Genomic DNA, 57,091 nt, shown 5'->3' on the forward strand with positions numbered 1-57,091 from the left:
ATGCACCAATGCTTGGAGTTGCTCAATTTCTAATGGTGGTGGTGTCCAAAGAGCAGGTTTTAAAGCTGCACAAAATCTAGCAATCACTTTGGCATCAGCACGGTCTGTCTTTGTCCGACTTAACTCACTCTTACCAAAGGCTTTGGGACGAGATGGATTGACGATACTTACTTTGTACCCTGCCTCTACTAAGAATCTAGCTAAGGCATTGCCGTATGTGCTGGTAGCTTCCATACAACTATGCAAGTTTGTCACATTTTGAAGGTTTAGCCATTCTTGTAATTCAGCAAATCCTTCAGGATTGTTGCCAAATACTTTACTCTTGATTTTGGCGTTGCCTTGGATTAGGGCAACATCAAACTTGGCTTTGCTGATGTCTATGCCTAAAACATCTAATACTTCATTGCTATTGTTCATAGGTATTTCCAGTCTTTTTGCTAGATTTATCCATCAAGCAATCAGTGGTATTAAACTATCCTTGTGAATGCAGGTTTACCCATTAGGCGACCTCTGATACTGTCCAGTCTTTACTGTTGCCACTGTTGAAGCAGAGACGACTCTATCTACATTACGGGCTTGGTGTCCCTAGGGGTTGAACGAGTTTATCTCTGCCTTTGCTTGTTGGATCTTAGTAAAGATTTTATCCTTTACTTTTCTTCCTAGATACAAGGGGCTGTGTCCCCGTGCCTGCCCTAGACTTTCGCCATCGCAAGAATTCCTTCCACGTAACATCAGCGATAATTGCTGTAAACGAAAAAGCCGCGCTCAGCGCGGCTTTTTCGTTTAAGGATTTGGTGGACACCAGAATAGATTTTGACTAGATATGCCAAGAGATTCGAGAATCTCCTTCATCGTTTTAGTACATTCCATCCAATAGTCTTGGTTGTCATACATCCAGTCGGGACTGAAATGGAGATCGTAATGGAGTAGATTTGGGATATCGGCAAACTCATCAGATGTTTGCTTAGAAATAAGCAGCACTCGGAATGGTTTGCCTTTGCATTTAATCGTTAGCTTCTCGATCAGGTCTAGCACATAGTCGCGATTAGTTACGCCAGTACGCACAAATAAAACTTCATCGCAATGATCCAGAGTGTATAAAAATCTCTTTGCCCGCGCCGAATAGCGAACCCGCATTCTTTCATGAATCGGCTGCATATTATTCGCAGGATCGTCGGTATCTTCGACTTCATGCCCAAAGGATAAGCCAGACCATTTGGAATGATAGACTCTCCCCTCTTCAATATTGTAATGGAGATAATCAGGGTTCCACATGTCTTGGAAATCATTCATTACCATATCTGACACATCGCCTAGATTTGTGGAACGAGCCAAATCAAAGGGGAACGCTGGCCCATCATATTCCATTTTATACAGGAGCATTCTCGCCGCGCAGCGATCGCCTAAAGGCAAAATGGCAATGCGATTAATTTCTGACAGTTTACATTTGTATTTGAGCAGCATTGTCGATTTGAATGGAGCCTTGACTCGACTCTCTAAACCCTGTTCGCCGATCATCATCGTCCGAAATGGAGCTTCTAGATTAGCAGGATCGTGATAAACACCTGCAGGCATGGCTGCTAGAGCAGACCGAATCTCTTTCCACATCGGATGAATGTTATATTCTTCTTCAGATTCATTGATAATCCGAATCGTGCGATCGCCTTCCTTGAGAATACCTAGATGTCCATCATAGTAAAGAATTTCTGCGTTTTGAGGAGCAAAAAACTTAAGCGCAGAGCAATATTGCAGATCGACTCCAATCGGAATTTTAACTGTATTCTCAATCGAGCCATTAAACCCAACTGAAAGTAATGGAACCAAGCCTAACTCATCATTTTTAGAGACATATGATGTGCCAAAGGTTAAGCCAGCCTTACGCTTCAGTGCTTCTTGTAATTCCTTCCAAGTAGGAGTGATATTGTAAGTATATTCAGACTTATTGATAATTCTTAAGGTCTGAGCTTCAGGGTTAGCAAACACTTGAAACCCATATTTATCTTCATAAATAGAAATCTCGGATGTTTTGCTAGAATGCGATATTAGTGTCTGTGCTTGCGATCGCTGAATGCGATCAATCTGGAAAATGTCGAGATTAATCGCTTGAAACATTAGCTCATGCCCTTTGGTATTGGGATGAGCCACATCTAGAGATATGTCATGTTTCCAGCCTCCATAACCATTGTCCAACACATCCAACCAATCGAGAATAGGAACTCCCCACTTCAACATACGATGGTAAGTATCGCGTAGCAGCCAATTATGTTCGGGGTTGTAGTCTCCATGCGGATATAGACCACCAATAATAGGCAATGCACCTAAATCTTGAGTCATCTTGATTAATTGCAGTAACCCACTCTCAAAGCGACGTTGCACTGCTCGGCGATCATGAGGACGACAATAAGCTAGCCCTTCATTTCCCAAGGAAAGAGAAATGATCACTACATCTGGTTTTTCAGGCGCAACAACCGAAGTAAAGCGTTCAATCGTGCTGGTGACATTTGCCCCCAATTGTGATCGATTGACCAGTTGATGCCCATATTTTTCTTGCAAAGCTTGTCCTAGATGACTTGCCCAACCTTTGAGTAGCCAAGCACTACATCCCATCGCCACAGAACTACCGATGACTAATACTTTAAGTCCATCTGGTGAGGGTATTGCTGATTTTGAGTCTGGAGCTAAGGCGATCGCCTTTTCCAAATATCCATAGGGATATGCAGGAATATAACCAAAAGCTTGATCATCCACAATAATTGTCGAGGTTGAGGAATTAATATGATCTAGCTCAATCGGAACCCATCGATTAGCATCATTTTCACATTCCCATACAGTTTTACCGTTGGCTGCAACTCGTACATACTTATACTCAATTTTTGCTTCAGAGTCAGGCAAGGTTAACGGATCAATTTCTACATCTACCCACCAAATTGGGTAGCGATCGCCTGATGTACGCAAAGGTAAATATTTTTTAATGTCCCACGATCCCATTTGAGGAATCGAACCGACGATACCAATCATTTCCCCACTTTGAGTGGGAGCTTTTACCTGAAATCGATACATAGAAATGTCTTCTGTGGATAGGACTTGATTAGTTCTGCCTACTGTAGCTACTTGTCTTAAGGCAAGTCCCAACCCGATTGATGAGATGCTGCGCGAAGCACAGCATCTCATCAATCGGGTTGGATGTCTTAACAAGATCGGCTATAGCTATAACAATCATTAGTATTTAGGGCGATCGCCTCAGGTTTGAACTGTCTTAGAAACTATCATTCATTAGGTTTTAAGTCTGTTTTAGAAACTACAGCTAGCTATCCAGAAATATCGTTATTGATTGCTCAAAATTGGAGAACAACAAAATAAGAAACCGATTTTTGATGGTGCGGCTTTGCCGCACCATCAAAAATCGGTTTCTTATTAAATTACAGCGCCATGATAATTCAATTTCATCGGCAGAAAATAAGAGGTAACACAAAGTGCTGTCTCTTATTTTTTGGAGTTTTAAACTGGACGGAATTCGGTAAAATTATTAAGACATTGTAAAAAAGCAACTTTATATACTACGAGTATAAAAATTTTATGGCGAAGAAGAGTCTTGCAAGTTTGACTGCTGCGGAATTAGCAGGCAAGAAAGTTTTAGTAAGAGTTGATTTTAACGTTCCTCAAGACGAAACAGGCAAAATTACCGACGATACCCGTATTCGTGCAGCATTACCAACCATTAAGTACCTCACCGAAGCTGGCGCTCGCGTAATCCTCACCAGCCACTTCGGCAGACCCAAGGGTGTTACCGAAAGCCTCCGCCTCAACCCTGTAGCAGTGCGTTTATCTGAGCTACTTGGTCAGCCCGTTGTCAAAACCGATGATTGCATTGGTGACGCAGTTGCCGCTCAAGTTAATGCTCTCAACAACGGCGATGTCGCTTTGTTAGAAAATGTGCGTTTTTATCCTGAAGAAGAAAAGAACGATCCTGAATTTGCTAAAAAATTAGCATCTTTGGCAGACATTTATGTAAATGACGCTTTTGGTACTGCTCACCGCGCCCATGCCTCAACTGAAGGCGTAACCAAGTTCATCAGCACCTCAGTTGCTGGTTTCTTGCTTGATAAAGAATTGCAATACTTGAGCGGTGCGATCGACAATCCTAAGCGTCCTCTAGCAGCGATCGTTGGTGGTTCTAAGGTTTCTAGCAAGATCGGCGTAATCGAAACCTTGCTCGACAAAGTTGATTATTTGTTGCTCGGCGGCGGCATGATCTTCACCTTCTACAAGGCTCGTGGCTTGAGTGTTGGTAAGTCTCTCGTTGAAGAAGACAAGCTAGACTTGGCTCGCGCTCTTGAAAAGAAAGCCGCAGAACGTGGGGTCAAGTTTTTGCTGCCTACTGATGTAGTTGTAGCTGATAACTTCAAGCCTGATGCTAATGCCCAAACCGTGAGCATTGACAATATTCCCGATGGTTGGATGGGCTTGGATATTGGTCCTGACTCCGTAAAGGTATTCCAAGCTGCGCTTGCTGAATGCAAATCTGCAATCTGGAATGGTCCAATGGGTGTATTTGAGTTTGATAAGTTTGCGGTTGGTACTGAGGCGATCGCGCATACTCTTGCTGATCTCACAGCCACTGGCACAATCACCATCATCGGCGGCGGCGACTCCGTAGCTGCGGTTGAAAAGGTTGGTGTTGCTGACAAGATGAGCCACATCTCCACTGGTGGTGGTGCAAGCTTAGAACTGCTCGAAGGCAAAATCTTGCCTGGTATCGCAGCTTTGAACGAAGCTTAACAAAAAAAGAAGCGGCGCTAAGCGCCGCTTCTTTTTTAACGGAAATTATCAGGATTGAGTCTTCGACCACTACTGCCAGTAAAGCCGCTCTTGTTTAAACTTGCACCAGTGCCACCATCACTAGGATCAAGGAATGGCTTCAAGTACAAGTTGCCACTACGTACATTGGATACAGGGCGGGTTGGTGATAGCACCGAACCAAGGACACCATTAATTCCTGTGAGATCAATACCTAAGCCAAGATCACCAGTGATGTCATTTAAGGTGCGATCGCGTCCGCGATAGGTATTCACCGCCGTAGTTTGTTGTCCACTATCAGCCGTGGCGAGATTGCCAAACACCTGATCGCGAGTGGCGATCGGATCTTGACCATTGGGAACGGTCAAGACAATACGACAGGCTGAATTTTTATCAGTGGTAGCACAGATCACGTTGTAGCCGTTTTCAGTACTGGTTCGCATTTCTAGCAAACCATCGGGACGATAGGACTCTAAACGACGACTAATTTCATTGCAACGTCTTTCAGGTGACCAACCATCGCCCATGAGACTAGGAGCAGCCCAAGGGAAATATTTTTGGGGTTGACTCTTAGGTTGATAAACCACAATATACTGACCATCACGCGCTTGACAGCTAAAACGAGCCGTTTTGTTGTCCGTAGGATTGGCGGCTTTGTCGTTGGGGTTTTCGGAGGGAAGCGTTGAGGGATTTGAGCTAGGGCTAGTCTCGACAGGAATAATCTGCGCGAAACTAGGCATCGCGACTAGAGGCAAACTAAGGGCGATCGCCGATAAGCAGCCAAATTGCTTTTGCAAAAATTTTGGTAAATTTCGGGTTGAGTAGTTCATAGGATTAGCGGGTGTGTGAGGATTAGTAAACAAATCAAAGCTTCCCCCCAGATATATTTTGTGACTCTTGCGTAGAACGCCTATGAGATTGCGCGTCACTTTTTCTGATTCTAACTATAGATCCTTAGATCTTTCTATAGTTGCATGACCTCATGTTCAAAAAATATGTTCCCTCCAACAATAAAAAAGGCTGTGCTAAGCACAGCCTTTTTTATTTAGTCATTAATTTCGCTTTCTTCCGTCTCATCGTCAGGCGGTAAAGGCGATCGCAAGATTACAGTGTTATGCAATTTACCAATCCCCTCGATTTCGATATAAATGCGATCGCCTTCTTGCATTGGACCCACCCCTTCAGGCGTACCCGTAAGAATAATATCCCCTGGCAGTAAAGTCATAATTTGGCTAATGTAGGAAACGATGTAATCTGGTGAAAACACCATTTCCTCGATCGAGGTCGCCTGAAAAGGCTTTTTAGTATCATTTACAAAGGTTTGCAACATCGCAGTGGGACTGATTTCGCGCACAATCCACGGGCCCAAGGGACAGAATGTGTCAAAGCCCTTGCCCCTAGTCCATTGACTATCGCTTCTTTGGAGATCCCTTGCCGTCACATCGTTAGCGATCGTATAGCCCCAAATAGCAGCGATCGCTTGATTAGGTGTGACATTAAAACAATGAGAACCAATCACCAATGCTAGCTCACCTTCATATTCCACCCGTTTAGACTGCGGAGGTATGGCTATTTCTGCTTCAGGCGCGATAATTGTCGTAGTTGGCTTTAAAAATATAATTGGCTCTTTTGGTACTTCTCCACCCATTTCCGCAGCATGAGCGGAATAGTTTTTACCTACAGCAACAATCTTGCTCGGTTCGCAGGGAGCTAAAAGTTGATAAGTATCTGGCGCAAGTAATTCTCCATTTGGCTCCCCTCCCAGCCAAGGTGCTGTATTGAGTAGCTTTATAGATTGGTTCAACTCTAACAGCCCATAATAGACTTTCCCTTGGGAAGTTTTCACGCGAACATAACGATCCGCCATAGCATCTTATTTGTATCTAAATATTAAGAGGGGCAACCTAGCAGACTTGATTATATAGCAATCACCATCATAAACCTAGGAAGGTGCGGTGGCTAAGCAATTCTCATTATAAAAATCGGTTTTTTGAAAGCCCACCGTTGGCGGGCTTTCAAAAAACCAATTTTGGTGTTTCCAGCGCCTTCGGCGCTGGAAGCACCAAAATTGGTTTCATACTGAGATTAACGTCAGTTCGATGACAGCGGAAAATGGCAAGAATCGCTAAGCGATTCTTACCATTTTTCGCCATTTGCGGCGTGCTTCGCACGCCGCAAATGGCTATATCGAACTCACGTTGAGATTAATAAGGAACCAATTTTTGATGGCGTGGTAAAGCCGCACCATCAAAAATTGGTTCCTTATTTTACGGCAAAGCCCTAAGTCCAAAGTAAACCGCGATCGCGGTTCATTTTGGACTTTCTTAGTGGTCTTACTTAAGCTAGTTTGAGATATACAACCGCAAGTTGTTTATAAGTAGCTAAGCAAGGCTTGCGCTTCCCGCGTAGCGGGAGACCCAGACCATGCTTAGCTACTTATAAGTTTTTACGTTAGTAAATTGGAATATGAGTCTATCTACATTCATCCTAGTTTCGCTTGCCTTTGGAGTTGCCTTTGGAACTCTATTAAATACAACTTTCCCTCAGAATATTGAACTAATTAATCAAAGTTTTTTAGCTCCAGTTGGGGAATCTTTTTTAAGGCTGATTCAGTTTGTAGTTGTTCCCATTGTTTTTTCTTCTTTAATCATGGGATTAACCCGAATTCAAGGAGCAGGGCAAGTGGGCAGATATACAGTCAAGTTAATGACTAGTTACTTGATTACTAGCTCAATAGCACTTTGTGTGGGCATGGGAACAGCCTATTTTTTGCAACCTGGTAGTGGTGTGACAGGCTTCTCTATGTCCGAAAGTATTAGTATTACGGAAGCGCCTTCTCTCATATCTTGGTTAGTTAGCTTAATTCCTGTCAATCCATTAGAAGCTCTCAGTACTGGCAATCTATTACAAATCATTTTTTCAGCAGTTCTACTAGGCATAGGCGTACAACTTGCTAAGGATAAAGCCAAACCCTTTGTCGAATTAATAGAAAGCATCTATCACATTAGTGAAAAGACTTTATCCATAATTTTGTATGTTGCACCCTTGGGCGTATTTGCCCTGATGAGTTCGACGATCGCTACTCAAGGACTAGAGCTAGTTGCTAAATTATTTCTCTATGTTTTGGGTTTAGTGATTGCTTCTTCGATCATGATTTGTTTGGATATGTTAGCCCTATTTATCCTTAAGGCTGATCCTATAAGATTTTTGCGTAGTCTTTCAGAAGCGATCGCCCTCGCGTTTGGCACAGCTAGTTCTAATGCAGCACTGCCTGTGGTATTACAAAATATTCAAGAGAATTATGGACTACGTGAGGAAATAGCCAGCTTTGCCATTCCCCTCGGTACTGCCCTCAAACGTGATGGCGCAGCAATTTTACAAGGATTTAATGCTTTATTTGTCGCCCAAATTTACCAAGTTCCCCTAACGCCTTCCCTATTAACGGCGATCGCCGTTAGTAGTTTGTTGGTTTCCTTTAGTACCCCAGGAGTCCCCGGCTCAGCCCTGATTACAATGGCAACTGTTCTTTCAGCTTCAGGATTGCCGTTAGAAGCGATCGCTTTAGTTGCAGGAATAGATCGGCTTACCGATGGCTTTAAAACTGTTGTTAATATCATTGGCAATAGTGTTAACGCCATTATTCTCAGCCATTGGGAAGTAGAACAAATATCTGAAATAGAACAAATACCTGCTAACTGAATAATCTGAAGCGATCGCTATAGCAGTTTTGATTTTGCCGAAAGCAACAAGATAAAATCAGACAAAACTATGGGCAATAAATCATGATGATTTTAGATCGCGTTGTGCCGTTTGGACGGTCTAAAACTGAATATGAGTTAATGTTTGCGCTATCTGAAAGCGATCGCCTTAAATCCATAGTTGGCATCGGTGACGGGCCAGCAAGCTTTAATGCGGAAATGACTGCCGCAGGTTATCAAGTTACATCGATCGATCCAATTTATCAATTTACTGGCTTAGAAATTAAAAGTCGCTTTGATGCTTGCGTAGATACCATTATCGAACAGGTTCGCAGTACCCCAAATAACTGGGTCTGGAGCTATCACAAATCTCCTGAAGATTTACGCGCAAATCGGGAGAAGGCTATTTCGTTATTTCTTGAAGATTATGATCACGGCACAATTGAAGGTAGATATCTCAATGCTGAATTACCCAAACTAGATTTTCAAGACAAGCAATTTCAGCTTGCGCTATGTTCACATTTTCTATTTCTCTACTCTGAGCATCTCAGTTTTGAATTCCATTTAGAATCAATCCGCGAACTATGTCGGATTGCTGAAGAAGTAAGGATTTTCCCATTATTGAATTTGGCTCAAGCGCGATCGCCTTATATCGATGAAGTTTGTAGCATCTTAGCCAAAGTAGGAATTAGCTCAGAAATTATGCAAGTGGACTACGAATTACAAAAAGGTGGCAATCAGGCGATTATTTTTCGACAATAAAAAAGCTCGCAATGCGAGCTTTTTTATTGATTAATGCGGAACGGGGGACTTGAACCCCCAAGTCTTTCAACACATGTACCTGAAACATGCGCGTCTACCAATTCCGCCAGTTCCGCGATTGGTATTTTGAGATTTTGCTGTTAGGTATTAGCTTTTAGCTGACGAATTTAAATAGCGTAAGCATCTAACTGGCAGTTACTAAGTTTCCTGTAAAGATTGCACAATGTCAATAATCAAAACTGATAAATTAGAGATATACTCCCTTCCCAGTGAAAAAATAGACGTTGCGGCGCTTCGCGCCGCAACGCTATTTCTTAGTTTTATATGTCTATTTCTTCGGTGGGAAGGGAGTAGCTTTGCGATATCTCTAATTTATCAGTTTTATGTCATAATCTACAGTAAAGCGATGGGAATACCGCCCTATAGGGCTAGCGATTTTTCCAGTAATCTTGTATCTTAGATTTGTAACAAAGAAGACTAACTTTAAAACTATGACACTGCGTTTAGGCGATACCGTACCCGATTTTACTCAAGACTCCACTGAAGGCGTGATCAACTTCCATGAGTGGATCGGCGATAACTGGGCTATTCTATTTTCTCACCCCAAAGATTTCACCCCTGTTTGCACCACCGAACTTGGAACCGTAGCTAAGCTCAAACCAGAATTTGATAAGCGCAATATCAAGGCGATCGCTTTGAGCGTTGATGGCGTTGAATCCCACAAAGGATGGGTTGGCGATATCGAAGAAACCCAAGGCGCTACCCTTAACTACCCAATTTTGGCTGACGAAGATAAGAAAGTGTCAGAACTTTATGACATGATTCACCCTAACTCGGCAACAGGTAACACCTTGACTGTGCGATCGGTGTTTATCATTGACTCCAACAAAAAACTTCGCCTTAGCTTGACTTACCCTGCTAGCACAGGTCGCAACTTTGATGAAATTCTACGTGTAATTGATTCCTTACAATTGACCGACAACTACAGTGTTGCGACACCTGCCAACTGGAAAGATGGCGATGATTGCGTAATTGTCCCTTCAATTTCTAACGAAGAAGCTAAAACCAAGTTCCCTAAAGGTTTCAATCCTATTAAGCCTTACTTACGCCTAACTCCTCAGCCTAACAAGTAATACCAAAACACAAAATGGCTACGCCATTTTGTGTTTAAAACCCTTGCTGGGTTTGGTTTTCAATTCACAATAAATTGCTTTAAATTGCTTTTTGTCAATGAGTACATAATCATTCAGCAATTCTCTTTATGAAACCGATTTTGGTGTTTCCAGCGCCGAAGGCGCTGGAAACACCAAAATTTTTTTGAAAGCCCGCTGACTGTGGGATTTCAAAAAACCGATTTTTATAATTAGAATTTGATATAGCAATGCAAGAGATAGATGGGACAAATCAAAACCAAAAAGATGAGTGGCAGCGCGAAGCGCCGCCACTCATCTTTTTGGTTTTATGTCTTAAGCAAAACTTACATTGCTATAATCATTGGCAAAACACCATACAAAAAGAAATATGGCACAGTGTGCCATATTTCTTTTTGTAGTAAATAAAACTTTCTATTTAATTGAATGTGAAAGAGAAAGACTGCTAGGCAGACTTTCTCTTTTCTGAGTATTTACCAGCTTTCGTCTTCGACAGCCGTTTTATCCCAAATTTCTAAATCTAGCTCTTCTAGATAAATAATTCCACTTTGAATTTGTTGAGTTGTTCCAGTTAGTTCTAACGTGAACCAGCCATCATCTTCTGGACTTTCGCCCAGAAGTGCAGCAATAATTGTCACAATTAAACCGTGTTCACAAGAGAGGCGAGAAATAATAGGTTCTCCATAGCAGCTTCTCGGAACACGCATAGCAATGCGTGTCGTCGTTCGGCGCTTTTCCTCTAAATTTACGGTAGCTCTGGAATCGATGCATTCCGCCGCTAGCATTGAAGTATCTCCAGTGCAAATGTCTTAGTGTTTTGACATTTACCATAGTAGCTAAAGTTTTACGGAAATGGAAGTGATTCAAGTCACTAAATCTATAAAGAGTATAAATTTACACTATAGTCAACAGCCATGAGTAGTAATACCACAACTTATAATCGTATTTATGAAATTGTGTGGCAAATTCCCCAAGGATTTGTGGCTACCTATGGACAGGTCGCTGAACTTTCAAATTTGGCAGGAAAAGCTCGTGTGGTGGGCTATGCGCTCTATCGAGTTGACATGAAAAATTCGGATATTCCTTGGCAGCGTGTAGTTAATGCTAAGGGTGAGATTTCTCTTTCGCCTTTGCGTTTTGGTACGGACTATTTGCAGCGATCGCTACTGGAAAATGAAGGAATTAGCTTTAATGATGCAGGTAAGATCGATCTGCGAAAATATCTATGGCAACCACCCAAACCGCAAATTTTTGCTTAAAAGGGTTGCAAAGCAACCCTTTTAAGCAAAAATTTGGATATTACTTCAGTGCAAACTGTGGCAAAGTACGACAAAAACTATGACTACTGCAACTTTACTTGTTTCCTGCCCTGACCAAAAAGGCTTAGTGGCAAAAATTTCGGACTGGGTATTTTCCCATGGTGGGAATATTCTCCATGCCGATCAACATGCTGATAGTACGGCGGGATTGTTTTTGATGCGTGTTGAGTGGGACTTGGAAAACTTCGATTTAGCAAGGTCAGAAATTAAGCCGACCTTTGAGAAATTAGCAACTGAAATTAATGCTAAGTGGAGTATTCAGTTTTCTGATTATGTGCGTCGCATTGCCATTTTTGTCTCGAAGCAGGATCACTGTTTGTACGATTTGATTTTACGGCAGCGATCGCATGAACTCTCAGCGACGATCCCTGTGGTGATTAGCAATCATCCAGATTTAGAAAAAGTTGCCCATAACTTCGGGATTAATTATCATCACATGGCGATCGCGCCAGAGAACAAGTTGGAGCAAGAAAAACAGCAACTTGCTTTACTCAAACAATACAAGATTGATTTAGTCGTTCTCGCGAAGTATATGCAAGTTTTGAGTCCAGACTTTCTCTCTCAGTTCTCGCAAGTTATTAATATTCACCATTCATTTTTACCAGCTTTTGCTGGTGCAAATCCCTATCACCGCGCCTATAAGCGTGGTGTAAAAATCATTGGTGCAACGGCTCATTATGTGACTGAAGAATTAGATGAAGGTCCAATTATCGAGCAGGATGTCATTCGAGTTTCGCATCGTGATTCGGTTACAGACCTGATTCGCAAAGGCAAAGACTTAGAGCGCATTGTCTTAGCTAGAGCCGTCAGACAACATTTACAAAACCGTGTACTAATTTATGGACAATCGGCAAGCTCAGGCTTAGGGTTGCGAACTGTCGTATTTGATTAACAGTAATGGTGCGATAAAGCTACACCTTTACTGTTAATGAGTGTTAATTTTGAGTTATGTTAATACAAATGTGCTTTTAAAAAAGTCTTATTCAAAGTTTTAGATCAAGGTTTTAAAAAATGACAGCAAAAATACAGTTGACGCGCGGTATTGACGAAGAGGCAACCGATGTAAAAATTACGCGCTCTAAGGATGGAGATACCAGTGTTGCGGTGTTTATCTTCGATTCACCTAAATGCATGAGTGGTGAGAATGCTAGCAATAATGAGATATTGGGAATGTATATGATTGATGAAGAAGGTGAAATGGTGACTCGCAATGTCAACGCCAAATTCATCAATGGCAAATCAGCAGGAATTGAAGCAATTCATAAAATTGAAGGCGAACGTGATTGGGAAAGGTTTCTCAGATTTATGAATCGTTATGCTGAGTCTAATGGGATGAGTTTAAACAAAGCCTAAATGAGGGTTTAAAGCGAAGAGGGGTTTGCATTTGTAGATAGAGATTTGCTGCTGTGAGTTTGGAGATGGTATCGCAGATGCAAAGCCCCTAGCAAGTAGGAGATGAGATGTCAATAGGACTGTGTCAAGTAACAGTGACTGATATTTTTTATGAGCTAGCGTAATTTGTAAATCATCGTGTTATCATAGGAAAGCGTCAAAAACGCAACGGGATGTAGCGCAGCTTGGTAGCGCACCACTTTGGGGTAGTGGGGGTCTTGGGTTCAAATCCCAACATTCCGATTTTTGAAAAGCATAGGGCTGTGCGATTTAGTAAAGTGCCAAATATAAAAATAGAACTAGTGGGGCGGCGAAGCTGCCTCACCAGTTCTCTAAAATCTGAAATGGTACTTTATTTATTTGATTGTCCCTTAGTAGTTGTTTTTAGGGAAATTCTTTAGCTTGAAGTGCTGCAATAATTGATAAACAAAGATTGTAGTCTCGGATATCTTCGATATCTGAAACACTAGTTTTAGCCTAAATCCTAAGAAACGAGTGACGACGCTTTGCATCTCCACTCGTTTCTTAAGGGGGATTCGTCCTAAGGCTAGTGATACCAATTCACGAAAGTGTGGCAACACTTTTGTGAATTAAAACGCAAATCCTGTAAGGGTTTTAAAAACACAAAATGGCTACGCCATTTTGTGTTTTGGGATGACTACAGCTATATATATCTTTTTTAACGTCAGTTCGACGAAAGCGAAAAATGGTAAGAATCGCTAAGCGATTCTTACCATTTTTCGCCATTTGCGGCGTGCGAAGCACGCCGCAAATGGTTATATCGAACTCAAGTTTTTTTTAGAATTCTAGAAAATTTTTCTTTTACAATCAAGAGAATTAATGTGAAAATTGCTACATTAATTCGTGGGTTAAGACAATGGAACTAGAAGATTTTTTTGCTTTAGTGCATCCTGCGATCGCGGTTATTGTGGTGTTTCCCCTAATCGGTATTGTCACAAATCGCGCTTGGTTAGTTCGTCAGCGTCGCTTGCAAGTCATTGATGGCGAAAAAAGCAAGATTCCTCCAGTTGTGGGATCTGAACATGTAGCGATCGGTAATTGGCTGAGCATCTCCGTCGTAGGAGCCGCCCTATTGGGTATGGCTTATCCAATTTTTTCCAAATTCCTCAAAAATAATGTCTTCTCCTCGGATTCTTTGCGTGCATCTTTTGTCGTTGCGATTTTCATAGCCACAATCGCCTCATTTACATTTCTATTTAAGGCAAAGGTCAAACTGGGGCGAACTATTTTTGCCGCCTTAACATCGATTGGATTAATTATGTTAGGGGCGCAGCCAGAAGTATTTCGGCGGGATAGTGAATGGTTTTTCTCTCATTATTACTATGGTATTGCTGCCGCGATATTGATGATTATTTCGGTTGCTATTACTCAAGATATTTACAAGGACAAACAAAATCGCTGGCGGAATATCCACATTATTCTTAACTGTTTTGCTTTACTTCTATTTGTAGGACAGGGAATGACTGGTGCTAGAGATTTATTATCGATACCTTACAATTGGCAAAAAGAATATCTGCGTTCTTGTGATTTTAAAACGAGAACCTGTCCAAAATCTACAGCTTTTTATGCTCCAATCAATATAGAGCCTATTTACAGCAATTTATGATCAGATCATGTGCATAGAAGCAGAGATTAGGGCTTGGAGACCAAGCCCCTACCTCTACAAAAATGTAGGGCTTGAAGACCAAGCCCCTACCTCTACAAAATGTAGGGATTTGGTCTCCAAATCCTCTTTTGCAGAGATTTGCTTCAAATTCCATTAGGTAAATTACCATAGTGAAAATCAACAATATTCAGAAATTCTTAGAACGAATTCCTAGCTCAATTTACCTTGCCATTGCGGTCTTGATTTTTGCATCTTCTAACTCGGTTACTCGCAAAATCGTAGCCATTGGCAAACAGAACTTGATCGATGGTAGAAATCCCATTTCACTCTGTAATGTTTTATTTGTAGGCAATATTTGCGCCTTTGGATTGATGGCTTGTATCTTTCACCAAGACTGGAAAATTAAGAACCTCAAGGCTATCTCTCTTAAAAATTGGATTAGCCTTACCATCATGGGCATTCTGTCTGGCGCGATCGCCCCAGCCTTAATTTTTACAGCGCTTGAACAAACAAACGTGACTAGTATCGTCTTAATTGGGCGGATTGAGCCAATTCTGACATTGATATTAAATGTTTGTTTATTAGGTGCATCAGTTAACGCTTGGACGATCGCAGGTTCTTTCGTTTCCTTTGCGGGTGTCGTCGTCACCGCCCTTTTAACAACATCCAATAGCAAAATGATGATGATGGGAGGATTTGCGATTGGCACTGGCGAAATTTTAGTAGCGATCGCGGCGGTGATTGTTTCCATTTCCACGATTGTTAGTAAATTGCAATTACGGGCGATTCCCTTGGGGATTATGACCCTTTATCGTAATGCATTGGGAACTGTGATTTTCTTTATATTAGCGAATGTGCTTTATGGAGTAGAACACTTTCAGGATGCCTTTTCGCCTTTGCTCTGGCAATGGATGCTCATCTATGCTGCTGTAATTGTGGTGACTGGTCAAATATGTTGGTTAGCAGGACTAAAAAATGCTACTTCCACAGAACTAAATTTAGCCAGTTTATTCAATCCAATCATCGCGATTATTATGGCGTATTTGATTTTGGCTGAAGTTCCCACTCAAGCCCAATATTTAGGCGGCAGCCTCTTGTTAATCGGATTTATATTCAGTTTTATTGGCAATCGCTATCAAACAAAAATTAGTCGAGAATTAAAGAAGCCAAATCTTCCTGAAGCGGAAGAAATGATGGGTGGTTTTCGAGGAGTATAAAAAAAGGGGCGATTTGCGCCCCCTTTTTTTATATAGCTATAGCCACCTGGATCAGGTCAAATCAAAACCCAGATAGTGTGAGGCGGCGCTTCGCGCCGCCTCACACTATCTGGGTTTTATGTCCTAACAAGAATGGCGACAGCTATACTTCGCCGATGTATTTCAGCACTACCACACTTAATGGCGGTGCTGTTACATCAATTGAGTAGGGCTTGCCGTGAGTTCCATAGTCATCAGTATACTTACCGCCCAGATTGCCAACCCCACTACCGCCATAGATCGGCGCATCACTGTTAAGCACTTCCTTATAGAAGCCCTTCTCAGGTACACCCACACGATAGTTATGATGAACAACAGGGGTAAAGTTGCAGACTACCAACACAAATTCACCATCATCACCTTTCCGTAAGAAAGAGATTACCGAATTCTGAGTGTCATTACATTCAATCCATTCAAATCCATCTTGAGTGAAGTCTTGAGTGTAAAGCTCAGGTAGCGATCGCAAAAGTTTATTCAAGTCACCGACATATTTTTGCAGAGTCTTGTGGCTAGGATATTGCAGCAAATGCCATTCCAAATCGCCCCAAACATTCCATTCCGCCCATTGACCGATTTCCATGCCCATAAACATGGTCTTCTTGCCTGGGTGAGTGAACATATAGCCATAGAGACAGCGCAGGTTAGCAAACTTCTGCCATTCATCCCCCGGCATCTTACCAATCATCGGACTCTTGCCATGCACTACTTCATCATGGGATAGCGCCAACATGAAGTTTTCACTGAAGGCATACCAAATGCTAAAGGTAAGATAATTGTTGTTATGTCCACGGAAGTATGGATCAAGCTTGAAATAATCAAGCATGTCGTGCATCCAGCCCATATTCCATTTGAGGTTAAAGCCTAAGCCTCCTGAATAAGCGGGCCATGTCACCATTGGCCATGAAGTGGATTCTTCAGCAATCGATAATGCCCCAGGGTAGTAGGTAAAGAGAATGCTATGAAGATGACGGAATAACTCGATCGCTTCTAAGCTTTCACGACCGCCATACTCATTAGCGAGCCATGTCCCTGGTTCACGGTTGTAATCGCGATAGATCATTGAGGCGACTGCATCAACGCGAATACCATCAATGTGATATTTGTCGAACCAGAACAGCACATTGGCGATCAAGAAATTCTTAACTTCACTACGCTTGTAGTTAAAAATCTTGGTTCCCCATTCCTTATGCTCACCAATGCGGACATCGGCAGGTTCATACAAGAATGTGCCATCAAAGAAAGACAAACCATGTCCATCCTTAGGGAAATGGGCGGGAACCCAATCGACAATGATACCAATGTCATTTTGGTGGCACTTATCGATGAAGTACATCAAATCTTGGGGTGTGCCATAGCGCGACGTGGCGGCATAGTAACCCGTCACTTGATAACCCCATGAGCCATCGAAGGGATGCTCAGCCACAGGCATCATTTCGATGTGGGTATAGCCCATTTCCTTGACGTAGGGGATCAGGTCTTCGGCGAGTTCGCGATAGGTGAGAAATCTTGCCCCAGGTTTGAGATCGGCGGCTGATACCGCAGGATAGCCACTGGCTGGAGGATTGGCTGCGGAGGCGTGCATCCATGAACCAAGGTGCATCTCATAGACAGAAATTGGCTTTTTAAGAGGATCTTCAGTGCGACGCTTTTCTAACCAAGCCTGATCATTCCATTCGTAGGTATTGAGATCGGTGACTATTGAGGCTGTCTTGGGGCGCACCTCTTGAAAGTATCCATAGGGATCGGATTTTTCGTAAATATGCCCTTCAGGACTCTTAATTTCGTATTTGTAAACAGTACCAACTGTTAATTCAGGAATAAATAGATCCCAAATGCCCGTATGTCCCTTACGCATTTGGTGCTTGCGTCCGTCCCAGCTATTAAAATCGCCGATAATTGAGACGTTACGCGCATTAGGAGCCCAGACTGCAAAATAAACGCCACTTACACCGTCAATGGTGGTGGGGTGTGCGCCCATTTTTTCGTAAATCTGATAATGTGTGCCTTCACCAAATAGGTAAGCGTCAAACTCAGTTAGCAATGGTGATTTGAAATAGTAAGGATCATGAATTAGGCGATCGCTGTCTCCAGCCTTGACTCTAAACTGGTAATTGAACAGGTGGGGCGCATCGCTAATCACACATTCAAAAAAGTGGGGATGATGCACTGATTGCATCGGATATTCTTTGTGCTGATCGGGCGTAACTACATAGACTGCCTCTGCGTCGGGTAGATACGCTCTAACCACCCATACCGACTTACCATCTTGCTCAATTTCATGGGGACCAAGGACTGTAAAGGGGTCGTGGTGTTGATTCCACACAATGCGATCGATCTGCTCGGTGGGGATGGTTGGGGTCATATCTCTTTTAGTAAACGCACATATTTAAATTACTGCATATTAATCACCAAATGACAGGGTGTAATCTAAAGTAAAGACTGGCGAATATTTTCTTTTGTTTTTTATATACATAAAACACGAGGTTGAGATGTTTTTTTTGAGACATCGCGCTATCAATATGCATCATCTCCAATCGTCCATAATCAGCGATCGCCTTTTGTCATCATCAAGTGCGATCGCCTTGATAAATGCTAGAATCATCCGAAAGTTTCAGTAGTTGTCATGAACGATCGCGATCGCACTAATATTCAGGGGTTTTTAGCTAAATGCCAAGGCTCATAGGGAAATGAACTATTAGATTTTTTAGCGAATAGTGTTTGGCTTTGCGTTTAGGATGTCCGATTTTGAGTTATTTTAGAAGATATTCTTAAATATTAGGATAATCCTTAATGTATTCTGACAGACAGCTTGCAGCCAATCTCAATGAGGAAAATATTAATTATTTACGGAATAAACATCGGGGAGGACAGGTTAATCAAAAGGGCAACTCATACGAAAACTTCTTTGCAATTTATCAAATAGCATTACTGGCAAAAGAAATCATTAGTCAAGAAGTAGAAGACATTGATATTTTCAGCCAGATTGTGGCTTTCGTAGACGATCTGATTATTGATCGCGGAGTAGGCTTAGATTTACAGCACTTCCAAATTAAAGAATCACAATCACTTTCATGGGGAACAGATAATAGCGATGTCAAAATTGCTTTTGATTTTAGGATGCAATTTCAACTCAACACAAATGCTCTCAATCGCTCATCTATAATGTCAGTCGTTGTTTCATCTGAAGATGTGGCTAAAAAATTAATTGCGAAAATGCCTATGGATATTCAGGCTTATAGCTCAGTAATTTTCTTCCCTTATCGAAAAACGATAAATGAATTATTGACAGTTAATAATCAACTGAGAGAAGCTATTTCCTATTTAACAGCTTTCGAGAATCCGACGCAAGACAAAATCGAATGTGTTGCAACAGTTTTAATAGGCGCATGGGTATCTAGTGATACATCGCAAACTACTGTGCGTAATGTTCTGGAGAAAGCGCAAAACTGTCAACCATCCTTTATCCGTTCTTTTAAATCAGATGATTCATTTGCTCTTGAGCCAAAAGTTATCTCGATTCTACAAAGTATTAATGGATTTACCTATTCTATTTCTAGAGGTTTTTTCCATTGGGAATATCCAGTGCTAGGAATGGATGGTACATATCCTATCAGTCTTGAGAGTGAAGAGTTTCAAAAATTACAGAATCTTATTCTGCAAATAAGCCCTACGACATTTGAAGATTTAGAAAATTTGCTTTAGGTTGTACAAATTCTTGGGAGAGTCTATACTCAAGGTAATATTTACAAAAAATCAAGCGATCGCAACCGTGTCTAGAAAGTACACACAATTTGCTGGAGACAAGGAAAAAGCGCTACTCGACGCTCTTGCTGACAAGGGTAGCAGCATTGATTACTATCGGCAAAGTATGTATCAACTAGGAGAAAGTCTGGCAGGCGCTGTTTTATCGCAGATTGTTAGTAACTCAAGTTCGGCACATTTAGCTTGTACGGCTGAAGATGCTGATTTTCTTGCCAAAGGAATTCTTAGCAGATTGGATGGTACTCTTGCCAAGGTTACTTTTTCTTGCTTTTGGAATAAAAGGTTTAAGCCTTTTGGCATTGCCGATCTACAGGTTGCTCCTATTTTAAAGCGTTATCTCGAACCATCAGATGCTCAAGTAGATAGCTTGATTATCGTTAAGTCGATTATTTCAGGGGCTTGTGTTGTGCGTACTAACTTGATTGACACGATCGCAAGGATATCACCAAAACAAATATTTATCGTTGCACCTGTTATTTATCAAGGGGCGGAGGATCGTTTAAAAAAAGGATTTTCTGAGCATATTTATAACAAGTTTCGGTATGTGTACTTAGCTGAGGATGATGTAAAAACGCCTGAAGGAATTATTGTTCCGGGAATTGGGGGTGAGGTTTATGTTCGTCTTGGTTTTGATTCGCAAGATGATAAAAATCGTTCTACTCCTGAGTTAGTCAGGCAAAGACGGTTAGCTATTTCTCAGCGTCAACTTGCGTAGTCAATTACAAGCTTGGATTCCTTTTAAAATATTGTGATGCTATAACAGCTACTAAAATTCTTAACCTTCTAGCTTTTTAATACGGCTTAGTACATCATTGTAATCATCTATTTTTCCTTGAAGTTGATAAAGTCGTGCCGCCTCTCGAAAATCTGTTAAAGCTTCTTTTTTTTGCTTTAGATGTTGGTAAACGATTCCACGATTCAAATAAGCCACAGTATAGCTAGGTCTGATATCAATTGCCTTACTATAATCGGATATAGCAGACTGACTGGCTCCACTTTTCAATCTTATATTCCCTCTCTCAACATATGCCTTGGCATAGTTAGGTTTAAGACGCATAGCATTGGTATAAGCTGCCGTAGCTCCTATTTCATCTTCTTTTTTTAACTTGATTTTCCCAAGCTCATAGTAAACATCTGCATAGTTAGGATTTATACGAATTGCTTCGTTATAGTCCGAGATAGCTTTATCTGTATCACCTAACTCGTTCATAATTATTCCACGAGCTCGATATGCAGCAACATAGTTAGGGTTAATTTCAATAGCTTTAGTAAGATCGTCAATTGCACCCTGCTTATCATCCAATCCAGATTTAGCAATCGCTCTACCGTGATATGCTTCGGCTGTGGAAATAGGGAATAAGGCAATAGCTTTCTTTAAATCTTTTTTAGCATTAGTCTCATCATTTATTAACTTGAAAGCTCTTGCTCTTCCTGCGTAAGCGATTATGTAATCAGGCTTAAGTTGAATTGCTTCAGTATATTTAGAGATTGCAATTTCATAATCTCCATGTGATTGTTGTTCATATGCTTGGTTAAAAAGATCTTCAGCAGAAAATATTTTGTCCAAGCTTTTTAAAGCATCCAAAATTTGTTGTGCTGTCCATCTTTCAATATGATTTTTTTGCAAACATCCATTTGCAATTTCTATCCATTCATCAGGCACACCATCAAGATCGATAGGTTCTTTTTGAATATTTGTACTAGTGATTGGATCTTTAATAGGATGATGCCCCGCAAGCATCTCAACTATCATTACTCCTAATGCCCATATATCTCCTTTCGTCGATATCCACTGTCTTTCAAAGATTTCTGGCGGCATATAACGATCTGTACCACCAATCAGAGTCGCTTGCACTGAGCCTTTATTAAGAAACTTAGCAAAACCAAAATCAGCCATTTTCCATTTTTTACCAACTTTGATAACATTTGCTGGCTTAAGATCTCGATGGGTCAGTTGTTCAGGAGGAGTGAGTTCGCTACCACCATGTACCTTGCTATGCATATAACACAATCCTTCAGCTACAGATAGAACTATCTCCTTTACCTCATCTGAACTTAGTACTTGTCTATCTTTCCTATAGCTATCTAGACAATATTCTCCAAGTTCCATAACTAGATAAAGCATAGGGAAATCATTAATTTTCACTTGCCCCCAATTAAAATGTTGGATAAGGCTGTCGTGCGAAGGTAAACTCAGCGCAGATTTAAGTTCACAGTGCTGCATACCTCCCACACCACCATCCTGCATTAGTTTAACGGCAACTTGTTTTTGCAACGTATGCCCTAACACAATCATCTTTGCCTGAAATACCCCACCAAAACTACCTGAACCAATCAGCTTTTCCAAACTATACCTATCGTCAATAGTCTTACCAACACATGCCTCCCAGAAATTTTTATTTTGCATAAATACGAAAGTTTTTTACCCAATTTCTTATTGTAAACATTTTAGCTGTAAATCATATTGATCTCGCGATCGCAACAACCGATCGCCCAATTTAAAAATGGTAGCCGCTATAAAAATGCAATTTCAGAAAACCTCGAACGCCTAGAATGGTTCGGCATCCTGCACTGCCATCAAGAAGCACAAATCAAATACTGGCAACACATCGAAACACAACAGGCAAGTTAAATAAGTAGATTGCTGAAAATGTAGGATGGGTTAGCGATAGCGTAACCCATCATCTTTAAACTAACTGATGCGTTACGTTGCACTAACGCATCCTACTAAATAATTAAACCTTCCTACCTATAAAACATGCTATTTATATAAGTAGCCCTTCCCTTTGCGAAGCCTCAAGTTCCACTTGGGATACGTCTAAAAACAATCCCTAAAAAGATTAGTCCAATGACATAGCAAGGGCGGGGCTTTTAATTGTTTAGAATGGTTCGACACTAAGCGATCGCGATTATTTTCTAAATTTCCAAGCCCGAATCAACAAAGTCCCCACCGTAATCACCCCACATAAAATCGTCAAAATCCAATTCTGAAGAGTCCAGTCCACTGCAACTAGATAATTAGAGCCGATCGCAATTGTATGTACTGACGCTAGTATGAACACAGGAACTGAGAGCAAATGGACATAGCGCCAAGACTTACCGAGTTTACTTACCATCCAATCGGAACTGGTGAGAGCGGCAGGAACCATCAGCGCGATCGCGATCGCGCCAATCCAGATCGATATTTGATGCTTAGGATTCATAAAGGATAAAGCATCAAAGTTCCGTTGAAAAGTATGCTCAACCTTTAATTATGGCGAGCTACTTATGATAAAAAAATCGATAAAAATCAATTCTCTTTAGATCGTTCCTTTAAATAATCCTTGCGGTTTGAAAAGCAACACTAAAATCATAATTACTAAACCTACGCCTAGTTTATATTCTGTGCCAATGCAGTATTTCTGTAGTTCTCCCAATGCCACTGGACAAGTGGTAGCAACTTCTTGAGATATACCGACAATTAACGCCCCTGCGATCGCGCCATAGGGATTACCAATCCCACCCAAAATCACCGCCGCAAACATGGGCAAAATCAAGAACCAGCCCATATTTGGGCGTAAGTTAGTAATCAATCCGTACATGCTGCCACCAAAGGCAGTCATGCCACCCGCAATTACCCATGTCCAGATAATCACCGCATTCACATTGATCCCCGCTACTTTCGCTAGTTCGGGATTGTCGGCAACTGCTCGCATCGCCTTACCGATCTTGGTGTTTTGCAATAGATAGTAAAGTCCTGCGATGATCGCGATCGCAGCCACGATAACCACCATTTTATTGCGGGTGATTGCTAAGCCAAACACATCGATCGCTGGGAAAGTTGGCAGATTGTATTTCTGTGGTTTTGCCCCCCAAACAAGGACGATCGCATTACGAATCACCAATGCTAAACCAATCGAGACGATCATCATCGTGGTTGAGGTGGCGCGTTTGGCGCGTAACGGTTGCCAGAGGATTTTTTCGCAGATTAGGACTAGAACGATGGAGATAGCACAGCCAAAGGCGATCGATAACCAAATATCGAGATTGAGGGTAGTATTGGCGAGAAAGGCAAGGTATGCGCCGAGGGTGAGGATGTCACCATGGGCAAAGTTTGCTAGGCGCAAGATGCCATAGGTAAGCGTTAAACCGACTGCGGCAAGGGCAATAATGCTGCCGACCGCGATACCATCAATGGTTGATTGCAGGACTGATTGCAGAACTTCAGGCATTGAAAGAATTTAATAGAACTTTATTGTTACTCATAGTAACGTTTTCCAGTTCGTGTAAGTTATTAACTGATGTTACGTGGAAGGAATTCTTGCGATGGCATAAATCTAGGGCTGGCACAGGGTCAGCCCCTACAAGATCTGAAATTTACAGGTAGGGGCAATCCCCCCGTGGTTGCCCTGTTATGCTAGCAGCAAGAGGTTCATCATCTGAGTTCCACGTAACATCAGTTATTAAATTTATTTTGTAGTTTGGATGGATGAAATTAATCAAATTTCACGCGCTTGTACAAATCTTGTAACCTGATCTCTAAATGCATTGATGTCAATTTAATTACAGCTTCTTTTCCCTTATGGGTCATCAATACCCATCTATTCTCTGACTCCTTGACGTAGTGATCAACTTCATAGCCATGTTGACAAACTAAAATATATTCCTGAAAAGTAGGAATAGAGCGATATTGACGAAATTTACTATCATGATCATAGGTTTGGGTGGAGTTGGATAGAATTTCCACAATCAAACAGGGATTAGTAACTTCCATCTGTTTTTGATCAACAAAAACTGGTTCACCTGCGACAACCATCACATCAGGATAGGTATAACGATTATATTCAGGTATCCATAGCCGCATATCGCTCATGAAGACTGAATATTCTAGATCTTCCAAAGCTAACAAAAGAAGAGCGTGAAACTTACCTGTCAGAATATTGTGATTTGCAGAAGCGCCTGCCATAGAAATAATTTCTCCATTAATAAATTCACTCTTAAATTCCGCTTTTTCTTCTAAGGCTAAATATTCTGATGCGGTATATCGCTTTGTAGCTGCTAAAACCATATGCGATCGCCTCCTAAAAATTGACCATTGGCAAGATTATAACTAATCGCGATCTCCCGCAATGTAAAATCGGTACAATGTCCACCAACACAGCCGATCTCGGTTTCTTTGTCACTCTTGCTGAACCTATCAAAGCGATGATCACCGAGGCAAACAAAGCAGGATTCTATCGCGCCGCCAATGGCAAAGACTATTCCCGCGTCCAAATTTTCACCATCGAAGACTTACTTTCAGGAGCCAAGAAACCCGAATATCTCGATCTCAGCCTCGGCGACATCAACTTCAAACGCGCCGAAAAAGAAAGCGTAGTTGTCTCACAAAAAGAGTTATTTTAATTATTTATACACACTATTATGTCTAGACGCGATACCTTACATTTTGCATTACGCCGAACTCTTGAAAAAGATGGATGGACTATTACTGTTGTTCAACGCAATACAATTAATTTATTAGTCTATGAACCCGATCAGGAGGTAATTACCCAATGGATACAACACTAACTTATGCTGAAATACTTAAAAAGACCGTGAACGATGCAACCATTCATCAACCAAGCATACAAGCGATCAAACTATATCCTGTTTGTGATCTTGAGTCTGGTCAATTTGTTGTTCTTGCCACAGGTTTTGACAAACAAAAATGGATGGACTTTGTACTATTTCATGCGCGACTTATCGAAAAAGATAACTGCGATCGCCAAATCATCATCGAAGAAGATAACTTTGAGGAAGGATTAGTTAATACCCTCATCGAAGCAGGAATCAAAAAAGAAGATATCGTCACCAGTTTGACCTCTAATAGTTATTCTACTGGTTTACAAAGATGAACCAAAAAAAGTTGATAACGTTCAATCCAATCGTCGAATTTTTGAGATTGCCTAGTAATAGTGAGCCTCTCATCAAGAGGCTCACTATTATTTAGGATATTAACGATCGCTAATTGGCTTATAAGTTACATCATGCAATCCTGTATAAACCTGCGTTGGACGGAAAAGACGATTATCGGAAAGCTGTTCCTTCCAATGGGCTAGCCAACCAGGGACACGGGCGATCGCGAAAATAGTCGTAAACAAATTACTAGGAATACCCAACTTTTTGTAAACCAATCCTGAATAGAAATCCACATTCGGATGAATTCCCTTACTAGCTAGCTTCTCAAAGGCTTGCTTTTCTAATTCTAGGGCAATGTCATAGTAAGGATCATGACCGAACTCGTCGAACATTTTATGTACTAAGTCCTGTAAAACGATCGCACGGGGATCTTTGACCTTATAAATCCGATGTCCAAAGCCCATTAACTTCTCCTTACGCTCAATTTTGCGCTCAAGGTAAGGTGTCACATTTTCAACTGAGCCAATTTCTTCGAGCATCATCATTACTTGCTCATTTGCGCCGCCATGCAAAGGACCAGCCAAAGTCCCGATCGCCGAAGTCATCACCGCATAGGGATCGGTCAGCGTCGAAGCGGTTACCAATGCGGCAAAGGTAGATGCATTAACTGTATGCTCGGCGTGAAGAGTGAGACACACATCGAAAATATGAGCCGCGAGAGGATCGGGAACCTGCTCATTTAACATGTAGAGAAAATTAGACGCATAGTCCAAATCATCACGGGGCATCACAGGATCATTACCCTGACGCATCATATGAAAAGCCGCCACCATCGTTGGCACTTTTGCTAGCAGTCTTACTGTCGCTTGATAAATGTAGTCTGCATCATGGAAATTACCCAAAGGATAGAACATCCCTAATGCAGCGACACTTGTTTGGAGTGCATCCATCGGATGAGCATTATCGGGAAATGACTTAATCATGTCGCGAATGCGATACTTGATTCTTCTTCTATGGGTGAGATCATGCTCAAATTCTTCTAGTTCCGTAGCTTTTGGCAATTCACCGAAGATTAGTAAGTAGCTGGTTTCCAGAAAATGACTATGCTTGCAAAGATCCTCAATGCGGATACCTCGATATTCAAGCAAACCTGCTTTCCCATCAACATAACTTATATTTGACTGGGTTGCAGGAACCCCTTCTAAACCAGGCTTATATTCTCCGATCGCCATATTTCAGCTACCTTACAAGATTAGTTTTGTTTATTTCTTAGCTTATTTTATCGCTATGTATGCTTATGACTGTGCATACCTAACAATAAACCCAAATATTAAGAGAGGACGCAATGCGTCCTCTCTTAATATTTGGGTTTTACGCCGAAATTATTGAAATGGGTTGTTGCCTTGCTTACCAAATAGGGAAGCTTCACCCTTGATTACGGCTCTGCCGAGGTTAAAAGCTGCCCAAGCAGCTACTAGAACGATAGGTCCTAATACGACTAATACTCTCCAATCCATATATTTATACCAGTTTAAATAGAAATTGCTTTTAGACTTTATTATGACAGCAAAGCTGAAAATTGAAACCTCAAAACTAGATGAGTCAGCAATTTACATTATGAAAACAATTTTGGTTATTGCCGCGCCTACGGCGCGGCAATAACCAAAATCAGTTTTTTTGAAAGTCAGCCGACGGCTGACTTTCAAAAAAACTGATTTTGGTGTTTCTGGTGGCAAAGACATTGAAAACACCAAAATCGGTTTTTGAGGTTTTACCAGTTCGTGATATATGTCGTTAGTCTAAATTTTATCTAAATTTTAATTTTTATGGAATACTGGCAAGCTTTTATATTGGGGATCGTGCAGGGACTAACTGAGTTTCTACCGATTAGTAGTACGGCTCATCTGAAGGTAGTTCCTGCAATTTTTGGTTGGCAAGATTCGGGTATATCCTTTGATGCGGTAATTCAGCTTGGTAGTATTGCGGCGGTGGTTGGCTATTTCTGGAAAGATCTCAGTAATATTACGTTAGGTAGTATCAAGGCTGTCCGATCGCAAAATTACAAGTCCCAAGAATTTAAATTAGCCGTGGCGATCGCCTTAGGGACATTGCCAATATTGCTAGTCGGATTGCTGATTAAAATTTTAGTCCCAGATTATGACAAATCGCCTTTGCGGAGTTTGACAGCGATCGCGATCGCCTCAATTGTGATGTCGAGTTTACTAGCTCTCGCGGAAATCTTGGGACAACGCCAAACCAAAGAAAAGCGTCATTTTCAAAGAGTGCGAGTAATTGACGGGATTTTAATGGGTTTAGCGCAGGCTATGGCGATTATTCCGGGGGTGTCGCGATCTGGCTCGACCTTAACCGCAGGATTGTTTTTAGGTTTAGATCGGGTTGCGGCAACCCGATTTTCGTTTTTGCTAGGTATTCCAGCGATTACGATTGGCGGAGTCGTGGAATTTATCAGTATTGCCAAGAAAGGTTTTGGAGGAGATATTGGGGCAGGACAACTGGCGATCGGGCTATTCTCATCGGTTATTTTTTCGTACTTAGCGATCGCATGGTTGCTAAAGTTTTTCCAAACCCATACGACTTGGGTGTTTGTCGGCTATCGCTTGATTTTTGGAGCATTGTTACTCACGGCTGTCGGCGTAGGTTGGCTCAAATAAAACCCAAGTTTAAGTGACACTTCTTGTCACTTAAACTTGGGTTTTATAAAAGTCAGGTTTTTGAAAGCCCGCCAAGGGCGGGCTTTCAAAAACCTGACTTTAGTGTTTCCAGCGCCGAAGGCGCTGGAAACACCAAAATCGGTTTCATAATGAGAATTACAAATAAATTTTCGCGGCGCGAAAATTTATTTGGTTCTTTCATGTATAGTTATAGATCGCACGATCTTTCATGCTCGGATCGGGTTATTTAGAAAATTGGTGAAACTAGTTCCAACTAATTTCCCAATACCTGTACGGCATCTACTGAATACTTAAAAACCATGAGTTACGCAATCATTGAAACAGGCGGTAAGCAATATCGCGTCGAAGTCGGCAGATTTTATGACGTTGAGCTACTAGAAGCCGAAGAAGACAGTAAATTGACCATTGATAAAGTTTTGTTTGTCAATATGGATGGCGATATTTCCATCGGTCAGCCCATCGTTGATAGCGCTAGCGTAGAAGTTACCGTAATGCGCCATCACAAGGCGAAAAAAGTAATCGTTTACAAAATGCGTCCTAAAAAGAAAACCCGCAGAAAGAATGGTCACCGTCAGCCATTGACTAGAATTATGGTTGAGGCAATCAATCTTAGTGGTACAGCCGCTTAAACACAAATAAATGGAGCTTTGCTCCGTTTATTTGTGCATCTTTTAAATATTAAGAGGATACAAAACAAATGGCACATAAGAAGGGTACAGGTAGTACAAGAAACGGTCGTGACTCTAATGCTAAGCGCCTCGGTGTAAAGCGTTACGGCGGTCAAGTCGTTAAGGCTGGTAGCATCTTAGTCCGTCAACGCGGTACTAAGTTTCACCCAGGCAACAACGTTGGTCGTGGTAGCGATGACACATTGTACGCAACCGTTGATGGTGTTGTGACTTTTGAGCGCTTTGGCAAAACTCGTAAGAAAATTAGCGTTTATGCACCTGTAGCTGTAGAAGTTGCAGAAGCAGAAGTTGCTTAATAACCCCAAAAAGTAGCGCAACGCGCTAACTTTTTTAAAAAATAGAGCCTGTGCAAAGCACAGACTCTATTTTTGTGTTTTTAAGGATTCGTATTGCTGCAAAAGGTTTTTGAGCTTTTCGATTTGAATTGGTTTGCTAATGTAGCCACTCATCCCTGCATCACGACAGAGATGTTGATCATCATCGGTAGCATTTGCGGTCATCGCCACGATCGCTACTGGAGGGAGTTGGCGTTCTGATTCCTGCTTACGAATATACTTAGTTGCCTCTAATCCGTCCATTTCAGGCATTTGAATATCCATCAAGATCAGATCGTAGGATTTATCAGCGATCGCCCTAATTGCTTCCTCACCGTTATTAACTACATCCGCTTGGTAACCCAAGTGAGTTAGTACCCGTTTAGCAACTTTCTGATTGACAGGGTTATCTTCGGCTAACAATATGTTGAAACTAGATGAAGATGAGTCGAGATTTCCTGAAGTATCCATAGTTGCATGGTGTTAATATTTTCTGTCTGAAATCTTCGGTGCAATCGCAAGGTTTGTTTAACCCATAATCTGCGGTACGCGGAAAAAGTCTTCTTCGCGATCGGGAGCGCAATTGAGTAAGGTCTCGCGATCAGTAAAGGGTTGCAATAGATCGGGGCGAGTAATATTGACGGTATTAACCGCTCTAGTTGTGGGTTCTACTCCTTCTAGTAAAGGATCGAGTTCATTTAGCTGTTGGAAATAGTCGAGAATACTATCTAGTTGCTTAGTAAAAGAAATTTCTTCAGCTTCAGTTAATTGCAAGCGTCCTAAATGGGCAACGTGACGAACTTGTTCTCTATCGATCATGATTTATATATATGTGTGGGGAATAATATCAGAACAAGGGGCTTAAGCCCCTTGTCTTAAGATTTTGATAAAAGAACTATGCAAATCTTCTGTGACTGTCTTCTGAGTGAATAATTAGTGATGCTTGGCTTTGCCGCGCTTCACTAATTATTCGCTTTATAATACCTATTCTTGGGAAGGCAAGGAGATAACCTAGAAGAATAAGTTAATGTCGGCTCTACCAGTAGTTTTTAGCCAGTTTTGGGCTTCGATATAGTTGTTAGGGGCAAGACGAATCGCTCTTACCCAATGGTCAGCAGCAGTGTTGAAATATTCTTCGGCTTGTTCTTCGTCTTGAGCATTTTCGCCCTTGTGGTGATAAATCACGGCTACGTTGTTGAGAGCTTGAGGCATTCGTGGATTAAGGTCGATCGCCTGTTCATAAAACTCTAGAGCCTTGTCATGATCGCCATTGCTGGCATGAATCAAGCCCATGTTGTAATACACGTAGCTGCGATCGTAGGAATTTTCTTCAAGCTTGAGCGCTTCTTCATAGTTAGCTAATGCTTCGGCATATTCGCCATCACCTTGAGCCGACATTCCATCACGGTAGTAAGCAAATGCTTCTTTTTCTTTCTGACTAGCAGGAAAGAGTTTTAGAATCGTGTCGGCAATAACGGTAAAGGTTTGATCGACGAAGTTGTCATTACGTTGCGATCTAGGCATAGTTCTTTATAAATTTGCAGTCAGTGTTAATTAGCATATCAAAAGCTTGATAAATTAAAACCCATAAAGATTAGGAGGCAGCTATTCTCATTATAAAAATCGGTTTTTTGAAAGTCCGCCAACGGCAGACTTTCAAAAAACCGATTTTGGTGTTTCTAGCGCCGAAGGCGCTAGAAACACCAAAATCGGTTTCATAATGAGAATTGCTGATTAGGAGGCTCGCTTCGCGAGCCTCCTAATCTTAGCTAGAGGCACTAGTGTAAAAACGTAGGGCAAAGCGCCAAAAACGATTTGAAACAAAGAGTAAGCCGATCGCTAAAAACATAGAACCCATAATCCACATTGGTTCTCCTCTCCCTAAAAGGGTTTCGGCAGGAACAGTGGTTAAAAAGGTGATCGGTACAACAAAAGTAAAAAAGAAGCGATAGGATGCGGGATAGGCTGCCATCGGATATCGACCCGCTTCCATTAAGCCGCGTAAAACTTCGGTAACGTTATAAATTTTTACAAACCAGATGCTAGTTGCGCCAAGGATGAACCAAATACTGTAGAGACTAAGGAAACCAAAAGTTAGCGGAATTAAGCCCCAGAGATAATTGCTCAGACTTAATCCTAGTTTGTTACCTGCATAGAGCAAGATGCCACAACCAAAGATTAAATTTGGGAATCCCCAAGGGGATATAGCTCTTGCTGACAGCCAAAACTGACTGCTAATCGGTTTTAAAAGGACAAAATCTAATGTGCCACTCTGAACATGATCAACAATTTTGCTTAAGTTCGGCGCAAGAAAAGTACTCGAAAACCCTTCTAAGATTGTGAATATACCCAGCACCACGATCGCTTCTTCCCAGCGCCACCCTGCAAACGTATAACCAGTACGATAAAACAAAAACAGCCCAAACAAACTTCCCGCCAAATTGCCAATACTGCTTAGAGCCGCGATCGCAAAGTTAATCCGATATTCGAGTTCGGCGGCGATCGCCGTTGACCAGAATAGTTTTAATGCGTTGAGATATTTACTCATATTGATGTTCAACACGAACTGTAAGCAATGCTATAGCATTGCTTACAGTTCGTGTTTTCTTGCAATTAATTTAGGCTTAGGCGTAACCACGACCCCTAGGGCGATCGTTACTACGCTCAGCACGAGGCTTAGCCTTATTAACGCGAAGGGTTCGTCCCATCCATTCAGCTTCGTTTAGCGCCGCGATCGCCGCTTCTTCCTGAGCATCGTCCTCCATGTCCACGAAGGCGAAACCCCGAACCCGACCTGTTTCTTGGTCGGTGGGCAATTGCACACGCTTTACAGTGCCGTAGTCTGAAAAGACGCTTGTTAAGTCGTCCTTAGCAGCTTGATAAGACAAATTTCCAACGTAAATAGTCACAGTCAGTTCGCTCCAAAAAGAGATCGATACAATAATTTAGCCAGTCTTCGGAAAAGACTCGCTCGATCCGAGATCTCACAAATCCAACCTAAATTTCAGCTTTGATATAGTTTACCGTTTAGCCGCAACAATTTGCGTAGGCTGTATTACAAAGCTTTGTACAACTAATGGTAAAGAAATCGAAAATATTTAAAAGTCTTAATAGCTTTCTTGCTGGAAGCGGTATTTATGGGGATTGATAATCGCCTTGAACCTAATCTTCCAAAACTGTGATCAAAATTTCATTCTAAAGAAATAGGTGAAATTACTTAGATTAGCCATAGCTTCTTTCCTGTTCTATAGCTGTCGCCATTCTTTTTTTGAAAGCCCGCCTTCGGCGGGCTTTCAAAAAAACGATTTTGGTGTTTTCAGCGGCAAAGGCACTGGAAACACCAAAATCGTTTTCATAATGAGAATTGCTGCTAGAGCGCCCCTTGCTTAGAATCATAACTACAGTGGGGTATGATGGCAGATGTCTTAATATGTTCTCTGTTCATGCTGGCTCTGAGTAAAGCTTTATATAGCTTTACAAAAAAAGCGATCGCAAAAGCTATAAAAAAATATGGGTAAACAAAGTCGCCTGCTTGCCTTTGTAATGGCAATTTTAATAGGGGCTGTGTATCTAATCATCAGCAATCCGCCGAAGCTAGGCTTGGATTTACGAGGTGGCGCACAGCTTACACTCCAAGCTAAAGTCAATCCTGAACAAGGGATTAATGAACTTACGCCGCGCATCATGGAAACTGCCAAGTTTGTGGTGGAACAGCGCATTAATGGCTTAGGAGTCTCCGAAGCAACGATTTTGCTGGCTGGTAATAATCAACTGATTGTTCAGTTACCAGGGGTAAATGATCCTGCCCAAGCTGAGCGCGTCATTGGTACAACCGCTCAACTTGATTTTCGTAAGCAAAAGAAAGGTACGGAAAGTGAGCTAAGGGCAAGATTGCAAATCCAGCAGGCGGCGATAATTCAGCGTGAAGTCCTGAAAAATTCTAACGATCAAAAGGCGATCGCGGAAAATGAAGCAGCCTATAAGAAAAGTATTGAAGACTTGAAGGGAATTTTTGAGCGCACAGGTTTAACGGGAAATATGCTCAAAGATGCTGTAGCTGCGCCAACGGGAAGTGGACCTGATTCTTGGCAAGTGGCTCTGACCTTCGACGATAAAGGCGGTGAGCTATTTGCGAAAACCACTGGCGAAATCGGCGGTACTGGTCGCGTTTTAGGGATTTTTCTAGACGATAAATTAATTAGCTCTCCGTCAGTTGGTCCCGAACATCAGGGTAAAGGTATTACAGGCGGTCGAGCAGTCATCACTGGGAACTTCACCTTAGATACAGCTAATGAACTAGCCTTACAGTTACGTGCTGGTGCATTGCCTGTGCCTGTAGAAATAGTAGAAAACCGTACTGTTGGGGCAACTCTTGGAGCAGATAGTATTCTCAGCAGTATCTACGCAGGTGTTGCTGGATTATTGCTGGTATTAATCTTTATGGTGATTTATTACCGCATTTTGGGTGTAGTTGCGGATATTGCTCTGATTACCTATGCAATTATTACTTTTGCAGTATTTAGCGTGCTGGGTGTGGTGCTGACCTTACCAGGTATTGCAGGTTTTATTCTGAGTATCGGTATGGCTGTAGATGCGAACGTACTAATTTTTGAGCGCACTAGAGAAGAACTAAAAGCGGGACGTACACTTTATAAATCCGTTGAAGCAGGTTTTTATCGAGCTTGGTCAAGCATTCTGGATAGTAATGTGACCACTTTGATTGCTTGTGGGACTTTGTTCTGGCTGGGTTCGGGTTTTGTGAAGGGATTTGCGGTAACTCTTGGTGTGGGCGTGCTGACTAGCATGTTTACCGCAGTTACTTTAAGCCGATCGCTAATGCTCGCCATGATTAGTAATCCTAATTTCCGCAAGCCTGAATACTATGGCATGAAAGCTTTTGGCAAAATCTCCACAACTGCTGATCTAGATGCGATCGCTGAAAAGAAAGCAAGCGATAAGAAAAACGACAATACTACAGGTGCGGTGTTATGAGATTAGACGTAATTAAGAATGCTCGCCTTTATGTTTCCATTTCCTCTGTCGTAATCTTGGCAGGGCTGGTGGCGATGGTGATTTCTTTTCAGCAGCTAGGATCACCTTTACGATTGGGCATCGACTTTACTGGTGGTTCGAGTATTACCCTTGGCTTAGCCTGTGATAGTACCAATAACTGCGGTAAGAAAATAGATGTCGGTGTGGTGCGTCAAGCGATCGAGAGTAAAGGCTTTGCCAATAGCGTGATCCAATCAGTTGAAGGCAAAGATCTTAAAGGTATATCCGTAAGAACGGCGCGACTAACCACAGAGCAACGCGAAAATTTGCGCTCAATACTTGCTGATACTTTGAAGCAATATGGTGAGATCGATGCTAAAAAATCTCAGATTGATGAAGTGGGTCCCTCAATCGGTCAGCAAGCTCTGAGCAATGGTTTACTAGCCTTGGCAATTTCCTTCGCGGGAATTGGTATTTTTCTGGCATTTCGATTTCAACTTGATTATGCAAGTTTTGCTATCATTGCGCTGTTCCACGATATTTTCGTCACCGCAGGTATCTTTTCGATCCTTGGTTTGACGCTAGGGGTGGAGATCGACAGCCTTTTTATCGTGGCGATGTTAACTATTTGCGGATTCTCAGTGAATGACACTGTCGTAATTTACGATCGCATCCGCGAAAATGTGAAGATCGATGCAGGGGCAACTAAGTTTAACGAGCTAGTCAATGCTTCAATCAATCAAACCTTAGGGCGATCGATGAATACCACCCTAACTTCTACTTTGCCCTTGATTGCTATCTTCTTATTTGGTGGAGCAACTCTGAGATTCTTCTCTTTAGCTTTGATTATTGGGTTTTTATCGGGAGTTTATTCCAGCATTTTCAATGCCAGTATTTTCCTAGCATGGTGGCGTAGTCGCCAGACTCCAAAAATTAGTCAACAGCCACTAGAGTCAAACTAAATGATAAGGGCGGTGCGATGTACCGCCCTTATCATTAGAGCTATTATGTGAGTAAGTATTGGGTCTATAACTATGACTATAACTACAAGTCGTAAGCTTACATTTGACGAATATCTAACCTATGATGATGGTACTGATAAAAGGTATGAATTTAATGATGGAGAGTTAGTAGAAGTGCCACCGCCAATAGGATTACATGAAAGAATTGTTGCTTTCTTGTTTTTCTTTTTAGCTCTCACCATTAAACAAAAATCTCATCCTTATTGTGTTCGCGCCAATGGAGTCGAAATTTGGACGGGTAACCGCACGCGCCGCCCTGATCTATGTGTGTTGAGCAAACAACAAGAATTCGATATTTTAAGAAAAGCAGCTATCCTATTTACTCCACCCTTATTAGTGATTGAGGTTGTTAATCCAGACTACCGTAATGTCGATCGCCAAGAAAAACTAAACGAATATCAAAGTATTGGCATATTTGAGTATTGGATTGTTGATGCATCTCTGGACTTAGTTTCGGTCTTATTGATGATCAATGGAACTTATCAAGAAACTGTTTTTCATTTAGGAGATCAAATTATCTCACCGACATTTGCGGATCTCCAGCTTACAGTTGATGACGTATTGAATGCAGATATATGAATTCTGATAATAGTGACGCACTCTCTGAATCTAGCTCTGAGATATCGATAGATCCTTTGCTAGAACGTCAAGTTCAACGATTGATTGAAGTACAAACTTATTTGCGATGGATATTTGATGGTTTTCTGTGGCTGACGATCGGAACTGCAAGTATTTGGGCTTTGCGATCGGATATTGAGTTATGGATTGCAGCTTTTACATGGGCAGCTGTACGCATTACCTTAGCTTATAATCGCTTGCCAATGATGGGGGTAGGAATATGTGTGGCGATGACTCTGGCAACTTTAGTTTGGCAAAGTTCGATAATTTTGTGGGGAGTTAATCAGCGTGAGAAGCGATCGCTAGTTGATCAAGTAAAAAGGATTAAGAAAAAAGGAAAAAGTCATCCGTTGTGGCATTGGGTCTGTGAGGAAAAAACATTATAGTGGGTGCGTTGCACCCGCTATAATGACTACTTCTGTTTGAGAACTAACAATGTAATGTCGTCGTAAATTTTTTGATTGCCAATATGCGATCGCAGATCCGCTATAACTGCTTGACGAATCTCCAGTGCCGAAGCCTCAACATTTTGGCAAACTACTTCACATAGACGATCTACACCATAGAGTTTTCTTTCTTCATCCTCAGCTTCAGTGATCCCATCGGTATATAGGACAACGACATCGCCCACATGTAAATGAATATGTTTTTGATCTAGAAATCCAAAAATCTCTTCTTCTAATCCAATTGGAAATCCTAAATCAATTGTATCAAATCGTTCTAAAGTTCCATTTTTGCGTACCAAAATCATTTCTTCATGTTGACCACTCAAAATTAATTTTCCCTTTTCGTAGTCAATCAAAGATAGGGTTAAGTTCTTGTCAGAAGACATTCTCTGCACATTACCGTAAATTGTGCGGTTAAGGATATCGAGAAAGCGTACAGGATCATTCTCTTCACTTTGTAATAAGGTGCGTACCGAAGTTTGCACCATGATCATTAACATTCCGCTTTCCAGTCCATGTCCAGTTACGTCGCCAATCCCAATTTTAATCCGCCCGTTTTGTTGTAACACATCATAATAATCCCCACCAACTTCCGCAGCAGGCTCCATAAATCCTGCAATATCTAATCCCGCAATTAGCTCTAATTCTTGCTCCTTTGGTAAGATCATCTGCTGGAGTTTGCGGGTTACATCTAATTCACTACTCATTCGCAGATTTTCTAGTTTAAGAAGATTGTTCAGAGCTAGAATTTGTTTGTTAGCCCCATCCAGTGCAATTTCCGCAATCTTCCGTTGACTAATATCTTCGACAGTTCCCTCGTAATAAAGTAATTTACCCTGTACATCTCTCAACGCTCTGACATTTTCACTAATCCAGATGGTTGTGCGATCTCGTTTATATACCTGTGACTCAAAATTAGTAATGGTGTCATTTTCTTCCATCAGGGATTGAAACTGTTGCCGCCGATCGCGATCGACATAGAGTTGCGTCTTCACATCAACAATTTGTGCCAACATCTGCTCAACTGAGTCATAACCATAAATCCTTGCTAATGCAGGATTAACACTAAGATATCTACCATCGACGGTCGTTTGAAAAATGCCATCGACGGAGTTCTCAAAGATACTGCGATATTTTTCTTCGGACTCTCTTAGGGCGATCGCCACACTATTAAATGATCGCACAACCATCGATAATTCATCTCTACTGTCAAGCTTGATGGAAATGGCTCCCCCTGATGTCATCTGTTTAGAAGCAAAGTCTAACTGCTGGACTGTTCGCATTACCGACAGATAAAAACCCACAAATAGATAAATAATGCTAACCATTACTATGGCTACAAATGTCAAAACAAACTGTTTACGCTCCTGAAATCCTTGAATACGATCTTCTAATAATTCATCTAGATGCTCCACAACTTTTTGCCAGAGAGTGAAACTATCGTCTAGAGTTCTTTCCATCTCTTGATAATAAAAATTGTTAATCACAGAAATATTATTGTCTTGACTTGCCAGTTGACTAACGTAGGTATTCACCTCACTGATGCTGACAACAACATTGCGGAGATGTACAGACAAAGCATTGCGAAGATTTCCACGGGGATTATTTTGAAAAGCACGTTCTAGATTAGCTGCTAGTTCGTTGTTGTAATCACCCAGTAAACTAATTAGGGAAATTAGTCTCGCCTTTTTTTCGCTTGTTACTTCCTGCTTAAATACGATTTCTGCTTCTGTGTACATCATTTTGTACAGTAGCTTTTGCATCTCAGGTAGTTTAACGGCGATCGCATCCATTAAGTAATAAGTGTCTAAGTCTGGGTCAAGAATCAGGTTGGAAAAGTCCACTACATGTCTACGGAATAGATTAATTTCTTCGAGCAGTGCATCGTGATTACGAAACCCTAAAAACTCTTGCCCATCTAGCAAGCCCTGCCACTTAAATTTGACATCTCTAAGCCTCTCACTGGTTTGTATATCTTGCCCAAATTGGCGATCAACTTCTGTAAGCTTGATGAATTCTTGCTCAATTTTCTTTTGTAATTCTGACAATTCCTGATCTGAGGATGCTGTCTCCAAACGCTGAGAACTTTTATAAAACTGACGTTGTAAGATTAACTGTCTTTGGGGGATATATTGCCATAACTGATTGAGAGGGCGCAGGTAAGCATTGCCATAGATCTCTTTTTGCGTAAACTCTATACGGCTATCTAGTTCCGAAATTAGGAAATTCATTACTAATGCTAATGGCAGCACAAATAATAGACTGATCAAGAAAAATTTCTGAGGATATTTCAGGCGATTCATAAGAGCGATCGCTGGTTTAAATAGAGTCATATTTTGCCTTGAAGTCAAGATGGTTAGCCCTTTGCACTGTTAATCGAGCCTTGATTTTATAGAGATCGCTAAGTTTTGGCAGGCATGATTAATCTCAGATTTACGATCCATTTTATAGCCGTTAATCGTTTATTAGTCTTGGTTACAGTCTATTGAAGCCTTGGGTAGAACAGCTTAACTTTTGTAAACGTCGCTCTGCAAAGCTTTCAAAAGTTAAGCTAGGTTTTAAGTTAGCGTTGCATTTATATCGATCTTTGACTAAGAAGGCTGTAGAGATCTAGATCACAAATATGCGGGGGAACATATCACAAAGGAGGCAGTCATATTAGATTAAATCTAGGTTAAGATTAGGTTAATTAAAGTTAAATCATGATTAGTTGCTTATAAACCAGTAGTGATAAAAATATAATTCCCATATCTAGGAAACCATTTAAGAATTGTCTAGATCCCCCCAGCCCCCATTTTTTAAGGGGAGCTGGGGGATCTCTTAGAACTTTTGACCGCAGAAAGTAATTCTTAAATGGGTTCTAAGGTGATGTGTTATTCATCTCAGTAACACATTGCTTGGGCAAAATATTCCAAGACTATCTGGAGTCGCTCTTAAATTTGTAATCTTAAAAGAGGGAAAATTATGTCTACAAACATCCAATGTCTGTTTCCACAGTCTCGTTATTACGGTAAATTTACGCCAGAGAACTTAGTGTTCAATGCTAATTTGCAAGAGTTTTCCCATCGTGTCAGTATCATTTGCAGTCTCGAAACGGGCGGTAAAATCTCATCACAGGAAGCCTACTCACAAGTCGCAGGGCTATGGCAGCAGCTAGAAAAATCGAAACAGAATCTCTTCACATGAAAGGAAAAAGCGGTGTAATACACCGCTTTTTCCTTTTTGGGGCGATCGCGCAAAGGTGATTGTGTGGATTTGCCAACAATTGATTTAACTACTAGATGTAACTTTCCCTCTTAATGCTATTATTGTAAATGGCTCGGATCTATGCGATCGCAACGCCCGAATCGTGTCAGGGTCGGAAGACAGCAGCACTAAGGGATGCTTGAGATAGGCGTAGTACCCGGGCTACTTTTTTAGGTTAGCAATGGGTTCAGGAGAGATTCATGGGTCGGGCGAAAAAAGTCGTACTTGCGTATTCGGGCGGCGTTGATACATCTGTTTGCATTCCTTATCTCAAGCAAGAATGGGGTGTTGAAGAAGTCATTACCCTTGCAGCAGACCTAGGACAAGGCGATGAGTTAGATCCCATCAAGCAAAAAGCTCTTGATTCAGGAGCATCGGTCTCTCTGGTCAGAGATGTAACTAAAGAATTTGTCACAGACTATGCGTTCCCAGCGATTAAAGCTAATGCGCTTTATGAAAATCGTTATCCTCTAACTACGGCTCTAGCGCGTCCTCTGATTGCCAAGATTTTGGTAGAAGCAGCCGAAGAATATGGTGCTGATGCTGTAGCCCACGGATGTACGGGTAAAGGCAATGACCAAGTAAGGTTTGATGTATCGATCGCGGCACTTAATCCTGATATTAAAGTGCTTGCTCCTGCCCGTGAATGGGGCATGAGCCGTGAAGAAACGATCGCCTATGGTGAAAAATTCGGGATTGCTTCACCAGTCAAGAAATCTTCGCCCTTCAGCATTGATCGCAACTTGCTCGGTCGTAGTATCGAAGCAGGGCCTCTCGAAAATGCGTGGAATGAGCCACCTGAAGAAATTTATGCGATGACCAAGGCGATCGCTGATACCCCTGACGAGCCTACTTATACTGAAATTGGTTTCGAGAAAGGGCTTCCTGTGTCCATTGATGGCAAGGCGCTTGAGCCTGTGGAATTGATTACTGCACTTAATGCGATCGCGGGTAACAATGGCTATGGGCGCATTGACATGGTTGAAAACCGCCTAGTGGGGATCAAGTCTCGTGAAATCTACGAAGCTCCCGCGATGTTGGTTTTGATCCATGCTCACCGCGATCTTGAAAGCCTCGCTTTACCATCTGACCTCGCTCAATACAAGCGCGGCATCGAAGATACCTACGGCAAGATGATTTATAACGGGCTTTGGTATAGTCCTCTCAAGACTGCCCTTGATGCTTTCATTGACAGCAGCCAAGAGCGTGTATGTGGAACCGTCCGCGTCAAGTTCCATAAGGGTAGCGCGATCATTGTTGGTCGTCAGTCGGTGAACTCCCTCTATGACGAAGACTTGGCAACTTACACCAGTGCTGACCAGTTCGATCATAAAGCGGCTGAAGGCTTTATTTATGTCTGGGGTATGCCAATTCGTGTATGGGCGCAGAAAAATAGATAGCTTTTGGCTTTTGGCTTTTGGCTTTTGGCTTTTGGCTTTTGGCTTTTGGCGGCGCTAAGCGCCGCCTTTTCTTTTTGGGTTTGATTAGGCTCAAGGCACTGTAAAATATCATAAAATCAGCAATTAGTTGGCAAATTTTTCTATGACAAAAGTACCTTTACCCGATGAGCGCATTCTCTTTAAAGGTCATCCTGCGGTTATTGGGAGTGTGACAAGATTGCTGGTTTCGATTTTTACTTTAGGTATTGGTACGATCTGGTATTGGTTGCAGTCGATCAATACGCAGTATTTGATTACATCTCAACGAATTGTTATAGAAAGGGGCGTTTTCTCAAAAGATATTGAAACTCTAGAAATTTACCAAGTTGATGATATTCAGTTAGAAAAGCCTCTAAATCAGCGCATCATGGGTACTGGTAATATGCTGTTACTTACCCGTGACATTTCTGCTCCTAAAATATTGCTAGAACGCTTGCCAATTGATGTAAGGGAGCTATACGAGCAGATGCGTCCATGTATTCAGCAAGCAAGATTTCGTTTTCATATCCGTGATGAAGAAAACCCTAGAGAAATTTTTTAACTGATGTTATGTGGAACTCAGATAATGAACCTCTTGCTGCTAGCATAACAGGGCAACCATGGGGGGATTGCCCCTACCTATAAATTCTAGATCTTGTAGGGGCTGCTCCCCCGTGCCAGCCCTAAACTTACGCCATAGCAAGAATTCCTTCCACGTAACATCAGTTCTTAATACCAATTCCCAAAAGTGTGGCAACACTTTTGGGAATTAAAAACTAAACTCAGCAAGGAGTTTAAAAGCACAAAAAGGCGTAGTCGTCTTGTGCTTTGTCATAAAACGCTAATAGAAAAGGCGGCGCAAAGCGTCGCCTTTTCTATTTTTATTTGGTGATCGCTATAAAACTCAAGCTAAACTAGTTAGAACGTCTTAACTAGTGCCAAGTTTAGCAACAATGACTTCATCATCGATTTCAGTTCGTGAATTGCCGCTGTTCCCTTTACCTGAGTTGGTACTATTTCCGGGACAGTCTCTACCGCTTCATATTTTTGAGTATCGCTATCGCATGATGATCAATACGGTGCTGGAAAGCGATCGCATGTTTGGCGTATTAATGTGGGACTCGGAGACGGGCAAACCTGCAAATATTGGCTGTGTCGCTCAAATCGTGCAGTATCATCGCTTGCCCGATGATCGCTTCAAGCTATTGACCATGGGACAACAGCGCTTTCGAGTATTGGAATATGTGCGCGAAACTCCTTATCGGGTGGGATTAGTGGAATGGATTGAGGATGAGCCTAGTAACGATGCACCATTTTTATTAGCGACAGAAGTACGTGAGTTGCTGAATGATGTGATCCGTCTATCGCAAAAGCTTACTGATCAAGAAATAGAGTTACCGAAGATTCCCCGTGGTCCGATCGAGTTGTCCTATTGGGTCGCTAGCAATTTTCAGGGCGCAAGTCTAGAGCAGCAGTCATTGCTGGAAACTCTGGATACGGCTGCAAGGTTGCGACGTGAGGCAGAGATTTTATCTTCCACTAGAAGTCAATTAGCGGCGCGGACAGTTTTGAAGGATACTTTTAAGTGATGTTATGTGGAAGTTTCTAAGACCCTCACCCCTAGCCCCTCTCCCAAAAGGGGAGAGGGGAACAAGAAATTAGTCTTACTCCCCCTCTCCCTTGATGGGAGAGGGGGCTGGGGGGTGAGGGTTCCACGTAACATCAGTTTTAAGTAAAAGTGAATAAATTTTTTGTTGAAAGTGCTGCAAAGTAGCACTTTCAACATAGTCTTAAATTTTCTGGAGCAAGAATCGTGAAGATCGGCGTACCGAGCGAAATCAAAGATCGTGAGTTTCGAGTGGGAATGACACCTGCGGGGGTAGCAACATTAACGGCGCGATCGCATCAAGTTTTCGTAGAAACAAATGCTGGGCTTGGCTCTGGTTTTAGCGATCAGGAATATATCCAAGCAGGGGCAAAGATTGTCGCAACACCACAGGAAGTTTACGCCCAAGAAATGGTGATCAAGGTCAAGGAGCCTTTGCCCAGTGAATATGCATTACTTCACAAAGAATTAATTCTGTTTACTTATCTGCATCTTGCCGCCGATCGCCTATTAACAGAAGCATTAATCAAGTCGGGTGCAACCTGTATCGCCTACGAAACAGTGCAATTAGATAATGGTCAATTGCCTTTATTAGTGCCGATGAGCATCATTGCAGGAAGACTATCAGTGCAGTTTGGGGCGCATTATCTGACCAAGCAGCAGGGTGGTAGTGGTGTGTTACTGGGCGGTATTCCGGGGGTAAAATCTGGACATGTGGTGGTATTAGGTGGTGGTGTAGTTGGTACTGAAGCCGCAAGAATGGCGATCGGTTTGGGGGCAAGGGTAACGATTTTAGATGTTAATCTCAATCGTCTTGGTGAATTGGAAGCTCTCTTTGGTTCACGGGTGCAGTTGTTGTATAGCAATGCTAGTAATATCGCCGAGTCAGTAATTTCGGCAGATCTCGTCATCGGCGCAGTGTTAATCACTGGCAAACGCGCACCGACCTTAGTAAAACGTGAACTTGTCCAAAAAATGCGATCGCATTCTGTAATTGTCGATGTGGCGGTCGATCAAGGTGGTTGTATTGAAACGGGAAGAACTACTTCCCATACATCTCCTGTCTATGAAGAAGAAGGAGTTTTGCATTATGGTGTGCCGAATATGCCAGGGGCTGTACCTTGGACTGCGACGCAAGCTTTGGTTAATGCCACGCTTCCATATACTTGCGCCTTAGCGGATTTTGGTTTGGAGGCCCTTAAACGCGATCGCACTTTGGCAAAAGGTGTCAATGTTCAGAATGGTCAAATTGTTTATGGGGCGGTTGCTGAGGCTTTTCCAGATCTGCCAAAAGCCTAGTTTATAAAGCCTAAAAGCGTCGCTTGGCGACGTTTTTAGGTGTAAAGCAACCATGCAAATTTGCCAATACCGAAGCCAAAATATAAAGCGATCGCCGTTACAAATAATAAAATAGAACCAGTCATCAATAGGTAATCAGGAGTTGTTAAAGCGGACTGATGCAGATAGGTACGATTGGAACTACCTGAAAAAGCTTTTGACTGCAAGACAATTTCTAACTTTTGCGACTTTGAGAGGGAATTTAAGATCAAAGGTACGGCAACTTTGGCATAAACTTGCGCTTTTTTTAGCCAGCCCATTTTCTCGAAATTTAGACCACGTAAGCGCTGTGACTCAATGATCGATTGGACTTCCTCTAGTAAAAGTGGCACAAATCGCAGAGTCGATGAAAAGATAAACACCACTTTATAAGGGATTTTGGCGCGTACCATGCCCACTGTCATCTGATTAACATCTGTCGTAAAAATTGCTAATGGAATTACCAAAATCATCGTCAACGTTTTAAAAACAATATTTAATCCGTAAAGCGTTCCCTCTAAACTCATCTTTGCACCGCCAACTATCCACCATGTTTGGGGCAAGCTCAACAGAGTTGTGAGTTCCGTTTTATGAGTCAGTAATTTAACTTGTTCTACATTAAAAAATCCCATACTCAAAATCAGAAAAATATAAAAAGGAATCATCACTTTGAGAATAGTTCCTAAATAGTTGAGTCTGACTCCAGCCAGAACACAAGCCGCAATCACGCTCAGCATCAACACCCCCCCTGAGATCGGGCTTTCCCAAAGAAAGGCAAGAATGGTAACTGAGAGCATCACCACCAACTTAGAGCGAAAGTCTAAGCGGGTAAATAAAGAGTCATATTTAACAGTTTGTAATTTCATTCTTTCTCTAGTAATGCGGTTAAATTTAAGCTGTTTAAGATACTTGATTTAATTGGACGCTTTTCGTCCCAAAAAATTTGAGATGAGTAAAAAGAGATCGCTTGCTCTGAGGTTAGCAGTTCAAAAGTCTTATTAGCAATTTGTTCATCATTAAATCCTAAGAAATAAACTGTGTCATCAAAAACTATTTGCTTATTATCCAGCTTACTAATTAATCTAAACTCTAATTTTTTATAGAGTCCACAAATAGCAATTTTCCAAGGGGTAAATGTATAATTTCCAACACCAAAAATTGAAAATTTAGGATTATTATGATAGATTTTGCTTTTTCGAGCATTTAGATACTTAGCATGAGATTCTAAATAATTCCATGTTTTTGGAGCTAAATCTTTAATATATTCAGTTGGTTCACCAACAAATTTTTGAGTAACTAAAACATATCGATTAGTAGATTTTATGCGATTTTGTGCAATGTCAGATCCCTTCATTAAGGGGTATAAATAAGTTTCTTCAATATCAATAGACTCACCTAGCCCATTAACAAATGATTCACCGATTTTATTCAATTCCATTACTCTTGAACAATCATGTTTAATTCCAGAGCGCCATTTTGTTTTAGTATTTGTATTATATAAATTACTCATTTTTTCAAAAGAATCTATATCTCTAATGAGAATATTATTTCTATATCCAATTCTTTTACTCTCTGTTTGACTAAGACTACTAAATACATCGCAAAAGTAATGCTTTGAGTTTGGATTAAACTTACAAAATAATAGGCAAGCATCAACTGTTGCACTAAAATACTTTTGAGTATCAATCCCATATGTTGCACAGTACTCAAGATTAAGATTATGAGAATAAAGATAATTTAATAGTTTTCTGGCGACAGAAGTTTTACATAGCATTGCTAAACAAGCATTGCGATCTTGAAGCCATTGCGAAAACTGTATTAACATCCATTCAGAAATATCAAAGTTACTTTTACCTGTAATTGCATCTATCCCATTATACTTTTGGAAATTATTTTTTTTTGGTAAATTCTTGCTGTTAATACTTCCTTGCTGTGAATTCGTTACCCAAGGAAAGTTGCCAAGCACTAAAATTTCCCCAGCTATTTGATTGATATATGACTGCCACTCAAATTCAAAAAAATCTTTGTTGTGCAACTCAATTCTTGGATCTTGAGAGAATTTCTGATTATTTTTAATTTCCTGTAAGTATTGATTATTGATCTCAATACCAATAATCCTATTTACTCCTGAGAAAATAGATGAAGCAGCATTAATAAAATTACCAATCCCACAAGTTGGCTCAATAATAATATCAGGACTAACGTTAAGCTGAAGTAACTGCTGACAAACTTTTTCTGCTAGTTCGGGTGGTGTCTGAAAATCCCCATATTCAATTTTTGCTTTTTTATCAGTGTAAATCATTAACTATTCCTATAAATTACTATCAATCCTTCTTCTTGTCCAGCAAGGTCAATTACTCTTCCGTATTGAAGTCGCCATTGCAAAGCATTGGAAATAGTTAAAAAGCCTTGAATAGGATGACTAATAATTATTTCATCAGCAATATTTGACAACTCGATTTCATCAATAGGTAAATTTCGATCAGCCATAAACGCTATCAAATCGTCTTTATTCCCTTCATTAGCTAAAATATTGCGAATACCACGAGTCATCTGAAAATCGCTTGTTCTTTCAGCACTTACATAGATTGTATGCAGAATATTTAGAGTTCCAGTTCTATTAATACTATCGTCAGTTTTATCATAGACAAAAATGATCAACCCGTAGCCTAGCCCAAAAATCTTTTGTCGGGCAGATTTGAATGGACAAGATGACTGAGGCTGCTTAATGCTTGTCACCTTAATATCTATGAGCAAACTTGGAAAATCAATTCCACTAGCAGAATTACCTTCTATAAAATCATATTTATTTTTGAGATACAGTCTGAATTTTTGTTCTAAGTATGTTCCAATAGCTTTTCCATCAGTTACTCCATAAAGTGTTGGTTGTGGATGAATAGACTCAATCTCTGAAAATAGAGCAGCTTCAGCACAAAGAGATTCTATAGTTAAAAGTGTCATAGTAAAAGGGATAGCTGGTATTTATCTTAGCCTATAGTGCTTTGTGTTTGAATGAAACAACTGGCTAATTCTGTGGGGGTAATTAGAGGATAGTCGCGATCGCAAAAAGCACTCAGCTTTTGCGATAACATCACTGATTGCGGTGGCGTGAGATAGGTAGACTCTAGCAAATCAGTTTGATGATAGGCTTGGCGCAACGGTGCATCTAGTAAGATCGTACCTTTTCCCATCACGATCGCGCGATCGGCATAGTCGGGCATTAAGTATAAATGGTGCGTAATTACAATTACAGTTTTCCCCATTTGATGCAATTGCCGACTGACTTGTAAAATCGAAGAAGCACCCTGATAGTCTTGCCCTGTCGTCGGTTCATCAAAAATGATGATCTCAGGATTCATTGCTAATAGGGCTGCAATCACGATGCGTCCACGTTCTCCTTTGGGTAAAGATAACGGATGAGCATGGCGCTGTTCCCAGAGTTGCATGGCTTTAAGACTGCGCTCAGTTTCTTTCTTGACGACATCAGGCGCATAACCAAGAAAAGGCAAAGCAAAAGCAACTTCCTTCTCAACGGAAGTATTAAAAATTTGGTTGTCAGGATTTTGGGCAAGGTAGCCGATGGATTGAGCAAGGTCGCTGACGGATAGCTCTCTGGTATCGCGATCACCTACTAATACTTTGCCTGATGTCGGTTTTAGCAAGTTGAGAAAATGCTTAACCAATGTACTTTTACCCGCACCATTCTGTCCCACGATCAGCACGTATTCACCCTCATGGATGTCTAGCGAGACATTTTTGAGAGCTTCCGTACCATCGTCATAGGTATGTTTGAGATTTTGAACTGAGAGAACGGGTGGTCTGCTACTGCGAGTCGGAGTTGTAAATAGGGGCGGATCATTGGGGAGAATTTGCGATCGCAGTTCAGTTAAAGCTGCTATACCCGCATCCAAAGTAACGGGAATCTGCGGAATATTAATTCCCTTGTGCTGAATTTGGCTAAAAGCTTGAGCAACTTCGGGCGGACGGAGTTTGTTTTGTTCTAGTAAATCAATCTGTGCGTAGATTTCATCGGGAGTGCCGACGGCTAGCAATTTCCCCTTTGAAAGCAAGGCAATGCGATCGCAAAATTCTGCCATTTCTTCCGCAGCATGGGAAACCATGACGATTGCTACGCCGAGTTCTTCTTTTAATTCTCTGACTGTAGCAAAGACTTCTTGGGAACCAATGGGATCGAGTTGCGAAGTGGGTTCATCAAGAATTAATAAATCAGGTTGCAGTGCTAAGGCGGCGGCAATGGCTAAACGCTGTTTTTGACCACCTGAAAGCTCTTGGGGATTCTTCTTTTCAAAGCCTTCCAAACGAACTGATTTTAAAACAATGGGAATGCGGCGCAGGATTTCTTCACGGGGGACACAGAGATTTTCGAGGGCAAAGGCGATCTCATTTTCGACGGATGTAGCGGTAATCTGGATTTCAGGATCTTCAAACACAATCCCCACATGACGCGCTAGTTCACTGACGGGATGTTCGAGGCTATCTAATCCTGCGATCGCAATTTTGCCAAAAAAACGTCCACCGTAAAACTGGGGAACGATGCCAGTGAGGGCAAGACATAGGGTAGTTTTACCTGCTCCTGTCGCGCCAATGATTCCTAAAAATTCTCCTTTGTTAATGGTTAACGAGATATCTTTTAAGACTGTCTCTTTGGAGTTGGGATAGATATAGGAAACTTTGTCTAAGACCGCGATCGCTTGCATAATTTCGAGGGTTGAGCAATTTGATAAGTAACTGATTTTTGATGGTGAGACAAAGCCGTGCCATCAAAAATCTTACGGAGAAGCCCTTACATCGGACAAGATAAATCGCCGACTTTGCGAGAAAACAGCATATTTTCGCGGTAATCAACGGGGCAATCGATGACAGCAGGTACATTTTGGGCAAGCGCTTCCTTAAGTGTCGGTATTAAATCCATTGCCGATGTGACGCGATAGCCTATTAGCCCCATACTCTCGGCAAGTTTCACAAAGTCAGGATTACCAAATTTGATGAATGCGGATCGACCATAATGGATTTGTTGCTTCCATTCGATCAGTCCATAGCCACCATCATTAAAAATAATCGTCACAAAGGGCGTACCGATACGAGTTGCGGTTTCTAATTCTTGCATATTCATCATAAAGCCACCGTCACCTGTTACGGCGACGATCTTGCGATCAGGATTGACCAGTTTCGCCGCGATCGCCCCCGGAATTGCGATCCCCATCGCCGCAAAACCATTGGAAATAATGCAAGTATTAGGGCGATCGCAGTGGTAATGCCTTGCCATCCACATCTTATGCGCTCCCACATCGGAAATCACGATATCCTCAGCAGCCATGACTTGACGCAGATCGTAGATAATCTTCTGGGGCTTAATCGGAAACCCGTCATCATGGGCATACTGCTCATAGGTAGCCAGAACTTGTGGACGTAGGGCGATCGCGTGAGGATCAGTCATTCCTGTGCGATCGCAACGGTGCATAATCTCCACCAATGAATCCGAAATATCACCCACAATTTCCACTTGAGGCATATAGCTGCTGTCAACTTCCGCAGGTAACTCCGCAATGTGAATAATCGGAATTGTGCCATGAGGATTCCATTTCTTGGGGGAATATTCGATTAAGTCATAGCCAACAGCGATTACTAAATCCGTTTCATCAAAAGCGCAATTAATTACATCCCTCTGCTGCAAACCGATTGACCAAAGCGCCAGAGGATGACGGTAGGGAATGACACCCTTACCCATAAAGGTATTTGCCACAGGGATATTTAAACGGGTCGCAAAATCGATGAAAGCTTGACTAGCTTGAGAACGAATTGCCCCATTGCCCACCAGAATCAAAGGATTTTTGGCTTGTGCAATCAGTAGAGCGGCTTCCGATAAGCTGCGATAGGATGCATACATCGAATTGCGATCGCCTTTAATCAATAAAGGTTGCCCTGTGACTTCCATATCGGCAATATTTTCTGGTAAGTCAATATGTACTGCTCCCGGTTTCTCAGATTTAGCCAGTTTAAAGGCTTTACGCACAATTTCAGGGGTGATGCTAGGGCGCACGATTTGAGCATTCCATTTGGTTACAGGCTCGAACATGGCAACTAGATCAAGGTATTGATGGGAATTGATATGCATCCGATCAGTTCCCACTTGCCCCGTAATGGCAATCAATGGCGCACAGTCTAAGTTGGCATCGGCAACCCCCGTCATCAAATTTGTAGCTCCTGGCCCAAGCGTCGATAAACATACCCCCGGTTTACCTGTAAGTCTGCCATAGACATCTGCCATGAAAGCGGCTCCCTGCTCATGACGTGTAGTAATAAATGTAATCGATGAATTCTCAAGGGCATTGAGAACCGCCATATTCTCTTCCCCCGGCAGACCGAAGATATATTCTACTCCCTCATTCTCTAAGCATTTGACTAATAGTTCTGCGGTTTTCATAGCTTCCTCACAAATTTAAGTTTGGATTCGCACGATCTGCGTGCGAATCCAAATAGGGTTTATTTAATCCAAATAGTTTTAATATTCACGAATTCGCGAATACCTTCGACACCTAACTCACGTCCAAAACCCGATCGCTTGATTCCGCCAAAAGGAATACGCGGATCGGATTTGACCATCCCATTAACAAAGACTGCACCCGCCTCGATTTGTTCGATCGCTAATTCTATTTCCTGTTGATCGTTACTCCAAAAGCTTGCTCCCAATCCAAAATTAGTGCTATTCGCAAGGGCGATCGCTTCAGTGAAGTTCTGCACCCGAAAAACGGAGGCAACGGGGCCAAAAAATTCTTCTTGATAGGGTGGCGCACCCAAAGGAATATCCGCCAAAATTGTCGGCGCATAAAAATTGCCTTTCTCCTTCACGCGATACCCCCCAACTAAGACCTTTGCCCCTAGATCGACCGTGGCTTTCACTTGCAAATCTAGTTCATTTAAAATTTGTGGTGTCGCAAGGGGACCCACGTCAGTTTCAGGCTGCATCGGATCGCCTACTTTTAGCGCTTTGAATTTCTCGACAAATTTAGCAATAAACTGATCAGCGATCGCCTCTTCGATAATAAAACGCTTCGCCGCAATACAGGTCTGTCCATTGTTCATCACTCGCGCTGTCACTGCGGTACTGACCGCCAAATCTAAATCCGCACTTTTAAGCACAATAAACGGATCACTGCCCCCAAGTTCCAAAACTACTTTTTTAAGATGATGCCCTGCGATCGCGGCAAGGCTTTGTCCCGCAGATTCGCTTCCTGTCAATGTCGCCGCCTTTACTCTCGCATCGGCAACTAGTCCCGCTACGCGATCCGCTCCAACTAACAGGGATTGAAATGCACCTTCAGGTATACCCGCAGCATGGAAGACTTCCGCGATCGCTAAGGCACATTGCGGTACATTCGAGGCGTGCTTTAGCAGTCCCACATTCCCTGCCATCAGTGCAGGCACAGCAAAGCGAAACACTTGCCAAAATGGAAAGTTCCAAGGCATGACTGCAAGGATAATTCCTAAGGGTTGATAGCGAATGATCGTTCGGCTAGCATCGGTTTGGGCAGGAGTATCCGCTAAAAACTGTGGTGCATGTTCGGCATAAAAGCGGCAGAGATTGGCACATTTCTCGATTTCGGCGATCGCACTTTTGAGAGTTTTCCCCATTTCAAGGGTCATGATGATCCCAAATTCAGTTTTCTTTGCTTCCAGAATGTCAGCGGCTTGGAGCATCCATTGGGCGCGATCGCGAAAACTCGTGTGTTTGTAAGTGGCAAAGGTGCGATCGGCGAGTGCTAGCTTATGTTCGAGTTGCTGATCTGTCAAAGGCTCAAAGGTCTTTAACACTTCTCCCGTTACAGGATTTATTGATGCGATCGCCATGATCTTTTCTCCATTCCTGAGCAGATATATTAAGATCTTAATCCTTGCGATCGCCAAATATACCGATAATTCAAGTTAATTTACGATGTATCACGATTGAAGTTCAAAGAGATCATTATTTAACGCCAAAGATAAGGGGCGGCGCTTCGCGCCGCCCCTTATCTTTTGGGTTTTATGTTCTAAGCAAAACCTTGTAATGCAGAAATTTGCATGAATTACTTGACCTTATACTATGGTATAAGGTCTACACTTGTAACCGTTGGATGGAAAAAGCAAAGATGTCAATGCTGCAAGTCGGTGAAGTCTCTCGCAAATTGGGTTTAAATCCTCAGACGCTTTATTTCTACGAGCGAATTGGCTTAATTCCCTCTCCTCTTAGAACTGAGGCGGGATATCGCTTGTTTAGTCAAGAAGATGTAGATCGCTTAGCTTTTATCACCCAGACTAAGGCGATGGGTTTGAGTCTAGATGACATCAGAGAAATTTTGGCGGTCAAAGACGGAAAGTTCCCCGCTTGTCAGGCTGTGCATGATTCTCTGCTTAAAAAAGCCAAAATGATTGAAGAGACAATCCAGCAACTGCAAATACTGCATGACGAACTTTTGCCACTGATTGATCACTGTAAACAACATATCGAATGCCAAGATTGTCCGAACTCACAGGAATCTTGTGCTGATGTAGACGATCCGCGTCATGGTTTCCAGCAATCTTGTAGTGCTTGGCAGGGACGTACTGAAATGTCTTCAGTGAGCAGTCAATAAATAATTTCCATTATCTCCATAGTGGTTTTAATTTTTACGTAGGCAAAATCAAAAGTCCTGTATTAAAAATATTAGTTATAAACTATGACCAGACTATTCTCAGATCTTCTCTATCCATCTAGTGAAAACAATCCTAACCCTTTAAAACTAAGTTGGCCAGCAATCGTATTTTTTACAATTTTCCATTCTTTAGCTCTATTAGCTCCTTGGTTCTTCTCATGGTCAGCTTTAGGCGTGACTCTGATATTGCATTGGTTTTTAGGAAGTATTGGGATTTGTTTGGGATACCATCGTCTGCTGAGTCATCGTAGCTTTCAAGTCCCTAAATGGCTAGAATATGCGATCGCTCTAGTTGGAGCCGCCGCAGTTCAAGGAGGTCCAATCTTTTGGGTAGCAGGGCATCGTTTACACCACGCGCATACTGAAGATGTAGAGAAAGATCCTTACTCGGCTCGTAAAGGATTTTGGTGGAGTCATATGTTGTGGCTGTTCTATCCTAAAGAAGAGTTCTTTAATCCTACGCTGTACCGCAAATATGCGCCTGAAATGGCTCGCGACCCTTTCTATCTATGGCTAGATAAGTATTATCTACTATTACAAATTCCTCTAGGAGTGGCGTTATATCTCCTTGGTGGTTGGTCTTATATCATTTGGGGCATGTGTGTGCGCTCAGTTTTACTATGGCATAGTACTTGGTTTATCAACTCGGTTACGCATATGTGGGGATATCGCACGTTCGAGACTAATGATAATTCACGGAATCTCTGGTGGGCGGCGATCGTTACCTATGGCGAAGGCTGGCACAATAACCATCATGCCTATCCCCATGTTGCCAAAGCAGGTTGGCGCTGGTGGGAAGTTGATGTCACTTGGTGGGCTATCCAATTGCTAAGAAGCTTGGGGTTAGCCACAAAGGTAATCATGCCTCCTGCACTTAAAAACTGATGTTACGTGGAACTCAGATGATAAATCTCTTGTTGCTAGCACAACAGGGCAACCACGGGGGGATTGCCCCTACTCCAATAATTTAGATTTTTGTAGGGCTGTGCCACAGGGCAAGCCCTAGACTTAGATGATCGTAGGGATTCTATCCACGTAACATCAGTTAAAAATTAAGAAAGGTGAGATGCAAAGCATCTCACCTTTTTTATAGGAATATACCAAAACAGAAAATGGCGTAGCCATTTTCTGTTTTGGTATATCATCTTGCTAATAGGAGCATTTTTGAGAGATTTTATGCTTAAGCTGGCGATCGCTTATTTAAGAGTATTTTTAAGAGCCTCACTAATTTTTTGCCTACTGGGCTGTCCCATTCTTCTAACCTTTGACAGTCCCGTTCAAGCTGGTAAATTCATGGCTTCTCTAGTCTTTGATACGGCAAATGATCCAGTTGAGGTTGCAGCTATCTATGACACCTCCTATTCCACCCAGAAAACTCTTGTGAAGTCTTTGAAAGTCAGCAATAAGCTCATGAAAAAAGCTACGGGGTTTAAAGGATTTTCTCTGCTCCAAAGTCAAGATGGTAAACAAATAATTGCGCTCTCTCAATGGCAAGATCTACCTAGCTATCAGGCTTATGTCCCACCTTTAGCCGCCGACTTTAGTAAGTCCAAAAGTTCAGAGGGCTTAACTGCACCTCCTGCTCCTAGCCAAACCCTCGTATTTGAAGTTGTAAATGCTCAGACCGCGATCGCAGGTGCGACTCCAGCCCTTCGCGGTAAAGAGGCTGTTGTCCGACTGACTCAATTAGCTCCAAAAAGTCCTGAAATGCGATCGCAGATTCTGACTAGCATGGAAGAGATGGTTCCCTCTATTTTACAAAATCAGCCGATTCCGCAGTCAGTGCTCTTGTTGAAGAGTTTGGATAGTGATGATTTGGTATTGATGACGAATTGGAATTGTAGCGCTATGTTTGAGGATGTCGGCAAACCTGAAGCGATCAACCTAAGCAGTGATTTAATGGAACTAGTAGATAATAAACAGAACATTTACAACGTTACAAGCATTATTCCTGCGGAAGTAAAAAAGGCTAAAAAAAGCAAATAAAAATTATAAGTGTCAAATGGGTCTTTTGGGCAAGATTCATTTGAAAAGCTTCATTTAATCTTACAGAGGTAATAAAGCCACATATCAATGTTGTCGCTTAACTCTTGTGGCGTAGTGAGTTCCAAACCACTTTTCCAAGAATACATTGTGACATTGCCAAAATCTGCTTTTAATTGATTGAGTTGCTCCTGTGGTCTAACGTAATACTGCTTTAATCGGAAGTTATGGGATTCATCTCGAATAATTTCATAGTCAGAAGATTTGAGCTGTTGAGGGGAAATAGAACGATTAAAGAAGCGTAGAATTCCCCACATGACCAAGTTAACATAGGTAGTTAGAGGGTTTAGGCTAATCTGCTTTCGCCAGTTAAATTCTCGTTCTAGCCCCAGTAAACTATGGCTTGAGAAAAAGAAATATCCTCCCGACTTCCCAATTCGGCTGACCTCTTGCAATACCTGCAATCGATCTAAATGGGAAAGAGCATCAAGTCCATTAAAGCTAAATAAAATAAAGTCGAAAGAATTATCTGCAAACTGACTCATATCTTTCGCATCGCCCACTGCAAACTCTCTTGACTGAGAAGAAGATGCAGAAAACGGTGGGAAGCGTTTCTGGCAAGCCGTAATCATCTCTGGAGAATAATCAATCCCCACATATTCTTGAACAATTCCAGAAAAATGTTGAGTAGTGCGTCCTCCCCCCACACCAATATCTAGCATTTTTATACTTGCCCATTCATCGCTTAGAAGATCGAGAATGGTTTGTTCAGCAGGTTGTAGTTGGCATAACTGGCTATAGTGTTGAACAATTTCACGAGCTGTATAAACTTGATGATTATGCTCAAACATAAATCACTATGTTTGAAGAAGAATTCTCGCGGGTTACTTGCATTAAAAAATAAAAGAATTAGGTTCATCAACATACCATTTTGCAGGCAACAACTGTCGAGGAGATCGATATAGCAATGGTAAGTTTTGCTTAGGACAAATCAAAACCCAAAAGATGAGTGGCGGCGCGAAGCGCCGCCACTCATCTTTTGGGTTTTATGTCCTAAGCAAAACTTACCATTGCTATAGATGCAGCAACTACCGATCAAACGAACCACAAGAAAAAAATGAAAGCGTTGCGAAGCAACGCTTTCATTTTTTTCTTGTGGTTGAGCGCAACGTGATGTAAATCTCTAATTGGGCTTCAAGTCCTCTGGAGCGACTGTTCTAATTTACGTGACCTTTGGTAAGGTCACTAATTCTTTAAGTCGTAGAAGTATCGTCCTCGCCGTCTAATTCTACGATTTCTGGTGTTTCAGGAGCTAATTCCTCAACATTAGTATCAGTAGCAGTTAACGCCACATCACCATTGAGAATTTCTGCTTCTTCAATTTCTTCTTCCAAGGCAGGTGGAACTAAGGTAGCACCCACGATCGCATCAGAAGCATCCAACTTTTGCAAACGCACACCTCTGGCAGTACGAGATTGACGAGCGATCGCATCGGTACTTTGACGCATGACAATACCGCGACTAGTGACGATCATTAGCTCGTTATTCTCGTCAACTAAACAGAGCGAAGCAAGTTGATCTTGTCCTGATTTGAACTTGGTCACGCGCAAACCTTTACCTGCGCGTTTTTGGATACGGAACTGGTTGACAGGAACCCGCTTGCCATAGCCGCCTCTAGTGACGACTAGTACCCAAGGTCCTTGAGCTTTTTCATTCTCAGCCTCGGTTGCCTCAGTTTCGAGATTCTCTTCTTCATTGACAGTTACAGTCAAATCAATATCTTCTTCAGAACCTTCCACTTCCTCAATTTCGGCTAAGCCTGCGGGGAGAATATCCATACTCACAATTTCATCATCACCAGTTAGACGCATCGATCGCACGCCGCGAGTATCCCGACCCATCGGGCGCAACTGCTCATGATCAGTACGGAAGCGGATTGACATGCCTTGACGTGAACCAACGATAATGGTGTTATCGGCTTTAGCTCGGCGTACCCAACGCAGTAAATCACCTTCCTCTAAGGCGATCGCAATTAGTCCATTGGAACGAATGTTGGCAAAAGCTGGTAATTTCGTTTTCTTGATATAGCCGCCAGCCGTGAGCATGACCAGATATTCATCTTCGCTAAACTCGCTGATGGGTAATACTGTAGTAATTTTTTCGTCAGCAGCGATCGGTAATAGTTGCACCACGGCTGTACCACGGGCGGCGCGACCTGATTCAGGAACTTCGTAAGCCTTGACTCCATAGACCTTACCGCGATCGGTAAAGAAGAGAACTTTGTCATGGCTGCGACAGGCGAAGAAATGGGCGATCGCATCATCATCCTTAACGTTGGCGCTAGCTTTGCCGCGTGTGGCGCGATGTTGAGCCGTGAAAGTATCCACAGGCATTCGTTTCACATAGCCCTGCTCCG

57 protein-coding genes, 2 tRNA genes and 1 other RNA gene (1 of these 60 cut by a window edge) are annotated in these 57,091 nt (G+C 41.9%); 32 read left to right on the top strand and 28 right to left on the bottom strand.

Annotation, left to right across the window (positions count from 1 at the left end; all coding sequences use genetic code 11):
- Together VB775_RS17650 and VB775_RS17655 are read right to left on the bottom strand one after the other, a co-directional pair.
- The coding region (locus tag VB775_RS17650) for an IS110 family transposase (RefSeq protein WP_323216895.1) at window positions 1–417 on the bottom strand (417 nt) is incomplete at its 3' end.
- A 366-nt stretch (window positions 418–783) separates the two neighbouring features.
- Window positions 784–3,195 (bottom strand): DUF1796 family putative cysteine peptidase, encoded by a 2,412-nt coding sequence (locus VB775_RS17655; RefSeq protein ID WP_281007039.1) that lies wholly within the window; start codon window positions 3,193–3,195, stop codon window positions 784–786.
- Window positions 3,196–3,576: 381 nt separating this feature from the next.
- On the opposite strand from VB775_RS17655, the gene VB775_RS17660 reads away from it, so the two are divergent.
- Window positions 3,577–4,779 (top strand): phosphoglycerate kinase, encoded by a 1,203-nt coding sequence (locus VB775_RS17660; protein WP_281007040.1) that lies wholly within the window; start codon window positions 3,577–3,579, stop codon window positions 4,777–4,779.
- A gap of 35 nt (window positions 4,780–4,814) precedes the next feature.
- Here VB775_RS17660 and VB775_RS17665 read toward each other — a convergent pair whose 3' ends face one another.
- Window positions 4,815–5,627, bottom strand: coding sequence for a COP23 domain-containing protein (locus VB775_RS17665; protein ID WP_281007041.1), 813 nt, complete (start codon window positions 5,625–5,627; stop codon window positions 4,815–4,817).
- A 215-nt stretch (window positions 5,628–5,842) separates the two neighbouring features.
- Window positions 5,843–6,664 carry a fumarylacetoacetate hydrolase family protein gene (locus VB775_RS17670; protein WP_281007042.1) on the bottom strand — a complete coding sequence of 274 codons (822 nt, stop codon included), beginning with the start codon at window positions 6,662–6,664 and terminating at the stop codon, window positions 5,843–5,845.
- A gap of 599 nt (window positions 6,665–7,263) precedes the next feature.
- On the opposite strand from VB775_RS17670, the gene VB775_RS17675 reads away from it, so the two are divergent.
- Both VB775_RS17675 and VB775_RS17680 read left to right on the top strand, forming a co-directional pair.
- Window positions 7,264–8,496, top strand: a complete 1,233-nt coding sequence (locus tag VB775_RS17675) for a dicarboxylate/amino acid:cation symporter (protein WP_281007043.1) — start codon at window positions 7,264–7,266, stop codon at window positions 8,494–8,496.
- 83 nt (window positions 8,497–8,579) lie between these two features.
- Window positions 8,580–9,257 (top strand): SAM-dependent methyltransferase, encoded by a 678-nt coding sequence (locus VB775_RS17680; protein WP_281007044.1) that lies wholly within the window; start codon window positions 8,580–8,582, stop codon window positions 9,255–9,257.
- A 34-nt stretch (window positions 9,258–9,291) separates the two neighbouring features.
- Here VB775_RS17680 and VB775_RS17685 read toward each other — a convergent pair.
- Window positions 9,292–9,373, bottom strand: a tRNA-Leu gene (locus VB775_RS17685).
- Window positions 9,374–9,748: 375 nt separating this feature from the next.
- On the opposite strand from VB775_RS17685, the gene VB775_RS17690 reads away from it, so the two are divergent.
- Window positions 9,749–10,390 carry a peroxiredoxin gene (locus tag VB775_RS17690; protein WP_190577888.1) on the top strand — a complete coding sequence of 214 codons (642 nt, stop codon included), beginning with the start codon at window positions 9,749–9,751 and terminating at the stop codon, window positions 10,388–10,390.
- A gap of 491 nt (window positions 10,391–10,881) precedes the next feature.
- Here VB775_RS17690 and VB775_RS17695 read toward each other — a convergent pair whose 3' ends face one another.
- The gene (locus VB775_RS17695; protein ID WP_094535005.1) at window positions 10,882–11,193 is read right to left on the bottom strand and encodes an NIL domain-containing protein; all 312 of its coding nucleotides are present in this window, start codon (window positions 11,191–11,193) and stop codon (window positions 10,882–10,884) included.
- Between the two features lie 129 nt (window positions 11,194–11,322).
- Between VB775_RS17695 and VB775_RS17700 the strand changes: the two genes are divergently transcribed.
- The 6 genes from VB775_RS17700 to VB775_RS17725 all read left to right on the top strand — a co-directional run bounded on the left by VB775_RS17700 (window position 11,323) and on the right by VB775_RS17725 (window position 15,963).
- The gene (locus tag VB775_RS17700; protein WP_281007045.1) at window positions 11,323–11,667 is read left to right on the top strand and encodes an MGMT family protein; all 345 of its coding nucleotides are present in this window, start codon (window positions 11,323–11,325) and stop codon (window positions 11,665–11,667) included.
- Between the two features lie 79 nt (window positions 11,668–11,746).
- Entirely contained in the window at window positions 11,747–12,619 is an 873-nt protein-coding gene (gene purU, locus VB775_RS17705; protein ID WP_281007046.1) for a formyltetrahydrofolate deformylase, read from the top strand.
- Between the two features lie 119 nt (window positions 12,620–12,738).
- Complete coding sequence (gene psb28, locus VB775_RS17710; protein ID WP_281007047.1) at window positions 12,739–13,080, top strand: photosystem II reaction center protein Psb28; 342 nt, start codon at window positions 12,739–12,741, stop codon at window positions 13,078–13,080.
- Between the two features lie 208 nt (window positions 13,081–13,288).
- Window positions 13,289–13,362, top strand: a tRNA-Pro gene (locus VB775_RS17715).
- Window positions 13,363–13,996: 634 nt separating this feature from the next.
- The gene (locus VB775_RS17720) at window positions 13,997–14,746 is read left to right on the top strand and encodes a DUF4079 domain-containing protein (RefSeq protein WP_281007048.1); all 750 of its coding nucleotides are present in this window, start codon (window positions 13,997–13,999) and stop codon (window positions 14,744–14,746) included.
- Window positions 14,747–14,916: 170 nt separating this feature from the next.
- Complete coding sequence (locus VB775_RS17725) at window positions 14,917–15,963, top strand: DMT family transporter (protein WP_281007049.1); 1,047 nt, start codon at window positions 14,917–14,919, stop codon at window positions 15,961–15,963.
- Window positions 15,964–16,105: 142 nt separating this feature from the next.
- On the opposite strand, the gene glgB is transcribed toward VB775_RS17725, so the two are convergent.
- Window positions 16,106–18,364, bottom strand: a complete 2,259-nt coding sequence (gene glgB, locus VB775_RS17730; RefSeq protein WP_281007050.1) for a 1,4-alpha-glucan branching protein GlgB — start codon at window positions 18,362–18,364, stop codon at window positions 16,106–16,108.
- A 428-nt stretch (window positions 18,365–18,792) separates the two neighbouring features.
- Between glgB and VB775_RS17735 the strand changes: the two genes are divergently transcribed.
- Together VB775_RS17735 and VB775_RS17740 are read left to right on the top strand one after the other, a co-directional pair.
- A complete protein-coding gene (locus VB775_RS17735; RefSeq protein WP_281007051.1) occupies window positions 18,793–19,704 on the top strand; it encodes a hypothetical protein in 912 nt (303 codons plus the stop codon).
- Between the two features lie 13 nt (window positions 19,705–19,717).
- Window positions 19,718–20,479 (top strand): hypothetical protein, encoded by a 762-nt coding sequence (locus VB775_RS17740; RefSeq protein WP_323216896.1) that lies wholly within the window; start codon window positions 19,718–19,720, stop codon window positions 20,477–20,479.
- A gap of 60 nt (window positions 20,480–20,539) precedes the next feature.
- Here VB775_RS17740 and VB775_RS17745 read toward each other — a convergent pair whose 3' ends face one another.
- Window positions 20,540–22,171: a protein kinase family protein gene (locus VB775_RS17745; protein ID WP_281007053.1), complete on the bottom strand. Its 1,632-nt coding sequence runs from the start codon at window positions 22,169–22,171 to the stop codon at window positions 20,540–20,542.
- A 57-nt stretch (window positions 22,172–22,228) separates the two neighbouring features.
- Here VB775_RS17745 and VB775_RS17750 point away from each other — a divergent pair, with 57 nt between their 5' ends.
- Window positions 22,229–22,396: a hypothetical protein gene (locus VB775_RS17750; protein WP_281007054.1), complete on the top strand. Its 168-nt coding sequence runs from the start codon at window positions 22,229–22,231 to the stop codon at window positions 22,394–22,396.
- A gap of 277 nt (window positions 22,397–22,673) precedes the next feature.
- Here the strand turns inward: VB775_RS17750 and VB775_RS17755 are convergent, their stop codons facing one another.
- From VB775_RS17755 to VB775_RS17765, 3 genes are all read right to left on the bottom strand, one after another.
- Window positions 22,674–22,967: a ferric reductase-like transmembrane domain-containing protein gene (locus VB775_RS17755; RefSeq protein ID WP_281007055.1), complete on the bottom strand. Its 294-nt coding sequence runs from the start codon at window positions 22,965–22,967 to the stop codon at window positions 22,674–22,676.
- A 96-nt stretch (window positions 22,968–23,063) separates the two neighbouring features.
- The gene (locus VB775_RS17760) at window positions 23,064–23,975 is read right to left on the bottom strand and encodes a branched-chain amino acid ABC transporter permease (RefSeq protein ID WP_281007056.1); all 912 of its coding nucleotides are present in this window, start codon (window positions 23,973–23,975) and stop codon (window positions 23,064–23,066) included.
- Between the two features lie 263 nt (window positions 23,976–24,238).
- On the bottom strand, window positions 24,239–24,811 hold the full coding sequence (locus tag VB775_RS17765; RefSeq protein ID WP_281007057.1) for a Uma2 family endonuclease: 573 nt from the start codon (window positions 24,809–24,811) through the stop codon (window positions 24,239–24,241).
- A gap of 77 nt (window positions 24,812–24,888) precedes the next feature.
- Between VB775_RS17765 and VB775_RS17770 the strand changes: the two genes are divergently transcribed.
- From VB775_RS17770 to VB775_RS17780, 3 genes are read left to right on the top strand one after another with little or no spacing between them, the layout of a single operon-like run.
- On the top strand, window positions 24,889–25,146 hold the full coding sequence (locus VB775_RS17770; RefSeq protein WP_281007058.1) for a hypothetical protein: 258 nt from the start codon (window positions 24,889–24,891) through the stop codon (window positions 25,144–25,146).
- A gap of 18 nt (window positions 25,147–25,164) precedes the next feature.
- A complete protein-coding gene (locus VB775_RS17775; protein WP_281007059.1) occupies window positions 25,165–25,311 on the top strand; it encodes a hypothetical protein in 147 nt (48 codons plus the stop codon).
- Complete coding sequence (locus VB775_RS17780) at window positions 25,296–25,637, top strand: element excision factor XisI family protein (protein ID WP_281007060.1); 342 nt, start codon at window positions 25,296–25,298, stop codon at window positions 25,635–25,637. The genes VB775_RS17775 and VB775_RS17780 overlap by 16 nt, the downstream gene beginning before the upstream one ends.
- Window positions 25,638–25,736: 99 nt before the next feature.
- Here VB775_RS17780 and VB775_RS17785 read toward each other — a convergent pair whose 3' ends face one another.
- Together VB775_RS17785 and VB775_RS17790 are read right to left on the bottom strand one after the other, a co-directional pair.
- Window positions 25,737–26,873 carry a citrate synthase gene (locus VB775_RS17785; protein WP_281007061.1) on the bottom strand — a complete coding sequence of 379 codons (1,137 nt, stop codon included), beginning with the start codon at window positions 26,871–26,873 and terminating at the stop codon, window positions 25,737–25,739.
- Window positions 26,874–27,023: 150 nt separating this feature from the next.
- Window positions 27,024–27,158 carry a photosystem II protein Y gene (locus VB775_RS17790; protein WP_190577625.1) on the bottom strand — a complete coding sequence of 45 codons (135 nt, stop codon included), beginning with the start codon at window positions 27,156–27,158 and terminating at the stop codon, window positions 27,024–27,026.
- Window positions 27,159–27,467: 309 nt separating this feature from the next.
- Between VB775_RS17790 and VB775_RS17795 the strand changes: the two genes are divergently transcribed.
- From VB775_RS17795 to rpmA, 3 genes are all read left to right on the top strand, one after another.
- Window positions 27,468–28,313, top strand: coding sequence for an undecaprenyl-diphosphate phosphatase (locus VB775_RS17795; protein WP_281007062.1), 846 nt, complete (start codon window positions 27,468–27,470; stop codon window positions 28,311–28,313).
- A gap of 320 nt (window positions 28,314–28,633) precedes the next feature.
- Window positions 28,634–28,963, top strand: a complete 330-nt coding sequence (gene rplU, locus VB775_RS17800) for a 50S ribosomal protein L21 (protein ID WP_094528632.1) — start codon at window positions 28,634–28,636, stop codon at window positions 28,961–28,963.
- Window positions 28,964–29,031: 68 nt separating this feature from the next.
- The gene (gene rpmA, locus VB775_RS17805) at window positions 29,032–29,319 is read left to right on the top strand and encodes a 50S ribosomal protein L27 (protein WP_009629204.1); all 288 of its coding nucleotides are present in this window, start codon (window positions 29,032–29,034) and stop codon (window positions 29,317–29,319) included.
- Between the two features lie 66 nt (window positions 29,320–29,385).
- Here the strand turns inward: rpmA and VB775_RS17810 are convergent, their stop codons facing one another.
- The 6 genes from VB775_RS17810 to VB775_RS17835 form a co-directional block, all read right to left on the bottom strand.
- On the bottom strand, window positions 29,386–29,808 hold the full coding sequence (locus tag VB775_RS17810) for a response regulator (protein ID WP_190577623.1): 423 nt from the start codon (window positions 29,806–29,808) through the stop codon (window positions 29,386–29,388).
- A 57-nt stretch (window positions 29,809–29,865) separates the two neighbouring features.
- Window positions 29,866–30,156: an Asp-tRNA(Asn)/Glu-tRNA(Gln) amidotransferase subunit GatC gene (gene gatC / locus VB775_RS17815; protein WP_190577622.1), complete on the bottom strand. Its 291-nt coding sequence runs from the start codon at window positions 30,154–30,156 to the stop codon at window positions 29,866–29,868.
- 192 nt (window positions 30,157–30,348) lie between these two features.
- The gene (locus VB775_RS17820; protein ID WP_094528635.1) at window positions 30,349–30,861 is read right to left on the bottom strand and encodes a photosystem I assembly protein Ycf3; all 513 of its coding nucleotides are present in this window, start codon (window positions 30,859–30,861) and stop codon (window positions 30,349–30,351) included.
- A 241-nt stretch (window positions 30,862–31,102) separates the two neighbouring features.
- Window positions 31,103–31,885 (bottom strand): ABC transporter permease, encoded by a 783-nt coding sequence (locus VB775_RS17825; RefSeq protein ID WP_281007063.1) that lies wholly within the window; start codon window positions 31,883–31,885, stop codon window positions 31,103–31,105.
- A gap of 76 nt (window positions 31,886–31,961) precedes the next feature.
- Window positions 31,962–32,246 carry an RNA recognition motif domain-containing protein gene (locus tag VB775_RS17830; protein ID WP_094528637.1) on the bottom strand — a complete coding sequence of 95 codons (285 nt, stop codon included), beginning with the start codon at window positions 32,244–32,246 and terminating at the stop codon, window positions 31,962–31,964.
- Between the two features lie 313 nt (window positions 32,247–32,559).
- Entirely contained in the window at window positions 32,560–32,733 is a 174-nt protein-coding gene (locus VB775_RS17835; RefSeq protein WP_281007064.1) for a hypothetical protein, read from the bottom strand.
- Between the two features lie 114 nt (window positions 32,734–32,847).
- Here VB775_RS17835 and secD point away from each other — a divergent pair, with 114 nt between their 5' ends.
- The 4 genes from secD to VB775_RS17855 all read left to right on the top strand — a co-directional run bounded on the left by secD (window position 32,848) and on the right by VB775_RS17855 (window position 36,355).
- Complete coding sequence (secD, locus tag VB775_RS17840; protein ID WP_281007065.1) at window positions 32,848–34,329, top strand: protein translocase subunit SecD; 1,482 nt, start codon at window positions 32,848–32,850, stop codon at window positions 34,327–34,329.
- On the top strand, window positions 34,326–35,291 hold the full coding sequence (gene secF / locus VB775_RS17845) for a protein translocase subunit SecF (protein ID WP_281007066.1): 966 nt from the start codon (window positions 34,326–34,328) through the stop codon (window positions 35,289–35,291). Before secD ends, secF begins: the two co-directional genes overlap by 4 nt.
- A gap of 72 nt (window positions 35,292–35,363) precedes the next feature.
- Complete coding sequence (locus tag VB775_RS17850) at window positions 35,364–35,930, top strand: Uma2 family endonuclease (protein WP_281007067.1); 567 nt, start codon at window positions 35,364–35,366, stop codon at window positions 35,928–35,930.
- Window positions 35,927–36,355, top strand: a complete 429-nt coding sequence (locus VB775_RS17855) for a hypothetical protein (RefSeq protein WP_281007068.1) — start codon at window positions 35,927–35,929, stop codon at window positions 36,353–36,355. Before VB775_RS17850 ends, VB775_RS17855 begins: the two co-directional genes overlap by 4 nt.
- 26 nt (window positions 36,356–36,381) lie before the next feature.
- On the opposite strand, the gene VB775_RS17860 is transcribed toward VB775_RS17855, so the two are convergent.
- A complete protein-coding gene (locus VB775_RS17860; protein WP_281007069.1) occupies window positions 36,382–38,748 on the bottom strand; it encodes a PP2C family protein-serine/threonine phosphatase in 2,367 nt (788 codons plus the stop codon).
- 631 nt (window positions 38,749–39,379) lie between these two features.
- Here VB775_RS17860 and VB775_RS17865 point away from each other — a divergent pair.
- The 6 genes from VB775_RS17865 to ald all read left to right on the top strand — a co-directional run bounded on the left by VB775_RS17865 (window position 39,380) and on the right by ald (window position 43,984).
- Complete coding sequence (locus tag VB775_RS17865) at window positions 39,380–39,601, top strand: hypothetical protein (protein WP_281007070.1); 222 nt, start codon at window positions 39,380–39,382, stop codon at window positions 39,599–39,601.
- A gap of 130 nt (window positions 39,602–39,731) precedes the next feature.
- An RNA gene (ffs, locus tag VB775_RS17870) (signal recognition particle sRNA small type) lies at window positions 39,732–39,828 on the top strand.
- Between the two features lie 33 nt (window positions 39,829–39,861).
- Window positions 39,862–41,061, top strand: coding sequence for an argininosuccinate synthase (locus tag VB775_RS17875; RefSeq protein ID WP_281007071.1), 1,200 nt, complete (start codon window positions 39,862–39,864; stop codon window positions 41,059–41,061).
- Between the two features lie 142 nt (window positions 41,062–41,203).
- Window positions 41,204–41,641 carry a PH domain-containing protein gene (locus VB775_RS17880; RefSeq protein ID WP_281007072.1) on the top strand — a complete coding sequence of 146 codons (438 nt, stop codon included), beginning with the start codon at window positions 41,204–41,206 and terminating at the stop codon, window positions 41,639–41,641.
- A 391-nt stretch (window positions 41,642–42,032) separates the two neighbouring features.
- On the top strand, window positions 42,033–42,668 hold the full coding sequence (locus tag VB775_RS17885) for an LON peptidase substrate-binding domain-containing protein (RefSeq protein WP_281007073.1): 636 nt from the start codon (window positions 42,033–42,035) through the stop codon (window positions 42,666–42,668).
- A gap of 224 nt (window positions 42,669–42,892) precedes the next feature.
- Window positions 42,893–43,984, top strand: coding sequence for an alanine dehydrogenase (ald, locus tag VB775_RS17890; protein ID WP_281007074.1), 1,092 nt, complete (start codon window positions 42,893–42,895; stop codon window positions 43,982–43,984).
- A gap of 35 nt (window positions 43,985–44,019) precedes the next feature.
- On the opposite strand, the gene VB775_RS17895 is transcribed toward ald, so the two are convergent.
- From VB775_RS17895 to VB775_RS17920, 6 genes are all read right to left on the bottom strand, one after another.
- Window positions 44,020–44,868: an energy-coupling factor transporter transmembrane component T family protein gene (locus VB775_RS17895; protein ID WP_281007075.1), complete on the bottom strand. Its 849-nt coding sequence runs from the start codon at window positions 44,866–44,868 to the stop codon at window positions 44,020–44,022.
- Window positions 44,865–46,304 carry an SAM-dependent methyltransferase gene (locus VB775_RS17900; protein WP_281007076.1) on the bottom strand — a complete coding sequence of 480 codons (1,440 nt, stop codon included), beginning with the start codon at window positions 46,302–46,304 and terminating at the stop codon, window positions 44,865–44,867. The genes VB775_RS17895 and VB775_RS17900 overlap by 4 nt, the downstream gene beginning before the upstream one ends.
- Complete coding sequence (locus VB775_RS17905) at window positions 46,304–46,963, bottom strand: restriction endonuclease (protein WP_281007077.1); 660 nt, start codon at window positions 46,961–46,963, stop codon at window positions 46,304–46,306. The genes VB775_RS17900 and VB775_RS17905 overlap by 1 nt, the downstream gene beginning before the upstream one ends.
- Window positions 46,964–46,989: 26 nt before the next feature.
- Entirely contained in the window at window positions 46,990–48,720 is a 1,731-nt protein-coding gene (locus VB775_RS17910) for an ABC transporter ATP-binding protein (RefSeq protein WP_281007078.1), read from the bottom strand.
- Window positions 48,721–48,806: 86 nt separating this feature from the next.
- Window positions 48,807–50,447 (bottom strand): acetolactate synthase large subunit, encoded by a 1,641-nt coding sequence (locus tag VB775_RS17915; RefSeq protein ID WP_281007079.1) that lies wholly within the window; start codon window positions 50,445–50,447, stop codon window positions 48,807–48,809.
- Between the two features lie 59 nt (window positions 50,448–50,506).
- Entirely contained in the window at window positions 50,507–51,871 is a 1,365-nt protein-coding gene (locus VB775_RS17920) for an NAD-dependent succinate-semialdehyde dehydrogenase (protein ID WP_281007080.1), read from the bottom strand.
- A 263-nt stretch (window positions 51,872–52,134) separates the two neighbouring features.
- On the opposite strand from VB775_RS17920, the gene VB775_RS17925 reads away from it, so the two are divergent.
- From VB775_RS17925 to VB775_RS17935, 3 genes are all read left to right on the top strand, one after another.
- Window positions 52,135–52,632: a heavy metal-responsive transcriptional regulator gene (locus VB775_RS17925; protein WP_281007081.1), complete on the top strand. Its 498-nt coding sequence runs from the start codon at window positions 52,135–52,137 to the stop codon at window positions 52,630–52,632.
- An 84-nt stretch (window positions 52,633–52,716) separates the two neighbouring features.
- On the top strand, window positions 52,717–53,577 hold the full coding sequence (locus tag VB775_RS17930; protein WP_281007082.1) for an acyl-CoA desaturase: 861 nt from the start codon (window positions 52,717–52,719) through the stop codon (window positions 53,575–53,577).
- A gap of 279 nt (window positions 53,578–53,856) precedes the next feature.
- Window positions 53,857–54,678, top strand: a complete 822-nt coding sequence (locus VB775_RS17935) for a hypothetical protein (protein ID WP_281007083.1) — start codon at window positions 53,857–53,859, stop codon at window positions 54,676–54,678.
- A gap of 50 nt (window positions 54,679–54,728) precedes the next feature.
- Here the strand turns inward: VB775_RS17935 and VB775_RS17940 are convergent, their stop codons facing one another.
- Both VB775_RS17940 and gyrA read right to left on the bottom strand, forming a co-directional pair.
- Window positions 54,729–55,526, bottom strand: coding sequence for a class I SAM-dependent methyltransferase (locus VB775_RS17940; protein WP_281007084.1), 798 nt, complete (start codon window positions 55,524–55,526; stop codon window positions 54,729–54,731).
- 402 nt (window positions 55,527–55,928) lie between these two features.
- A protein-coding gene (gene gyrA, locus VB775_RS17945; RefSeq protein ID WP_281007085.1) for a DNA gyrase subunit A crosses the window boundary here: on the bottom strand, window positions 55,929–57,091 show its end. The gene runs 1,543 nt beyond the window's last position; only the last 1,163 of its 2,706 coding nucleotides appear in the window; its start codon lies beyond the right edge, outside the window; it ends in the stop codon at window positions 55,929–55,931.

Source organism: Pseudanabaena sp. CCNP1317, assembly GCF_034931345.1.
GTDB lineage: Bacteria > Cyanobacteriota > Cyanobacteriia > Pseudanabaenales > Pseudanabaenaceae > Pseudanabaena > Pseudanabaena galeata.

What these genes read in the sequence shown, in the direction of transcription:
- VB775_RS17660 (WP_281007040.1), top strand. Translation starts at nt 3,577, where the DNA reads ATGGCGAAGAAGAGTCTTGCAAGTTTGACTGCTGCGGAATTAGCAGGC.
- VB775_RS17665 (WP_281007041.1), bottom strand. Translation starts at nt 5,627, where the DNA reads ATGAACTACTCAACCCGAAATTTACCAAAATTTTTGCAAAAGCAATTT.
- VB775_RS17670 (WP_281007042.1), bottom strand. Translation starts at nt 6,664, where the DNA reads ATGGCGGATCGTTATGTTCGCGTGAAAACTTCCCAAGGGAAAGTCTAT.
- VB775_RS17675 (WP_281007043.1), top strand. Translation starts at nt 7,264, where the DNA reads ATGAGTCTATCTACATTCATCCTAGTTTCGCTTGCCTTTGGAGTTGCC.
- VB775_RS17680 (WP_281007044.1), top strand. Translation starts at nt 8,580, where the DNA reads ATGATGATTTTAGATCGCGTTGTGCCGTTTGGACGGTCTAAAACTGAA.
- VB775_RS17690 (WP_190577888.1), top strand. Translation starts at nt 9,749, where the DNA reads ATGACACTGCGTTTAGGCGATACCGTACCCGATTTTACTCAAGACTCC.
- VB775_RS17695 (WP_094535005.1), bottom strand. Translation starts at nt 11,193, where the DNA reads ATGCTAGCGGCGGAATGCATCGATTCCAGAGCTACCGTAAATTTAGAG.
- VB775_RS17700 (WP_281007045.1), top strand. Translation starts at nt 11,323, where the DNA reads ATGAGTAGTAATACCACAACTTATAATCGTATTTATGAAATTGTGTGG.
- purU (WP_281007046.1), top strand. Translation starts at nt 11,747, where the DNA reads ATGACTACTGCAACTTTACTTGTTTCCTGCCCTGACCAAAAAGGCTTA.
- psb28 (WP_281007047.1), top strand. Translation starts at nt 12,739, where the DNA reads ATGACAGCAAAAATACAGTTGACGCGCGGTATTGACGAAGAGGCAACC.
- VB775_RS17720 (WP_281007048.1), top strand. Translation starts at nt 13,997, where the DNA reads ATGGAACTAGAAGATTTTTTTGCTTTAGTGCATCCTGCGATCGCGGTT.
- glgB (WP_281007050.1), bottom strand. Translation starts at nt 18,364, where the DNA reads ATGACCCCAACCATCCCCACCGAGCAGATCGATCGCATTGTGTGGAAT.
- VB775_RS17735 (WP_281007051.1), top strand. Translation starts at nt 18,793, where the DNA reads ATGTATTCTGACAGACAGCTTGCAGCCAATCTCAATGAGGAAAATATT.
- VB775_RS17745 (WP_281007053.1), bottom strand. Translation starts at nt 22,171, where the DNA reads ATGCAAAATAAAAATTTCTGGGAGGCATGTGTTGGTAAGACTATTGAC.
- VB775_RS17755 (WP_281007055.1), bottom strand. Translation starts at nt 22,967, where the DNA reads ATGAATCCTAAGCATCAAATATCGATCTGGATTGGCGCGATCGCGATC.
- VB775_RS17760 (WP_281007056.1), bottom strand. Translation starts at nt 23,975, where the DNA reads ATGCCTGAAGTTCTGCAATCAGTCCTGCAATCAACCATTGATGGTATC.
- VB775_RS17765 (WP_281007057.1), bottom strand. Translation starts at nt 24,811, where the DNA reads ATGGTTTTAGCAGCTACAAAGCGATATACCGCATCAGAATATTTAGCC.
- VB775_RS17770 (WP_281007058.1), top strand. Translation starts at nt 24,889, where the DNA reads ATGTCCACCAACACAGCCGATCTCGGTTTCTTTGTCACTCTTGCTGAA.
- VB775_RS17775 (WP_281007059.1), top strand. Translation starts at nt 25,165, where the DNA reads ATGTCTAGACGCGATACCTTACATTTTGCATTACGCCGAACTCTTGAA.
- VB775_RS17780 (WP_281007060.1), top strand. Translation starts at nt 25,296, where the DNA reads ATGGATACAACACTAACTTATGCTGAAATACTTAAAAAGACCGTGAAC.
- VB775_RS17785 (WP_281007061.1), bottom strand. Translation starts at nt 26,873, where the DNA reads ATGGCGATCGGAGAATATAAGCCTGGTTTAGAAGGGGTTCCTGCAACC.
- VB775_RS17790 (WP_190577625.1), bottom strand. Translation starts at nt 27,158, where the DNA reads ATGGATTGGAGAGTATTAGTCGTATTAGGACCTATCGTTCTAGTAGCT.
- VB775_RS17795 (WP_281007062.1), top strand. Translation starts at nt 27,468, where the DNA reads ATGGAATACTGGCAAGCTTTTATATTGGGGATCGTGCAGGGACTAACT.
- rplU (WP_094528632.1), top strand. Translation starts at nt 28,634, where the DNA reads ATGAGTTACGCAATCATTGAAACAGGCGGTAAGCAATATCGCGTCGAA.
- rpmA (WP_009629204.1), top strand. Translation starts at nt 29,032, where the DNA reads ATGGCACATAAGAAGGGTACAGGTAGTACAAGAAACGGTCGTGACTCT.
- VB775_RS17810 (WP_190577623.1), bottom strand. Translation starts at nt 29,808, where the DNA reads ATGGATACTTCAGGAAATCTCGACTCATCTTCATCTAGTTTCAACATA.
- gatC (WP_190577622.1), bottom strand. Translation starts at nt 30,156, where the DNA reads ATGATCGATAGAGAACAAGTTCGTCACGTTGCCCATTTAGGACGCTTG.
- VB775_RS17820 (WP_094528635.1), bottom strand. Translation starts at nt 30,861, where the DNA reads ATGCCTAGATCGCAACGTAATGACAACTTCGTCGATCAAACCTTTACC.
- VB775_RS17825 (WP_281007063.1), bottom strand. Translation starts at nt 31,885, where the DNA reads ATGAGTAAATATCTCAACGCATTAAAACTATTCTGGTCAACGGCGATC.
- VB775_RS17835 (WP_281007064.1), bottom strand. Translation starts at nt 32,733, where the DNA reads ATGATTCTAAGCAAGGGGCGCTCTAGCAGCAATTCTCATTATGAAAAC.
- secD (WP_281007065.1), top strand. Translation starts at nt 32,848, where the DNA reads ATGGGTAAACAAAGTCGCCTGCTTGCCTTTGTAATGGCAATTTTAATA.
- secF (WP_281007066.1), top strand. Translation starts at nt 34,326, where the DNA reads ATGAGATTAGACGTAATTAAGAATGCTCGCCTTTATGTTTCCATTTCC.
- VB775_RS17850 (WP_281007067.1), top strand. Translation starts at nt 35,364, where the DNA reads ATGACTATAACTACAAGTCGTAAGCTTACATTTGACGAATATCTAACC.
- VB775_RS17855 (WP_281007068.1), top strand. Translation starts at nt 35,927, where the DNA reads ATGAATTCTGATAATAGTGACGCACTCTCTGAATCTAGCTCTGAGATA.
- VB775_RS17860 (WP_281007069.1), bottom strand. Translation starts at nt 38,748, where the DNA reads ATGACTCTATTTAAACCAGCGATCGCTCTTATGAATCGCCTGAAATAT.
- VB775_RS17865 (WP_281007070.1), top strand. Translation starts at nt 39,380, where the DNA reads ATGTCTACAAACATCCAATGTCTGTTTCCACAGTCTCGTTATTACGGT.
- VB775_RS17875 (WP_281007071.1), top strand. Translation starts at nt 39,862, where the DNA reads ATGGGTCGGGCGAAAAAAGTCGTACTTGCGTATTCGGGCGGCGTTGAT.
- VB775_RS17880 (WP_281007072.1), top strand. Translation starts at nt 41,204, where the DNA reads ATGACAAAAGTACCTTTACCCGATGAGCGCATTCTCTTTAAAGGTCAT.
- VB775_RS17885 (WP_281007073.1), top strand. Translation starts at nt 42,033, where the DNA reads ATGACTTCATCATCGATTTCAGTTCGTGAATTGCCGCTGTTCCCTTTA.
- VB775_RS17895 (WP_281007075.1), bottom strand. Translation starts at nt 44,868, where the DNA reads ATGAAATTACAAACTGTTAAATATGACTCTTTATTTACCCGCTTAGAC.
- VB775_RS17900 (WP_281007076.1), bottom strand. Translation starts at nt 46,304, where the DNA reads ATGATTTACACTGATAAAAAAGCAAAAATTGAATATGGGGATTTTCAG.
- VB775_RS17905 (WP_281007077.1), bottom strand. Translation starts at nt 46,963, where the DNA reads ATGACACTTTTAACTATAGAATCTCTTTGTGCTGAAGCTGCTCTATTT.
- VB775_RS17910 (WP_281007078.1), bottom strand. Translation starts at nt 48,720, where the DNA reads ATGCAAGCGATCGCGGTCTTAGACAAAGTTTCCTATATCTATCCCAAC.
- VB775_RS17915 (WP_281007079.1), bottom strand. Translation starts at nt 50,447, where the DNA reads ATGAAAACCGCAGAACTATTAGTCAAATGCTTAGAGAATGAGGGAGTA.
- VB775_RS17920 (WP_281007080.1), bottom strand. Translation starts at nt 51,871, where the DNA reads ATGGCGATCGCATCAATAAATCCTGTAACGGGAGAAGTGTTAAAGACC.
- VB775_RS17925 (WP_281007081.1), top strand. Translation starts at nt 52,135, where the DNA reads ATGGAAAAAGCAAAGATGTCAATGCTGCAAGTCGGTGAAGTCTCTCGC.
- VB775_RS17930 (WP_281007082.1), top strand. Translation starts at nt 52,717, where the DNA reads ATGACCAGACTATTCTCAGATCTTCTCTATCCATCTAGTGAAAACAAT.
- VB775_RS17940 (WP_281007084.1), bottom strand. Translation starts at nt 55,526, where the DNA reads ATGTTTGAGCATAATCATCAAGTTTATACAGCTCGTGAAATTGTTCAA.